The 47,808-nt window shown below is 68.5% G+C and carries 38 protein-coding genes and 8 pseudogenes; 25 read left to right on the forward strand and 21 right to left on the reverse strand.

Annotated elements, in window-relative coordinates:
* The first annotated feature begins 356 nt into the window (after positions 1 to 356).
* Positions 357 to 6,320, forward strand: coding sequence for an SDR family NAD(P)-dependent oxidoreductase (locus P3G67_RS34030; RefSeq protein ID WP_276096953.1), 5,964 nt, complete (start codon positions 357 to 359; stop codon positions 6,318 to 6,320).
* Positions 6,321 to 6,481: 161 nt separating this feature from the next.
* Positions 6,482 to 7,114 (forward strand): methyltransferase family protein, encoded by a 633-nt coding sequence (locus P3G67_RS34035; RefSeq protein WP_276096954.1) that lies wholly within the window; start codon positions 6,482 to 6,484, stop codon positions 7,112 to 7,114.
* A 112-nt stretch (positions 7,115 to 7,226) separates the two neighbouring features.
* Here P3G67_RS34035 and P3G67_RS34040 read toward each other — a convergent pair whose 3' ends face one another.
* Positions 7,227 to 7,517 carry a hypothetical protein gene (locus P3G67_RS34040; protein WP_276096955.1) on the reverse strand — a complete coding sequence of 97 codons (291 nt, stop codon included), beginning with the start codon at positions 7,515 to 7,517 and terminating at the stop codon, positions 7,227 to 7,229.
* A gap of 642 nt (positions 7,518 to 8,159) precedes the next feature.
* Between P3G67_RS34040 and P3G67_RS34045 the strand changes: the two genes are divergently transcribed.
* Positions 8,160 to 8,582 (forward strand): hypothetical protein, encoded by a 423-nt coding sequence (locus P3G67_RS34045; RefSeq protein WP_276096956.1) that lies wholly within the window; start codon positions 8,160 to 8,162, stop codon positions 8,580 to 8,582.
* A gap of 637 nt (positions 8,583 to 9,219) precedes the next feature.
* Complete coding sequence (locus tag P3G67_RS34050) at positions 9,220 to 9,423, forward strand: hypothetical protein (protein WP_276096957.1); 204 nt, start codon at positions 9,220 to 9,222, stop codon at positions 9,421 to 9,423.
* A 3-nt stretch (positions 9,424 to 9,426) separates the two neighbouring features.
* Here P3G67_RS34050 and P3G67_RS36245 read toward each other — a convergent pair.
* A pseudogene (locus P3G67_RS36245) lies at positions 9,427 to 9,611 on the reverse strand (hypothetical protein); the annotation flags it as partial.
* Positions 9,612 to 10,904: 1,293 nt separating this feature from the next.
* Between P3G67_RS36245 and P3G67_RS34055 the strand changes: the two are divergent.
* The 7 genes and pseudogenes from P3G67_RS34055 (at position 10,905) to P3G67_RS34085 (ending at position 17,166) form a co-directional block, all read left to right on the forward strand.
* Complete coding sequence (locus tag P3G67_RS34055; protein ID WP_276096958.1) at positions 10,905 to 11,360, forward strand: hypothetical protein; 456 nt, start codon at positions 10,905 to 10,907, stop codon at positions 11,358 to 11,360.
* A gap of 193 nt (positions 11,361 to 11,553) precedes the next feature.
* Positions 11,554 to 13,461 carry a YncE family protein gene (locus tag P3G67_RS34060; protein ID WP_276096959.1) on the forward strand — a complete coding sequence of 636 codons (1,908 nt, stop codon included), beginning with the start codon at positions 11,554 to 11,556 and terminating at the stop codon, positions 13,459 to 13,461.
* Positions 13,462 to 13,569: 108 nt separating this feature from the next.
* Positions 13,570 to 13,653: pseudogene (locus P3G67_RS34065) on the forward strand (HU family DNA-binding protein); the annotation flags it as partial.
* A gap of 70 nt (positions 13,654 to 13,723) precedes the next feature.
* A pseudogene (locus P3G67_RS34070) lies at positions 13,724 to 14,534 on the forward strand (IS5 family transposase).
* 372 nt (positions 14,535 to 14,906) lie between these two features.
* Positions 14,907 to 15,016: pseudogene (locus P3G67_RS36400) on the forward strand (IS982 family transposase); the annotation flags it as partial.
* A 644-nt stretch (positions 15,017 to 15,660) separates the two neighbouring features.
* Positions 15,661 to 16,536, forward strand: a complete 876-nt coding sequence (locus tag P3G67_RS34080; protein ID WP_276096961.1) for a cyclase family protein — start codon at positions 15,661 to 15,663, stop codon at positions 16,534 to 16,536.
* A 414-nt stretch (positions 16,537 to 16,950) separates the two neighbouring features.
* Positions 16,951 to 17,166, forward strand: a complete 216-nt coding sequence (locus tag P3G67_RS34085; protein ID WP_276096962.1) for a hypothetical protein — start codon at positions 16,951 to 16,953, stop codon at positions 17,164 to 17,166.
* Positions 17,167 to 17,169: 3 nt separating this feature from the next.
* Here the strand turns inward: P3G67_RS34085 and P3G67_RS34090 are convergent, their stop codons facing one another.
* Positions 17,170 to 18,165: a GlxA family transcriptional regulator gene (locus tag P3G67_RS34090; RefSeq protein ID WP_276096963.1), complete on the reverse strand. Its 996-nt coding sequence runs from the start codon at positions 18,163 to 18,165 to the stop codon at positions 17,170 to 17,172.
* A gap of 177 nt (positions 18,166 to 18,342) precedes the next feature.
* On the opposite strand from P3G67_RS34090, the pseudogene P3G67_RS34095 reads away from it, so the two are divergent.
* Positions 18,343 to 19,002: pseudogene (locus P3G67_RS34095) on the forward strand (NADP-dependent oxidoreductase); the annotation flags it as partial.
* A gap of 450 nt (positions 19,003 to 19,452) precedes the next feature.
* Here the strand turns inward: P3G67_RS34095 and P3G67_RS34100 are convergent.
* Genes P3G67_RS34100 through P3G67_RS34110 form a run of 3 tightly spaced genes read right to left on the reverse strand, consistent with a single transcriptional unit; the run spans position 19,453 to position 22,271 of the window.
* On the reverse strand, positions 19,453 to 20,421 hold the full coding sequence (locus tag P3G67_RS34100; protein ID WP_276096964.1) for an alpha/beta hydrolase: 969 nt from the start codon (positions 20,419 to 20,421) through the stop codon (positions 19,453 to 19,455).
* Between the two features lie 15 nt (positions 20,422 to 20,436).
* The gene (locus tag P3G67_RS34105) at positions 20,437 to 21,297 is read right to left on the reverse strand and encodes an LLM class flavin-dependent oxidoreductase (RefSeq protein ID WP_276096987.1); all 861 of its coding nucleotides are present in this window, start codon (positions 21,295 to 21,297) and stop codon (positions 20,437 to 20,439) included.
* A gap of 41 nt (positions 21,298 to 21,338) precedes the next feature.
* Positions 21,339 to 22,271, reverse strand: coding sequence for an alpha/beta hydrolase family protein (locus P3G67_RS34110; protein WP_276096965.1), 933 nt, complete (start codon positions 22,269 to 22,271; stop codon positions 21,339 to 21,341).
* A gap of 133 nt (positions 22,272 to 22,404) precedes the next feature.
* Between P3G67_RS34110 and P3G67_RS34115 the strand changes: the two genes are divergently transcribed.
* From P3G67_RS34115 to P3G67_RS36255, 3 genes and pseudogenes are all read left to right on the forward strand, one after another.
* Positions 22,405 to 23,043, forward strand: coding sequence for a TetR/AcrR family transcriptional regulator (locus P3G67_RS34115; protein ID WP_276096966.1), 639 nt, complete (start codon positions 22,405 to 22,407; stop codon positions 23,041 to 23,043).
* Positions 23,044 to 23,143: 100 nt separating this feature from the next.
* A pseudogene (locus tag P3G67_RS36250) lies at positions 23,144 to 23,308 on the forward strand (transposase); the annotation flags it as partial.
* A 54-nt stretch (positions 23,309 to 23,362) separates the two neighbouring features.
* Positions 23,363 to 23,523 (forward strand): annotated as a pseudogene (locus tag P3G67_RS36255) (IS3-like element ISRhosp5 family transposase); the annotation flags it as partial.
* A gap of 417 nt (positions 23,524 to 23,940) precedes the next feature.
* Here the strand turns inward: P3G67_RS36255 and P3G67_RS34125 are convergent.
* A complete protein-coding gene (locus P3G67_RS34125) occupies positions 23,941 to 25,209 on the reverse strand; it encodes an MFS transporter (RefSeq protein WP_276096968.1) in 1,269 nt (422 codons plus the stop codon).
* Positions 25,210 to 25,342: 133 nt separating this feature from the next.
* Between P3G67_RS34125 and P3G67_RS34130 the strand changes: the two genes are divergently transcribed.
* Positions 25,343 to 26,278 carry a LysR family transcriptional regulator gene (locus tag P3G67_RS34130; protein WP_276096969.1) on the forward strand — a complete coding sequence of 312 codons (936 nt, stop codon included), beginning with the start codon at positions 25,343 to 25,345 and terminating at the stop codon, positions 26,276 to 26,278.
* A gap of 493 nt (positions 26,279 to 26,771) precedes the next feature.
* Positions 26,772 to 27,179 carry a nuclear transport factor 2 family protein gene (locus P3G67_RS34135; protein ID WP_276096970.1) on the forward strand — a complete coding sequence of 136 codons (408 nt, stop codon included), beginning with the start codon at positions 26,772 to 26,774 and terminating at the stop codon, positions 27,177 to 27,179.
* A gap of 125 nt (positions 27,180 to 27,304) precedes the next feature.
* Here P3G67_RS34135 and P3G67_RS34140 read toward each other — a convergent pair whose 3' ends face one another.
* The 4 genes from P3G67_RS34140 to P3G67_RS34155 form a co-directional block, all read right to left on the reverse strand.
* Entirely contained in the window at positions 27,305 to 28,201 is an 897-nt protein-coding gene (locus tag P3G67_RS34140; RefSeq protein WP_276096971.1) for a geranyl diphosphate 2-C-methyltransferase, read from the reverse strand.
* A gap of 17 nt (positions 28,202 to 28,218) precedes the next feature.
* A complete protein-coding gene (locus tag P3G67_RS34145) occupies positions 28,219 to 29,502 on the reverse strand; it encodes a family 2 encapsulin nanocompartment cargo protein terpene cyclase (RefSeq protein WP_276096972.1) in 1,284 nt (427 codons plus the stop codon).
* A gap of 99 nt (positions 29,503 to 29,601) precedes the next feature.
* The gene (locus tag P3G67_RS34150; protein WP_276096973.1) at positions 29,602 to 31,014 is read right to left on the reverse strand and encodes a family 2B encapsulin nanocompartment shell protein; all 1,413 of its coding nucleotides are present in this window, start codon (positions 31,012 to 31,014) and stop codon (positions 29,602 to 29,604) included.
* Positions 31,015 to 31,301: 287 nt separating this feature from the next.
* Entirely contained in the window at positions 31,302 to 31,964 is a 663-nt protein-coding gene (locus tag P3G67_RS34155; protein WP_276096974.1) for a type III effector protein, read from the reverse strand.
* A gap of 130 nt (positions 31,965 to 32,094) precedes the next feature.
* Here P3G67_RS34155 and P3G67_RS34160 point away from each other — a divergent pair, with 130 nt between their 5' ends.
* The 3 genes from P3G67_RS34160 (at position 32,095) to P3G67_RS34170 (ending at position 33,603) form a co-directional block, all read left to right on the forward strand.
* Positions 32,095 to 32,529 carry an Hsp20/alpha crystallin family protein gene (locus P3G67_RS34160; protein ID WP_276096975.1) on the forward strand — a complete coding sequence of 145 codons (435 nt, stop codon included), beginning with the start codon at positions 32,095 to 32,097 and terminating at the stop codon, positions 32,527 to 32,529.
* Between the two features lie 97 nt (positions 32,530 to 32,626).
* Entirely contained in the window at positions 32,627 to 33,025 is a 399-nt protein-coding gene (locus tag P3G67_RS34165; RefSeq protein WP_269855967.1) for a DUF2267 domain-containing protein, read from the forward strand.
* A gap of 128 nt (positions 33,026 to 33,153) precedes the next feature.
* Positions 33,154 to 33,603, forward strand: a complete 450-nt coding sequence (locus tag P3G67_RS34170) for a DUF2267 domain-containing protein (protein WP_276096976.1) — start codon at positions 33,154 to 33,156, stop codon at positions 33,601 to 33,603.
* Between the two features lie 317 nt (positions 33,604 to 33,920).
* Here P3G67_RS34170 and P3G67_RS34175 read toward each other — a convergent pair whose 3' ends face one another.
* The 7 genes and pseudogenes from P3G67_RS34175 to P3G67_RS34210 form a co-directional block, all read right to left on the reverse strand.
* A complete protein-coding gene (locus tag P3G67_RS34175) occupies positions 33,921 to 35,120 on the reverse strand; it encodes an NAD(P)/FAD-dependent oxidoreductase (RefSeq protein ID WP_276096977.1) in 1,200 nt (399 codons plus the stop codon).
* A 93-nt stretch (positions 35,121 to 35,213) separates the two neighbouring features.
* A complete protein-coding gene (gene sigJ / locus P3G67_RS34180; RefSeq protein ID WP_276096978.1) occupies positions 35,214 to 36,158 on the reverse strand; it encodes an RNA polymerase sigma factor SigJ in 945 nt (314 codons plus the stop codon).
* A 216-nt stretch (positions 36,159 to 36,374) separates the two neighbouring features.
* Positions 36,375 to 36,596: a hypothetical protein gene (locus P3G67_RS34185; protein ID WP_276096979.1), complete on the reverse strand. Its 222-nt coding sequence runs from the start codon at positions 36,594 to 36,596 to the stop codon at positions 36,375 to 36,377.
* 147 nt (positions 36,597 to 36,743) lie between these two features.
* A complete protein-coding gene (locus P3G67_RS34190) occupies positions 36,744 to 37,064 on the reverse strand; it encodes a hypothetical protein (RefSeq protein WP_276096980.1) in 321 nt (106 codons plus the stop codon).
* A gap of 142 nt (positions 37,065 to 37,206) precedes the next feature.
* Positions 37,207 to 38,142 carry an LppY/LpqO family protein gene (locus tag P3G67_RS34195; RefSeq protein ID WP_276096981.1) on the reverse strand — a complete coding sequence of 312 codons (936 nt, stop codon included), beginning with the start codon at positions 38,140 to 38,142 and terminating at the stop codon, positions 37,207 to 37,209.
* Positions 38,143 to 38,470: 328 nt separating this feature from the next.
* A pseudogene (locus P3G67_RS34205) lies at positions 38,471 to 38,617 on the reverse strand (VOC family protein); the annotation flags it as partial.
* 211 nt (positions 38,618 to 38,828) lie between these two features.
* The gene (locus P3G67_RS34210) at positions 38,829 to 39,356 is read right to left on the reverse strand and encodes a winged helix-turn-helix transcriptional regulator (protein WP_276096982.1); all 528 of its coding nucleotides are present in this window, start codon (positions 39,354 to 39,356) and stop codon (positions 38,829 to 38,831) included.
* A gap of 154 nt (positions 39,357 to 39,510) precedes the next feature.
* Between P3G67_RS34210 and P3G67_RS34215 the strand changes: the two genes are divergently transcribed.
* From P3G67_RS34215 to P3G67_RS34225, 3 genes are all read left to right on the forward strand, one after another.
* Positions 39,511 to 39,774: a ferredoxin gene (locus P3G67_RS34215; RefSeq protein ID WP_269855959.1), complete on the forward strand. Its 264-nt coding sequence runs from the start codon at positions 39,511 to 39,513 to the stop codon at positions 39,772 to 39,774.
* A gap of 8 nt (positions 39,775 to 39,782) precedes the next feature.
* Positions 39,783 to 41,177 carry an NAD(P)/FAD-dependent oxidoreductase gene (locus P3G67_RS34220; protein ID WP_276096988.1) on the forward strand — a complete coding sequence of 465 codons (1,395 nt, stop codon included), beginning with the start codon at positions 39,783 to 39,785 and terminating at the stop codon, positions 41,175 to 41,177.
* A gap of 114 nt (positions 41,178 to 41,291) precedes the next feature.
* Positions 41,292 to 42,536 carry a cytochrome P450 gene (locus P3G67_RS34225; protein WP_276096983.1) on the forward strand — a complete coding sequence of 415 codons (1,245 nt, stop codon included), beginning with the start codon at positions 41,292 to 41,294 and terminating at the stop codon, positions 42,534 to 42,536.
* Between the two features lie 122 nt (positions 42,537 to 42,658).
* Here P3G67_RS34225 and P3G67_RS34230 read toward each other — a convergent pair whose 3' ends face one another.
* Complete coding sequence (locus P3G67_RS34230) at positions 42,659 to 44,002, reverse strand: uracil-xanthine permease family protein (RefSeq protein WP_276096984.1); 1,344 nt, start codon at positions 44,000 to 44,002, stop codon at positions 42,659 to 42,661.
* The gene (locus P3G67_RS34235) at positions 43,999 to 45,126 is read right to left on the reverse strand and encodes an aryl-sulfate sulfotransferase (protein ID WP_276096985.1); all 1,128 of its coding nucleotides are present in this window, start codon (positions 45,124 to 45,126) and stop codon (positions 43,999 to 44,001) included. Before P3G67_RS34235 ends, P3G67_RS34230 begins: the two co-directional genes overlap by 4 nt.
* Before the next feature lie 150 nt (positions 45,127 to 45,276).
* Here P3G67_RS34235 and P3G67_RS34240 point away from each other — a divergent pair, with 150 nt between their 5' ends.
* The gene (locus tag P3G67_RS34240; RefSeq protein ID WP_276096986.1) at positions 45,277 to 45,849 is read left to right on the forward strand and encodes a helix-turn-helix domain-containing protein; all 573 of its coding nucleotides are present in this window, start codon (positions 45,277 to 45,279) and stop codon (positions 45,847 to 45,849) included.
* A gap of 141 nt (positions 45,850 to 45,990) precedes the next feature.
* Here the strand turns inward: P3G67_RS34240 and P3G67_RS34245 are convergent, their stop codons facing one another.
* Positions 45,991 to 46,401: a VOC family protein gene (locus tag P3G67_RS34245; protein WP_276096989.1), complete on the reverse strand. Its 411-nt coding sequence runs from the start codon at positions 46,399 to 46,401 to the stop codon at positions 45,991 to 45,993.
* A 93-nt stretch (positions 46,402 to 46,494) separates the two neighbouring features.
* Between P3G67_RS34245 and P3G67_RS34250 the strand changes: the two genes are divergently transcribed.
* A complete protein-coding gene (locus tag P3G67_RS34250; protein ID WP_276096990.1) occupies positions 46,495 to 47,526 on the forward strand; it encodes a helix-turn-helix transcriptional regulator in 1,032 nt (343 codons plus the stop codon).
* The last annotated feature ends 282 nt before the right edge of the window (positions 47,527 to 47,808 follow it).

The following is a 47,808-nucleotide window of genomic DNA, read 5'->3' on the forward strand; positions in this document are numbered from 1 at the left end:
CCAACACCGTCTGCTCATCGGCAGACAGCAGCAACGGTTCCAACTTCGGCCCCCGACGTGGAACCGACGCACCAGCAGCAGAAGTCACACAACAACTAACGAACAACTACTGGCGCAGGACACTAGCGAGCGGCACGACCGAGGCGAGGCGCAAACTGGCCTTACTGCGGCGCTCGTTGACCAAGCAGGCCAACGGCGTGCCCGAAGCCGCTGACTCCCCGGAACCGGTCGCCGGGCTCGTGGAGGGATTGTCAACCGCGGCACCCGGCGCTGACAGGCCAGCCGACGCGTCCGCGTCCAGCGGCGCGCGGCAAGAGCGCGGAAGCGATGCCGGATATCAGGCTCACGCCTCCCACGTGGACCGGTCAGGTGCGGTCGCCGAAGCCGTGCGTGGCGGCCGTTGTGTGTTCGCGTTCTCCGGCAACGGGGCGCAGTGGCCCGGGATGGCGGCTGATCTGCTCACCAAGGTTGCGGTGTTCCGAGAGACGGTCGAGGAGGCCGACCGCGTGCTCGCTCCGTTGCTGGGCTGGTCGGTCCTCGACGAGATGCGGCGCATGCCGGAGGGAAACCAGCTGCGCTCGACAGCGGTGGCCCAGCCGATGTTGTTCGCGGTCCAGATCGGGATCGCGAAAGTGCTGCGCGCGCAGGGCGTGGAGCCGACAGCGGTCGTCGGCCACAGCGTGGGCGAAATCCCGGCAGCGTATGTGACCGGGGCGCTAACTCTCGAAGACGCGGCGCTGGTGGTGGCCACCCGTAGCCGTTTGCAAGCGCAGATGGCGGGTCAGGGACGGATGGCCTCCGTTACTCTGCCCCGAGAGGAAGCTGAGGAGGCGATCGCGCCCTTTTGCGGAGTTGAGATCGCGTGCGTCAACTCCGGCCGTGACGTCACGGTAGCGGGACCCGCGGATGCGGTGGAAGCGCTGGTGGAGGATCTGAGGGGCCGCCGGATCGTCTGTACCCTTCTGGATCTCGACTACGCCTTCCACAGTCGGGCGATGGACCCGGCCGAGGCACCCTTGAAGTCAGCTTTGAGCTCGCTAAGCCCGCGGCTGGCACGTATCCCCATGATCTCCTGTGTCACCGGCACGCCGATCGACGGGGCCGTGCTGGACGCCGACTACTGGTGGCTCAACATGCGCCAGGCGGTGCTCTTCGCCCCCGCGATCGAGCACCTGCTGGACAAGGGGTACGACGTCTTCGCCGATATCGGCCCGCACCCGATCCTGCGGCCGTACCTACGCCGAATCGCCGACGGCACGACCCGGCAGGTGGCCTTGGTGCCCACCGTCGTCCGCGGCGAGGACGGGCCAACCGCGATGTCTCATGCCACCGCCGCGCTGATCGCCTCCGGCGCCGAGGTTGACTGGCACGTCCACTTCCCAAAGCCCGGCCGGGTGGTCACACTTCCGGCCTATCCCTGGCAGCGCCGGCGGTACTGGAGCGGGGATGCGTCGGCGTGGACGGGGGGCCTGGGCAAAGGCGGCGGATACGACCATCCGCTTCTGGGCGACCGGATGCGTGAGGTCTGGCCGACCTGGAAGGGCGCGGTGGAGCCGGGCCAGGCACCCTGGTTGGGCGAACACCGCGTCGGCGGGGCGGTGATCCTGCCCGCTACCGGCTTCGTTGAGATGGCACTGGCTGCCGGACGGCGCGTGTTCAACGCCCCTGCGGAGGTTACACACCTGGAGCTGTACCGGGCGGTGGTTGTGCCGTGGAATGACCCCGGGCAGGTCCTGCTGCACGTGGCTTTCTCGCCCGAGGACGGGATCGTCAGTATCGGCGCCGGCGAAGGCGGTGACGGTCAGGTTCAGCAGCACGCCCGGGGCCTGGTGCGCCGACTGCTGCGGGCATGCCCATCCGTTGACCTGGCGGCGGTCGAGGCGCGCTGCGTCCGGCTGGTCGACGTCGCAACGCAGTATCGCGAACTGGCTGCCGCGGGGCTGGACTACGGTCCGGCGTTCCAGGTGCTGCGTGAACTACGCGTGGGCGACGGGGAAGTCATCGCCGCCTACCGTCATGTCGGCCCGACCGAAGGCTACGAGGCCCATCCAGCCCTGCTGGACGGCGCGATTCAGGCCGGTGTGCCGCTCCTCGCCGACCTGATGGCTGACGGTCGACGTGCCTATCTGCCCAGCGCGCTCGACGCCGTCCGTGTCTGGCGCACGCCACCGGCCGAGGGGCGGGTGCACGTGCGCGAACGCGCCCGTACCTCGACTGAGGTGTGCTGGGACATCATCGTCACCGATCCCGACGGCGCCGTGGTCGCCGAGTTGGAAGGGTGCCGACTGCGATGCTTCGACGGTATGCGCACCACCCCCCTGAGCATTCATGTCCCCGTCATGCGGGCCGCTCCTCACACCGGCCTGCCGTGTGAACCGTCCCCGCTGCCAAGACCGTCGGTTCTCGCCGAGGAGGAGCGGGAGCGCATCACAGCGCTGCTGCCCGACTGGCGGCGGCATCACTGGGACCGCGCACGACGCGCCCTTTTCGAGATCACTGCGTACGCCAGTGCCGCGGCCTTCGCTGGTCTGCTGCCCGATCCGGCACAGCCGTTCACCATCGAGGACCTCATCGAATGCGGGGTGCTGGTGCGCCACCGCCGTGCAGTGGAGCTGTTCGCGTCCATACAGGAAGAGCACGGGCTGCTGCGGCGTCAGGACGACGGCAGGTGGCAACTGACGCGTACTGACCTGGGTGTCGAGGATCTCGTGCACCGTCTGGTACGCGATCTGCCCTCCTACTGCACCGAGACCGCACTGTATGCCTTCAACGCCCCGCACCTCGGGGAGATCTGGCGCGGCACGCTGGATCCTCTCGAAGCGCTGGTCTGCGACGGCGGCATGGAGCGGTTCGAACACTTCTTCAGCACAGCCCCTGTTATGCACCACCTCAATCGCACCGTGCAGGCCCTCGTTGGTGCCATGGTGGCGCGCTGGCCGGCAGACAGACCGCTGCGCGTCCTCGAGGTGGGGGCGGGCACCGGCGGCACCACACGGGCGCTGCTGCCACTGCTGCCGCCGGAACGCACCCGCTACCTGTTCACCGACGTCTCACCGCTCTTCTTGAGTCGCAGCGAAGAGCGGTTCGCCGACTGGGACTTCCTTGAACAGCGCACCCTCGACCTGGACCGCGATCTGGTCGAGCAGGGCTTCACCGACAGCGGGTTCGATCTCGTCATCGCGTCCAACGCCCTGCACACCTCCCGTGACCTGACTGGCGCGCTGGCGAGAGTGCGCCGTCTTCTGGCCCCCGGCGGCCACCTCCTGGCTGTCGAAACCCACAACGCCCGCGTGCTGGCACCCCAGTTCGGCATGATGGAGGCGTTCTGGAGCTTCACCGACCACGAACTGCGACCCGACGGCATCTTGCTCCCCGCCGACAGTTGGCCGCCACTGCTGCGCCAGGTCGGGTACACCGATGTGGTCCAGAACGCGCATGAAGCCACCTGCGGTGACTTCTCCGTGCTTCTCGCCGCGGCGCCCGGCGGTGCCGCCAGCCCTGTCGCGCTGCCCGCGGCCTCGCCGGACGGCAGATGGATCGTGGCCGCCGACCCGACTGCCGCAGAAGGGTCGGCCCCAACGCTCTGCGAAGCTCTGGTCGAAAGCCTGCGAACCACCGGCGCACCCGTACGGCACCTGCCAGCCCCGACTGATGTCGACCGCTGGCAGGACCTGCTGGAAGCCGAGAGCGCCCCAACAGTCACTGTCGCCTTCGTCCTTGCCGGAGAGACCCGCTGCGATGCCGCCACGGAACTGCGCACAGCGACCCACCGCGCCGCCGTGCTACGTGCCTTCGCCGCCGCCTGCGAGCGCTTGCCCGCGGTACAGCGGATCGTGCTGTGGCTGATCACCCGCCCTACCGGTGCCCTGCCTGCACCTGAGCTGCCCATCTCCTCAGTGGATGCCACCAGTTGGGGACTGGCCCGCACCCTTGCCAACGAACACCCTCGCATCACCGTGCGCCGCCTGTCCCTCGACGCCGGCGATGACCCGGTCGCTGCCGGCCGACGTGCCACCAGAGAACTGCTCACCCGCGGTGACGAAGACGAGATCGCCCTCACACGCGGCGGCCGGTTCGTCCCCCGGATCACCGACCGGACCATCACCCCACAGGGCACCACCGGGCCGGCCGACGTGCCTGCCTTCACCCTCAACGTGCACAGTCCCGGCCTGGCCTACCGGCTCGCCTGGACCGAGACCGAGCGCCCCGCACCCGGACCGGGGGAAGTCGTCATCACCGTCCGCGCCGCTGCCCTCAACTACCGCGACCTGATGCAGACCCTCGGAGTCCTGCCCGCTGATGCTGACGCCGGGTTCGAAACCCAGGTCGGCCCCGGCATGGAGTGCGCCGGAGTCGTCGAAGCCGTCGGGGAAGGCGTCTGCGGGATAGCCATCGGCGATCGTGTCGCCGCCTTGGCCCCCGGGGCGCTCGCCTCCCACGTGTGCACCACCGCCGACGCGGTGATGCGGGTACCCGACGACATGACGTGGGCCGAAGCGGCCACGATGCCCGTTGTCTTCCTCACCGTCCACTACAGCCTGGGCCACCTGGCCCGGCTGGCGCCCGGCGAAACCGTACTGATCCACGCAGGCGCCGGCGGCGTGGGGCTCGCGGCCCTGCAGTACGCGCGGCACGTAGGTGCCCGCGTCATCGCGACCGCCGGGGACCCCGTCAAACGGGCCCTGTTGCATAACCTCGGCGTCGAACACGTCCTGGACTCCCGCACGTTGGACTTCGCCGAACAGGTTCGGCAGATCACCGGCGGCCGTGGCGTGGAGGTGGTGGTCAACTCCCTGGCAGGGGAGGCGATTTCCCGGGGCCTGGAGACCCTCGCCTTCGGTGGACGCTTCATCGAACTCGGCAAACGCGACATCTACGAGAACAAACCACTGCTGCTGCGGCCGTTCGCCAAGAACATCGCCTTCTTCGGTGTCGACCTCACAGCCCTCCTGCATGACCCCGACCGGGCCAGAGAACAGTTCCGGCAGATCGGTGAAGCGATCCGGACGGGCCGCTACCGCCCACTACTGCACACCGTCCACCCGGCCGCCCGCATCGCCGACGCCTTCCGACTGATGCAGCACTCCCGGCACATCGGCAAGATCGTCATCACCTTCGACCCTCTCGACGAACCCCCGGCGATCGAGCGCCACCGCCCCGTCTCCCCTCTGAGCACCGAAGCAACCTACCTGGTCACCGGCGGGCTGAGCGGCTTCGGCGCGGCCACCGCCCGCTGGCTCGCCGATCGCGGGGCCCGCCACTTGGCCCTCGTCAGCCGACGCGGCGACCAGTCCCCCGAAGCCCCCGCCCTCCTCGCCGACCTAGCCGGACGCGGCGTACACGCCCACGCCTACACCGCGGACATCACCGACCCCGAGGCCCTGCACCACGTCGCCCGCGCCATCGACGCCAGCGGGCATCCACTGCGCGGCATCGCACACTGCGCCATGCACCTGGACGACGCACCCTTGACAGAACTGACCGACGACCGGTTCCGCGCCGTACTCGCCCCCAAACTCACCGGCGCCCACACTCTCAACGCCCTCACCGCCGACCGGCCGATCGACCTGTTCCTCTCCTACTCCTCGGTCGCCGCCACCATCGGTCACATCACCCAAGCCCCTTACGCGGCCGGCAACCTCTACCTCGAAGCGCTCACCCGACACCGCCGCCACGAAGGACACCACGCCAACGTGATCTCCTGGGGAGCCATCGGTGAGACCGGATACGTCGCCCGCAACAACCTCACCCGCACCATGGCGCAAGCCGGCATCGAACCCCTCACCCCCGCCGAGGCGTTCCGCACCCTGCAAGACACCCTGGTCACGGGCGAGGCGTCCGTCGCCATCGGCCGCTACAACTGGATTCCGCTAACCAGGCTCCTGCCCACTCTCCAAGCCCCCCGAATAGCGTTGTTGCTGCCGTCGCACATCGATGCCACCGCACATACCCACGAGGAGTTCCTGGCCCTACTCGCCGAGTTGAGCCCCGCGCAGGCCCACCAGTTCATCGCCGACTCCATGGCCGAACTCCTCGCCGCCGTACTGCACACCACAGCCGACCGCATCGACCACCACCGCCGCCTGGACGAATACGGCCTCGACTCCCTTATGGGAACCGAACTGCTGGTCACCGTCCGCCAGCAGTACGACATCGACATCCCCCCAATGGAACTCCTGCGCAGTAACGGCACCATCGCCGACTTCGCCCGCATCATCCACACCCGCCTCGGCCTGGCGACCGCCCCTACCGACACCCCGAGGCACCTGCCAGGGCCACGCACCCGGCACGACCCCACCACACCACAAGCCTGCCCGTAGTAGAGCCCGATCAGAACCGGTGCCCCAGCAGAGCCCTACGGTGCGCGCAGCGGGATGAGACGGCCGCGCCGCCGCGGGTCGTACTCCACCCGTGGGTGGAGAATCCCGATTCAACCCCCGGGTGGAGGTGCCCCGCTGCGTCGCCGGAGCAGACTTGAGCCATGGGCTCCCTGCACTCCACGCTCGTCGCTCTGATCGGCATCTGCGTCGTGATCTTCGTTGCGGCGTGGATCATCGGCGCCGTCTACTTCGGTTTGAAGAACCCGGCCGGCCCAGGTGGCTGGGTGCGCAACCTGCGGCGCACGCTGCCACGTCGGGCCCTGCTGATCATCAGCGCCTACGTATTCTCGTTGCTCATCAGACACTCCCCGCATTCCTTCTGGCGCCACCTGCAGTACTGGCAGCCCGAGCTGGCGATCCCGGGCGCCCTGATCGCCATCGCCTCCACCGCTCTCCTGCTATGGGCCCGGTGGGTCCTGGGCACCATGTGGGCCAGCATTCCCATGGTCCAAGAGCACCACGAACTGCGCACCGACGGCCCCTACCGGCTAGTCCGCCACCCGATATACACCGGCCTCCTCGGCCTGGTCATCGGCGCCATGCTGGCCTGCGGCTTCGGCATCTGGATCGTCATCCTCGCAGCCACAGTCCCCTGGCTGCTGCGCCGAGTCCGGATCGAGGACGCCATGATGGTCAGCCAATTCGGCGCCTCCTACGAAGCTTACCGAGCCCACGTCCCAGCGCTGATCCCGCGGCCCCACCGCGCCCCGACCTCTCGATCGACACCGGCATGACCTGATGGGCCGTCAAAGTCACCACCGCAGACATCGACAACCGATGCCAGCAGCAGACACCAAGCCACTCCGACCAAACTCGCCACGCTCAACTGGCCACCCGGCGGCGCCACTACGCCATCAGCGGATCTATCCGCACGGCCACCCAAAACGGGCCAAACTCACCACCGCCAAGCTCCAGCAGGCTGGCCGGACTGTCATAGCGAGTCACCCTGGGCACCGCGTGCGCTATCGGCTTGGCCTTCATCACTGTTCTTGGTGATCGCGATTCGGTGAGCGATGAGCTCTTCGACGAGGCGTTCCGGCTTGTCGGGGTGATGACGGGCTTGACGTACCGACCGAGGTCGACGATGAAGGCGACGCTCTTGTTCGGTCGGCCCGCGTCAAGGTTGAAGTAGCGCACGAAGTCTCCGAAACCCCAATACCCCAGCGCCCGTTGAGGATGGAGAGCGGAATCTGGCGCAGGCCCCGGATCTGCGCGTAGGGGATGCGTTCGGCAGAACCGAGCGGGAAGTAGTACCGACGAATGGTGAGCTCGCGCTCGGTGCACACCACCAGGCCGTCGTCATACATGCTGCGCATGGTAGGCGGTCGGCAATGCGCACCGAGCCCCTGAATCGGGCCCACGGAACGCCCTGTGGCCGGTGCGCACCGATAGCCGCGCCGCCGCCACACCTGTGCCCCTCCAGTGCGGTCGATATGCACCGGCCGCCGGTGCGGGCGCCGAGGGCCGGTGCGCATCATCCGGTGCGCTGCATTTCCCCTGGTCCGCGGCCTCGGTCAAGAGGGTTTGCGGGGCCGTACGCGCGGGTGCATGAACCGCATCGCCCGCGCGGACGCGGTTCAACCTCGGGCGGTGCGGCGCATCTTCGGTGGGACCAACCGCTCCGGCTGCTAATGCAATTTGTCGTGGATCTGTAACAGCGCCCGGCGAGTTGCAACCGGCCCGGGCGGCGAGCTCGTGTGGGTGATCAGCGAGGCGCACTGGGCGCCTTCGCGAAGGGGTGGGTCTCACCATGGGGGGAGATCCACGGGAGGGAAGTCCATGACCAGGACGAAGAAGACCGGGATGAAGGCGCGGGGCGGCCGTGTGGCCGTGATCGGTGCGCTGGGTCTGGCCACGGTGACTCTGGCCGCCGCGCCGGCGTTCGCCAAGGGCGGTGTGGACATCACGGCGCCGCACACGGCGCACGTCGGCAAGACCATCACGGTCACGGCGCACGGCACCGACGACAGCGCCGGCTACCTGCACCAGCTATGCCTGGAGGAGAACGGCTTCGGCGAGGGTTGGCACCAGGAGAACTGCAGTGCCCCGGCCAAGGGCGACGCGCGTGTCAGCACACACGGCACGTCCGCGCGTCGCGGCGACCTGAAATTCCGTGCGGTGCTCTACGGCCTGACCAGCAAGCACGACCACCACCCCGTGCGTCTCCACACCTCCGAAGTGGTGACGGTGCACGTCCGCTGACCTGCGCGGAACTGATTTCGCAAGCAGGCACTAAAGGCCGAAGAACCAATGACACGCCGCGCGTTCGCATCTCCAGCCAGGAGGCGACGCGCGGCCGTCGGCGAGGGCCCGGCCGGTTGGGGGCTCGCCCACGGCCATACGCATAGCGGTGGAGGGCCGTTTCCCAAGTTTGGGAAACGGCCCTCCACCCGCTTGTTCGCCCTACTTCGTAAGCCCGGGGTACGCCTGGCAGCGCTGCGACTGTCGCCGTTCCCCGCAGCACGCAGCATCGCAGTCACGGGGGGCTCTGGCCTTCCGCGCGCCGTCCACGTTTAAGGACGGCAGCGTGGATTGCTCCCAACAGGTTCGGCGGGAGTGGCACGGGGCTGCCGGTGAGGGTGTACCACTCGTCGGCTGCCGGCGACCCAGCACCGCGAACGGCGCAACCAAGGTCCCGCGGTCGGACTACCGATAGTTGGCCGGTCGCGGCCCAGAGCTCTCGATCTGGTGGGATTCGTCACCTGAAGTGCTGAGGCTACGTGATCAAGAAGTGAGTTGTTGTGCTGCCCCGAAAGGCAGCAATCGGGTTTCACTGTCAGGACAGGCATCGAGCCCAAGTAGTAGCGCTCTGACGAATGGTTGCCGCACGCTAGACACCATGAGCGCAGTCGTCGTTTTCCCTGTCCAACCCGGGGACCCGCCATTCCGCGTCGTGCAGATCCGCAGGGACCGCGTCGGCATCGCTCACGACCTGTTCGACGTGCTGCGCCTCGCACACCAGGCAGGACTGGAACACGTCGACCTGGACGACCCGGAGGACGTGCGCTGGCTAGGAGGCGACAAGTTCCACTGGACCCCGTGAGCCCCACGTTCGACTGGCACACTCGGCGTCGGCCGGACGAGAGAGCACTGTCTGCGCCGGGACCCCAGCAGCACGGTCTCACCCTCGGCGTACTGGTACTTCCAACCGGATTCATCGACGAGGTCGAGGAGTGCCTGCCGGTCCTGCACCGAGGCATCCGGGACACGCGCGTCGGGCAGCGTACCCATCAGGTCAGGATCGAAGGAGTTCCAGGAGGGCGAGAAGGCGATGGCCAAAGGCAAGTTCAAACGTACGCGTCTCTGCACCTCAGCGGCCCCTGGCGAGATTTTCGCAGCCGGAGATCATCCTCACATAGTGGTTCGGCCGGTCCGCGTAGCGGTGGTGTTGGTGGCGATCTATAGGCTCCCCGGCCACGGGACAGGCAAGTTGCCCTGCTGAGGAGCAGGGACGCGACGGTTTGTTGAGAACCGCTCCGTACTCGGGTTCAGTCCCCATCATCGCCTGAAGTGCCGACCCGCGCGCCGAGGCATCGACCAACTCGTCAAAACTGGTGCGCGGTTGCCGCACCGCCTGGCCGGCCGCCCGGAAGGGCCGCCACCAAGTGAGCGCCGACCGCTCGAACACCCTGAAGACCACTGTGGCCCGACCGTACGTCCGAACTCGCCCGGCTCCAGCGCCGCAACGCCCCTAGCCGCAGGTCCTCCTGCGCCGCAGGCGCCAGCCGACGCATGTCCCCCCTCTCGGCACTCACACCCGACCAATAAGCAGGAGACCCACCAGTCTGGCTCAATTTTGGGGACCACCGATTTGGCCAGGACTCAACGCAATCTGCAGTTCGATGACGTCCTAAGAGGGCCCTTCCAAGCTGGTCCTTGCAGGTCGTAGGCGGGGCCATTCCAGAGCATCGTTCAATCGGAAACCAACCGGGGATCAGTTCCAGCCGTCGCGGTGGCCCAAATAATCCCACAGCCAGCCTGCAGCCAGGCAGCGGGCGAGAAATCGCAGGGTCGAGCTGAATAGGTCGATCACCAGAAGGGTAGGCAAGCACAGGAAGATCCTGGTGCACCCAGTGGATGACGCGAGGAGGCTCCAGGCAATGGGCGGCGAAAGTGCCGTTCCGCACCAGCTGTCTTGGCGAAATATGACTGGCCTTAGTGCGCGTATTGGTAGCCGGTAGTTGCCCTAGCTACGTAGCGACGTCTGGTGAGGACGTTCGACGACGAAAACCTCATCACCATTGGGGGGGATGGGTTGCTTTGCATGGGCCGCTTTGCTTTACCCGAGCGAGTAGGACCGAAGAGTCTCGCCCAAGACGGTCCAGACCGAGGAACCGAAATACCATAAGGCGGTCATGGAGGCTCGGCGAGGCTTGCGACGCCGATAAGGAACATTTCAACCTGACCGAAAAAGTCAAGCCGTTCACGGGGCCTTCGAAGGGGAAGGCTTAAACACCGCGAGAAAAATCACCCCTATTTACAAGGTGTGATTTTGCGTCCGCGAGAGGATCCGGAGGGAAGTTCATGTCCTTTAAGAACATCTTCGATAGCGGCGGAAGTGAAGCCAAGTCCGCCGAGGAGTCCGCTCAAAAGGTATATGAAAACGTTCCGGGCGCCTGGCCCGAACGGGAAGGGGTTGATCCGGAGCTCTACGACGGCATTCCTGAAGCTGCACGCGACCCGAAGATCATGCGCGAGACGTCGCCTGAGGCGCTCGATATCATGAACAACTTCATCACTCCCCTCTTCAAGAGCACCCAGACAGTAGCCGCCAAGCAGCGGGAAGCCAGTGAAAACCCCGAATCTACATCCGGTATGGCATCTTCGGCCAAGGATGAGGCATTCAAAAAGGTGGAGGTCGAGATTAGGGACGAAGACCGACCAAAGATCAGCGACGGAGAGCTAGAAGAGTTGAAGAAGGATAACTACAAATCGGCCAAAAGCGTCACAAGGACTGACGATGGGTCGGTCAAGTGGTGAGAGCCGGTTAGGAAGCCACCTTGAGGGCCGGACGGCTGTTCAAAGTTCCGGTTTCATGATCCGGCCCTTGAGCAGCCGCAACGGCCCTACTCGGTGGCCTGACGGCTTCTCATTCGATCACGCCAGGCCGGGAACAGCTCATAAGTAACACTGACAAATCGTTGAGTTCTGCTACACAAGGAGGCTGAGGGGCATGGGCGGCGCCACCAATAACAACGTGAGTACGGCCTATCTTGGCGAACGTTTTGTGCGCCACCCGCTGACAGGGCGAAACCTTAAGGAGCTCAAAATTGCCGACAAGGCCTCTGCCATCCTGGAGCGGGACAAGGACAAACTGAAGAGGAAGGCCGAGAAGAAATCAGCAGATGGCACGGACCGGTATATCGCTCCCACCGGGTTTTCCCTGAACAAGGGGCGATTCGGCGACTTTCCTGATGGGGAGGATGCGGCACACGAGCGCGGGTGGCGCGCCTACATGACAGTGGGTGTACCGCTGGTCGAAGAACGCAGCGACATTGCACAGCCCCCGCCTGACGTGATCTCCAAGCAAACGTACGTCAACCGAACCGACCCCACTCCCACCAAGTGGTCGCACACGGTCGAATTCTCGATTTCGAACACAATCAGCTGGTCGCTCCAGGGACAGGTACAGCTCACTTTCGGGGCAAAAACCACCGCATCACTCCAGCAGCAACTGCAGAAGAGCATGGCGGTGAACCAATCCGAGAAGATGACCCTGAAGAACAGCAAAGACAATCAGGGTGTTGACGCAGAGTCTCAGTCACAAACGACAAGTACGACGACAGCCACGAGTACCGCCACGGGTACCGGGGAATTATCGGCACAGCTGATGCTTGGGATCACTGCTTCCGTCAGTGGTTCGTTGACCACTTCGTTCAAAACATCGTCCACGCTGAGCGGGGATGTTGGCAGCCGGGTAGATGTCTTGGCCACGCAGCGACGTCAGGTGAGGAGGTTCGACTACGAATTCCCTATCTCATTTGGCGGGTGGGTCGCTTTGTACTACCCCGAGCCAGTAGAGGTTAAGGAGACCCGCCCGGACGGCCCACAAGCCCAGGAGCCGAAATACTCCAAGGTGATTGCCTGGAAACTCGGTGAGACTGGTACGGCTACGGAGACCTTCGACTTGACCGATGAAGGCAAGCCGTTTATGCAAAAAGGGGAAGCCGAGGTCGTCTCTACCCTCGCCGGCGTGCACGAGGTCTTCGAGCTTGAAAAACTCAACTTCGACAAGAAGGATCACCCTCTTTACAAGGGTGGTGGCGAAGAGCAACAGAGCTCAAGAGAGGCTCCCGTAGAGCTCGCCACCGGGTTTGGGACTGCCGATGGCCTCGCGCTGGACCTGGTGAACCAAAAGGCGTACGTCACCGACCGGTACAACGGCGGCAAGCTGTACAAGGTGGACCTCACCAGCGGCGGCACGGACTGGGTCTTGGAGAAGCTGGGCCAAGTCAACGATGTGACGCTGGACCTGCCGGGCAACAAAGCCTACGTCGCCGACTACAGCGGCAGGCGTCTGTTCACGGTGAGCCTGTCCGACCGCTCCGCCTCCCCGGTCACGGTCGCCGAGGGCATGTACGCGTACGGCGTCGCGCTGGACCTGCCGGGCAAAAAGGCCTATGTCACCGACGTCGAAAGCGGGAAGCTGATCGAGTTCGACCTGAGCAGCGAACCGGCGGAGAAGCGGCGCACCTGGGACGTGCCCAGGGCCGCCGGAGTAGCGCTGAAGGGGGGCAAGGCGTACGTCGGCGAGTACGACCGCAGCGGGCTGTACGAGGTCGACCTGAAGGCAGATGGCGGCACTCCGCAGCTCGTGGCCACCAATCTCGGGAATAGCGTTCGCGTAGCGCTGGATGGCGCGGTCAACGCATACGTCTCCGACTCGGGCGGCGGCAAGCTGCGTGAGGTCGTCGTGGCTGACGGCGAGGCTAAGGGACGTCAGCGGGTGGTGGCCGACGGTCTCGGCACGGTCTGCGGCGTCGCGCTGGACCGCGACAAGGGCTGGATCTACGTCAGCAACCGGCAGGGCAAGCTGTTGCGGATCTCCGGCGCGCTGCCCGACGCCTCGGCAAAGTCGTAGCGTAGGGCGTTTTTGCGCGTGGGCGGGCATGGATGCCTTGATCGTGTGGGTTCCCGAGGCTCACGTGATCGAAGGTTGCTCATGCCCGCCTGTGCCATATCGTCGGAGGGCGACCCGGTCGGCATTCCCGTCGGCTACAGCGTGAAGGTCTCCGCGGGCTCCAAGCTCGAGGAGGCCACCAAGGGCCCGTAAGGACGTTCGGCCCCGGGGCTGGCTGCCGCTAAGACATCGTTTCTTTTGGGCGTCGTTCGTTGAATCGTGCATGACGGATCTGGTTGAGCGACTCGTGCCGGACGAGTCATTGGTGCTGTTCCGGCGGGGGTGGTGCCGCCGACGGAGGTGAGGCGTCCGCAGGGCGGGGGCCGACGTCGGGCAGGTGATCGCGTAACGCTCGCTGCGATCATCTTCGTGGCCACATCGGGGTGTACCTGGCGGCAGTTGCCGCCGGTGTTCGGACCGGCGTGGCCCATGGTCTCCCGGCGCTTTGCCCAGTGGAGCCAGGACAGGGTCTGGGCCAGACTCCACCGCGTCATCCTGGACGAGCTCGGCAGCCGTGGCGAGTTGGACTGGTCGCGGTGCGCGATCGACTCGGTCAGTGTCCGGGCCGCAAAAGGGGGCCACTGACCGGACCGAATCCGACCGACCGTGGCAAGTTGGGATCGAAGATCCACCCCATCACGGACCAGAACGGACTGCCCCTGTCACTGGGGATCTCCGGCGCCAACATGCACGACAGTCTCGGCCTCAAGCCGCTCGTGCGCGGGATCCCGCCCATCCGCTCACGCCGCGGGCCCCCCCGCCGACGGCCCGCAAAGCTTCATGCCGACAAGGGCTATGACTACGACCACCTGCGCAAATGGCTCCGTGAACGAGGCATTCGGCACCGTATCGCCCGCAAGGGCATCGAGTCGTCCACGCGGCTCGGCCGTCACCACTGGGTGGTCGAGAGGACCGTGTCATGGCTGGTCGGCTGCCGACGCCTGCACCGCCGGTACGAGCGAGAGTCGGAGTACTTCCTCGCCTTCGTCGGTATAGCAGCAGCCCTCATCTGCCACCGTCGACTCACCAAATGAAACAGTGTCTTAGACCGGTCCACTTCTCAATAAGCCGCCTCTGTCGATCCTTCCGGGACGGCCCTGCGCCCTCACCTGTTACGCCGGCCGGTGAGTGATCGGGCACACCTGCGGCTTCAGCGCAGGCGACACAAGTGATGACATCTGCTGTCATCACTTGCACTCGACGACGTCAAGTGTCATGGCGGCTCCCCGACCGGCAGGCTGCGGAGCTCAGAAGCGCGCAGCGGCAACCGTCAGAGGAAACCTCGGATCCCGCGCCCAACCGCGTCGGATCACCGCCGTCCCGACGCGGCTCGGCTCCAACCGCCAGCAGCCGATCCCCCGAACTGTCCGATCGTGCCCGCGTTCAGTAACGCCGAACCGGTCGCGCTGCCGGTCCTGTTCGCGCTCACCGGCGCCGCGGCCGGCGAACGGGAGGCCCTCGTCGGCATCTTGGACACCGCACCCCACGTCGTCGCCGCACTCCGGGGCAGACCGTCCGACGGCGGAGCCGGAGTTGGTGCGGCTGCCCCCTGCACAACGGAACCGCGCTCCGTATAGTATGCGGAGCAGCGCTCCGCTTTCTGTTCGTGCGCCGAACCGTCCTGCGCTTCCACTTTGGCGCTCCGTCAGGGAACGGCACCGCTCGCAGAAGCGACCCCGCGCCGACCGCCACCGACGGTGACTCGACGATCTCGATCACCAGCGGCGTCACCGCCACCCGAAAGGATGAAGGGATTCCCCCGGCTCTGCCACCGTCTGGCCGTTTCCGGAACCCGGAGACACCGGCGACAGTCCGGAGGCCGACAGCGATCAGCCACGGTCAGCAGCGATCAGCCGCACGAACCAGCCCAGGCAGCCGGCCGACCGCCCGGCGGAGAAGCCCCGTTGAGAGGCCTGGCTGGCTCGAGCAGCGGTGACTGCGGGACAAGCGGGACCCTCCCGCCGGTGCCTGCGCCCGGCTTGACCGGCTCGGTCGCGCCAACGCCTGGCGCGTCCTCGGCGAACAGGATTTGCCGCTTGTCGGCAGTGACCTGATCGGAGTGCTCACCTCCCGACGACGCACACACGCAGGGAGGGGCGACCGGCCCCTCCCCCGATCCCACCACCACGGGCAAGACAACAGAGAGAGGACATCACCGACATGGCCAACGACCAGGAACTGCCGAGCAACTGGGGCCGATGGGGCGCGGACGACGAACTGGGCACGCTCAACCTGATCACCGAGGAGGCCCGGGCCAGGGGTGCCGCACAGGCCCGTACCGGACGAACGGTGTCGCTGGCCCGGCCGATCCGGCCGACGCCGTTCGTCAGCGGGCCCTTCGCGCCCCTCGCCCGCGACAGCTCGCCGGTCCAGCAGATCATGCAGTACGCCGGGGACGTGCCCGCGACCGTGGACATGATCCTGGTGACCAACCATCACGTGAGCTCGACCCACATCGACGCCCTGGGGCACCAGGTTCTGGACGGCAAGGTCTACCCGGGACATCCCCTCGCCGAGAGCGTGACACCGGCCGGCGTACGGCACGGTTCCACCGCGGCGTTCGCCGCCGGCATCTCCACCCGGGGCGTCCTGCTCGACCTGGCGTTCGACGGCCCGCTGCCCGCGGCGCACCCGATCACCCCGGAGGACTTCGAGGCGGCCGAGGCCCGCCAGGGCGTACGGCTGGAATCCGGGGACGCCCTGGTGCTGCGCGGCGGATGGGCCGGTGTCGTCGACTTCGAGAAACCGCTGCCGGGCGTCACGCTGGATGCGGTGCGGTGGATGCACCAGCGCGGCATATCCCTGTACGCCGGCGACCTCGGCGACGCCTACCCACCCCTGGAAACGGCCGTGCCCGCACCGCTGCACCGCGTCGCTCTGCCACTGCTGGGCATGCCCCTGATCGACGTGGCGGAGGTGGAGGAACTGGCCGCCGTATGCACGGAGTTGAACCGCTACGCCTTCCTGTTCGTGGTGGCACCCCCACGCATCCACGGACTGACCGGCGTCCCGGTCAACCCGCTGGCCGTCTTCTGACGGACACCACTGCGGCGCCTCCTGGGGCCAGTGCCCGGCGGCCGGCCGGAATAGCCGCGCCTGCAGTTGCGGTGGCCCCTGGATCCGGGCATGCGACCGAATCCAGGGGCCCGCACTCGCGTCCCTTGTCTCGTCCGCCCAGGGCTCATCAGCCGACTCCGTCGCTCGCGGCCGCCGGCAGAGGCACCACCGCACCCCCGATCGGCGTCGAGAGGCCGTTGGTCGCAGGACGGCACCGGATGTCCCGTTCGAGCCGCCGAGTTGGCTTCACGACCGACCGGGAGGGACGTCCCCATGCAGGCCCGTAGGGCCGGGCATCGCCGACGGTCTCCTGCGGCACCCCGTCGCCCGGACCGGCCCTCGACTCGGGCGAGCGCAAGGCACTACCGCAGGTGGTCCAGGGGCAACCGGGCGGTGTCGGTGCGGCCGGACATCCCGGCGCTGTTCGTCCTCACCGCGGGCTCGGCCGTGACCACCGTTGCCCTCGGCGGCACCGCGCCCCGGACGGTGATGTACCTCGGCGTCGCCCTGCTGGAACGCGCAACGGGGCTCTGCCCCCGGTCCCCGGGACACGGGTCACGCGGCTTCGACCGGCTCCGGCTCACATCCAACGGCAGCCGAGCACGGTGATCGTCATGCTTGGTCATACCGGTCGTGAACGCCCGTGTGGGAGGCGCGGAAAGTGCGCCGGTACGCCGACGGGGCGACACCCGCCTCCCCCGCCAGGTGCCGCCGTAGCGATGTGGCGGTGGCGAAGCCGACCTCGTGGGCGACCCGTTCCACTGGCAGGTCGCTGGACTCCAGCAGGTGCCGCGCCCGCCGCAGCCGCTGCTGGATCAGCCAGCGGCCGGGGCTCAGACCGGTCTCCTCCCTAAAGCGCCGGGCGAAGGTACGGGTGCTCATCGCCGCGTGCGCGGCCAGCTCGTCCAGCGTCAGGGGCAGTTCCAGCCGCCGCAGCGCCCAGTCGCGGGTCGGCCCGGTGCCGGTTCCGCTCGCCGGCGGCAGCGGCCGCTCGATGTACTGCGCCTGCCCGCCGTCCCGGTACGGCGGCACGACGCAAAGGCGGGCGACCTGGTTGGCCACCTCGCTGCCGTGGTCCCGGCGCACCAGGTGCAGGCAGACGTCGACACCGCTCGCCGCCCCCGCGGAGGTCAGCACGTCACCGTGGTCGACGAAGAGCACGTCGGCGTCAAGCTCGACCCGGGGGAACAGATCACGGAAATGGTCGGTGAGCGCCCAGTGGGTGGTGGCCCGGCGCCCGTCCAGGAGACCGGCGGCGGCCAGCAGGAAGGCACCGGTGCAGATGGACACCAGGCGGGTGCCGGGGCGGACGCGGGACAGGGCGGCGAGGGCCTGCGGGTCCGGGGCGGCGGCCGAGGCCCGGGTGATCGCGTACGGGGGGATGACCACGGTGTCCGCCTCGGCCAGCGCCCCGGGACCGTGCCCGGGGGTGACGGTCAGGTCCGAGTCGGTACGCACGGGCCGCCCGTCCACGCTCGCGGACAGCACCTCGTAGCGGCCCTCGGCGGAACCCAGTACCCGGTGCGGGATGCCGAGTTCGAAGGGGTAGACGCCGTCGAGGGCGAGGACGACGACCTTGTGGGCGCCGGGCCGCGGGTCCGGGCTCATCCGGCGGTCCAGTTCGGCCGTGCGCTCGGCGAGGCCACGGGCCCGGGAGGGCGCGGCGGACGCGGGGCGGACGCCCGGAGTGCGGGGATGGCAGGGGTGATGGGCATGGCAGGAATGTATCGGATGATGACCTTCTAGCCATCGCCCCGGACGGGACCGAACGGCCAGGATCGGGGCATGACTTCGACGGACACCCCTGAGAACCTCGACTCCACGGCCAGTGCGCACGCCACGGACTCCACGGACCCTGCCGTCCCGGACGGTGCTCCCAGGATGCTCGCCCTCCATCAGACTGCCCTCGGCGGCCCCGAGGTTCTACGGCTGACCGAGCTTCCGCGGCCCGCGCCCGGCATCGGGGAGATCCTCGTCGCCGTGCACGCGGCCGGACTCAACCCCACGGACTTCAAGCACCGCGCCCACAGTGGCTTCCTGCCGCCCCCGCCGCTGACCCTCGGCTGGGACGTCTCCGGCACCGTGGTGGAGACCGGCCACGGCGTCACCCTCTTCCGGCCCGGTGACGAGGTGTTCGGCATGCTCCCCTACCCGTACGGGGCCGGCTCCCACGCCGAGTACGTGACCGGCCCCACCCGCGCCTTCGTCGCCAAGCCCGCCGGGATCGACCACGTCCAGGCGGCCGCTCTGCCGCTGGCCGCGCTCACCGCCTGGCAGGCACTCGTCGACACCGCGGGCCTCCGGGCCGGGCAGCGGGTGCTGATCCACGCCGCGGCCGGCGGTGTCGGTCATCTCGCCGTACAGATCGCCAAGGAGCGCGGCGCACACGTCACCGGGACGGCGAGCGCCCCCGCGGGTGGTTCCGCACGGCGCCCGGGAGCCGATCGAGCGCGCCAACCGGTGAGCCGGCCCGGGGTGCTGCCGCTCACAGGGGTCCCGAGGGCGAGTTCGCCCAGGGCGTGGCCACCGACTGTGCCTGATCGACGGCCAGCGCCGGCCGGGTGATCGACGCCACCTGCTTGGACGCGTGCAGCGGGACCTTCGTAGCGAAGACGTAGGTCTTGACGCCGTCCTTTCCTCCGCCGCCAGTGCTGCGGTAGCTCGCCGTGACGGCCGTCGTGTCTCCCGCGAGCGGCTTACTGGATCCGCCGTTGAGCGTCCAGTCCGAGAAGGCGACCGTCGCCTTCGACGACGTGCCGTCGGTGTACGTGACGGTCACCGTGCCCGAGACCCCGCTGCCGTCGGTCGGCGCGTTGGTCCCGCGCCCAGCGGAGTGGTCTGGCCCGCCATCTCCAGGAGTTCACGCGCGTGCAGATCAAGTCGTCCTGCTGCTTGTCAGCCCGCGGCCAAGAGTCGCCTGACCCAGGCGCTGCGGGTCGCCGATGCGGTCTGCGACAGCGCAGCTTGTGGCGCGATGCCGTCGAACCCGTGGAAACCGCCCGGCCAGACGTGCAACTCGGTCTGGACGCCGGCCTGCAGCAGCCGAGCGGCGTAATCGATGTCCTCGTCGCGGAAGGTCTCGACAGAGCCGACGTCGATGAAGGAGCTGGGCAAGCCAGCCAGGTCGGTCGCCCTCGCAGGCGCCGTGTAGATGCTGACGTCGCTGCCACCTCTGCGATCGCCGAGCAACGCGTTCCATCCGGTCATGTTGCTGGTGGTGTCCCAGAGGCCCTCGCCGTCCAGTTCCTGGCTGCTCGGTGTGAGGAACCGGTCGTCGAGCATCGGGCACATGATCAATTGACCCAGCAGCTCAGGGCCACCGCGGTCGCGTGCGAGAAGCGCCACGCCAGCCGCGAGCCCGCCGCCGGCGCTCGCTCCGGTGACGACGATGCGGTTCGGGTCACCGCCTATCTCCGTGGCGAGCCTATGGGTCCCCAGCAGACCCGCGTAGCAGTCCTCGATCGGCGCCGGATCGGGGTGCTCCGGTGCCAGGCGGTACTCCACCGACACCACGATGGCGCCGATGTCGACGGCCCAGTCCAGCACACCGCCGCCTACCGTGCGGTTGTTGCCGATGATCATGCCGCCGCCGTGCATGTAGTAGAGGATGGGCGCTCCTGGCGCCAGACCCACCGGCTTGAGGACGAGGAGCGAAACCTCCGGAGCGCCCGCCGGGCCGGGTACGGACAAGTTCTGCGGTTGGAGCGTCCCGTTGCGCGTCAGGAGCTCGTCCGGGACCGCGAATATGGGGTTGGCCCGCAGTTCCTCGATGTCCTCGGCGGTAATGGTCGGTGATAGGTGTTCGTGTACGACCGTCAGCACTGCGGCGAGCTCAGGATCGAGCGGTGGGTGTGTCCTGGCCATCGGCGATTCCTCGATTCAGGGAGCGGTGATCTTGTCGGAGAGCGGGGCGATGATGGTGTCGGCAACCCAGCGTGCGACGCCGGTCGGGTAGGGCGCGCCCAGTCCGAGCACGATGTGGCTGAACCCGCCATCGAGCGCCGCGCGGATGGTGTGGCGGGTGTGCTGAGGGCGATCGTAGGAGACGGGCAGGACGATGGATCGGGTGATCTCAGCCGGGTTACGGCCGATTTCCTCGCACAGCCGGTCGAGGGTGGCGCTGCGCTCGATCGCCTTGTCGATGCTGCCTCCGGGCATGTTCCACCGGTCCGCATGCTCGGCAACCACGCGCAGCGTCCGGGTGGCCTGGCCGCCGATCAGGATCGGGGGGCGTGGATGCTGGACGGGTTTGGGACTGCAGAACGCGCCCGTCAGATGGTGGTACTCGCCGTGGAAGTCGAATGGTGAGGCTTCGGTCCATAGTCTGCGGATGATCGTGCACGCCTCGGCGAGGCTTCCGACCGCGTGGGCGGCATCGTGGAAGGGAAGGCCGTGAGCTGCGTACTCACGCCGGGCCAGTGGCACGTCGGTGCGAGAGCCCGCGCCGATACCGAACTCGAGCCGACCGCCGGAGACGGCATCGACAGTGGCGGAGATCTTGGCCAGCATGGCCGGTGGGCGGAACCTGTTGCTGGTGACCATCAACCCGAGCCGCAACCGCTCGGTTTGGGCCGCGAGAGCGGACAGCAGTGTCCAGCCCTCGAAGGTGGGCCCGTTTGGGTCGCCGCCGAGCGGCATGAGGTGGTCGAACAGCCAGGCGTGCTCGATCTGAGGGATGCCGTCCGCCTCGTGCCAGACCCGCAGGACGTCGTCGTAGGCGACCTGCGCCGGGGCGGTCATGATTCCGAAACTGGATTTACCGGCCGGTGCCAGGTGGTTGGTCACTTCGAGTCGATGCTTCCCAGCGGGTCGGCGGCCGCAGCCAGAGTCCGACAGGCGGTAGGCCACGCGTCGTTGTCCAGGCCCAGTGCGGTACGCAGATACGCCAGGGTGGCGTGTTGGACGAGCGCGACACGCTCGGGGCTTTCGTCGGTGGTGCGCGTGTCGTTGGCGCCCTGAATGCCGCCGAGTCCGTGTTCCGCGCCGAACAGGGTCAGCAGATCGGTGGCGCCCGGGCTGAGGCGGTAGCCGTCGGTGAACCAGTCCGGACCGCGCACCGTGAGCGGAGACTGGTCCGCGTCGCCGGCGACCATAAGACTGGGTGCCTTCAGCTCGGCGAAATCAGGGTTCATGAACGGGAAGTACTGGGTGGCGAGCGGACTCAGATCGGCGCCGCCGGCACCGGGCAGGCACAGCAGCACGGCCGCGCTGACTCGCGGGTCGGCCATGCTCTCACTGGGAGTGCCGTCGGCGCCGACGACCCGTGCGCCCGCCAGGGTGCTGGCGGTCTGCGCGCCCCAGGAATGTCCGGCTACCGCAATGCGGTCGTGGTCGATGCGGCCGGCCAGCCCGGGCACAGCGGCTTCAAGCGTGTCGAGCTGGTCCAGGACGTGAGTGAGGTCGTCGGTGCGGATGCGCCATATGAGCGGGGTGCGCGGGTCGTCCGGGGCGAGGCCAAGGGAGTCGAGATGTGTGGGCTGGATGACGACGAAGCCGCGGGCGGCCCAGAAGCCGACCAGTGGCGCGTAATCGTCCATGGTCAGGGTCATGCCGTGCGAGAAGACGACGACGGGCAGGTTGTGGCCGGTCGTGGGCGCTGTGACCCGTACCTGCACGTCCTGGCCGCGGTCCGGGGCGGGCAACGCGATCGGACTGACAGAGATGACCGAGGCGGTGAGGGCGTTGCCGCCGTCCGCTGAAGTGGTGCCGCTCATGTGGTGAGTGCCTTTCTCGATATGCCCAGTGGGCTGTGCGGCGCGGCGTCTGGCATCATTGGAAAAAATGGAGCGCCGCTCCGGATGAGAATACGGAGCGGCGCTCCGTATTGCAAGTGGGAGGTAGTTCACGATGTCCACAGCCGACACTCCGCCAGCAGCCGCAGGCCGCAAGCGAGCCGACGTCCGCCGAAACGAGCAGAAGCTCCTGGACGCAGCTGCGGCCGTGTTCGTCCGCATGGGGGTCCACGCTCCCGTACGGGAGATCGCAGCAGAATCAGGCCTCGGCATGGGCACCATCTACCGCCACTTCCCCACCCGGGCGGACTTGGTGGTCGCGGTCTTCCGCCACCAGGTTGACGCACTCGCCGCAGCTGCCCACGCGGCGCAGACTGGCGAAACCCCTTACGAAGTCCTGCGGCAGTGGGTCCACCAGTTCGCCGACTTCCTCGTCACCAAACACGGCCTCGCCGAGGCGCTGCACTCGGACCAAGCCGGATTCGAGACCCTGCACAACGAGTTCGTCGAACGCCTGCTGCCCGTGCTCGACCAACTCCTGAAAGCGTCCGCCTCCGCTGGCTACACACGCGCCGACGTACGGGCCTACGACTTCATGCTGGCCATCGGCAACCTGTGCATCGGAATCGAAACGTTCCCCGACTACCAGGCTCGCCACATGATCGACCTGATGCTCGCCGGCCTTACTCAGCCCGCCCCGGCACCGACAGACAATGAGGTCAGCAACTCGGCCGTGAACGACCGAGCGTGTTGACCCGGCTTGTTGCTTACGGCTGTGGAGCCGGGGACGGGCCCTCCACCTTGATCGTGGACACCTCGACACTGGATCTTGAATTCAGGGAGAGGACTCCCGAGTGGGGACCTACAAGTACTCGGCGGAGCTGCGGGCCGACGCTGTGGCGCTGGCCCGTTCGTCGGGCCGGCCCGTCTCACGCATCGCTGCCGAACTCGGTGTGAACCACGAGACGCTACGGCAGTGGATCAAGACTGCGCAGAACGCCGAGCGTCCCGAGGCGCTCGCGGAGTCCACGAAGGACGCGGAGATCGCGGCCTTGCGCAGGCAGGTCCGCGAGCTGGAGATGGAACGTGACATCCTGCGCCGGGCGGCCAAGTATCTTGCGGGCGAGACGAACTGGTGAGCCGCTTCGAGTTCGTTGCCGACCATCGCGACGCCTTCGGCGTGAAGCGGCTGTGCACCGTGCTGAATCTGTCCCGGTCCGGGTTCTACCGGTGGCTGAAGACCGCGCCGACGGCCCGGCCGTTGCCAGAGAGCGTCACGGCTCATCGGTGCGGCGGTCGACGGGGACCGGCTCACCGCGCGCAGGTCCGCGACGAGTTCCTCCACGTCCAGGCGGGCAGTCGCGTCCGTCCCGGAGCGGAGCTTCAAGGCGGGGCCTCGGTTCCGGTGCTGTCAGCTGCCACACCCGCACGGGGCCGTACCGCTGCGGATGGCAGGCAGGCCTGCGAACCAGTGGGTAGTCACCCATTCCAGGGGCCGGACGTCGGCAGCGCGGTGACCCGCCCCTGGCGCCGCGCGCTCGCCTTGCTCATTCAACTTGAGGTTCTCGTAGTACTGGGTGCGCCCGTTGCCGTGACCTGTTCGATTCCCGGTCGTCAGCAGTGACTCCCCAAGCGGTGAACAAGCGGCCCGTCAGGCGCGGCTCGGGGCCGGATCCGGCTCGGAGAGGTGCGCTGCCGTGCGGCGCGGGAGCAGCAGCGGGGTCGCCAGCAGGAGCACGCCGGCCAGGCCGATGGCCGTACGCGGGCCGAGCAGGCCGCCCAGCACGCCCCAGACGGCCGTCAGGAGCGCGGTCGAGGCCTTGGTCGTCACCGCCCAGGCGGACAGCGTGCGGGTGACCCGGTCGGTCGCGGTGCGCTCAAGGCGGTGGGTGGCGTAGACGGGGTTGAACACCCCGCAGCAGAAGATGAGCCCGAGCTCGACGCCCATCACCAGCAGCAGCCCACCGGTCCCCGGCTCCAGGAAGGCCAGGCCGACGGGCCAGATAGCGCGCAGCGCCCCGACCACGACCAGGACCTGGTGCTGTCCGAACCGGGTCACGAGCGGTCGGGCCAGCCGCGAACCGAGCAGCCCGCCGATCGAGGGCGCGGCGAAGGCGAGGCCGTACTGCCACGGCGCGAACCCGAGTCGACCGAGCATCAGGACGGCCAGCAGCGGCTGGGCGGCCATCACCAGGCCGTTGAACAAGGCGGTGTTGAAGAACAGCGGACGCAGCGTCGCGTCGGCGAGGATGTACCGCCAGCCGTCGAGCAGGTCCCCGGCCCGCATGCGCTCGGCCTCCCGGCGCTCGGGCAGCGGCTCGCGGCCGCCCGTCGCGCGGATGCCCAGGGCCGAGAGCAGGTAGCTGACCGCGTCGGCCACCACCGTCGCCACCGGACCGAGGAGCCCGATCGCGGCGCCGCCTAGCGGTGGTCCGATGATCGTGGTCGTCCAGGCCGTGGACTCGAACCGGGCGTTGGCGACGAGCAGGTCCTCGGCCGGCAGCAGCGTCTTCAGGTACGCGCCGGAAGCGGCGCGGAAGGTGATGTCGGCCGCCGCGACGACGACCGAGACCAGCAGGAGCTGAAGGAAGGTGAGCGCGCCGAGCGCGAACGCGGCGGGGATCGTCAGCAGCGCCGCGAACCGCACAAGGTCCATCGCGATCAGCACCGGCCGCTTGCGGCGGAACTCCATCCACGGGCCGAGCGGCACCGCCACGGCCGCGCCCACCGCAGCCCCCACGGAGGAGAGCGCGGCGACCTCGGCCGGTCCGGCGTGCAGCACCCGGATGGCGATCAGCGGAAACGCGCCGAAGGCGAGCCACGTGCCGAGCGCACTGGTCCCGTACGCTCCCCAGAGCCACCCGAACCGCCGCCCCAGCCGATGGCCGAGCAGATGCCCGAACCGGTGCCCGCTCCCCATGCCCGCCGCCCCTCGCCACTCATCCGCACAACCGCTTCGCGATCGGAAGCATCAAAGCGAGCACATACCCGGGGGTCAAACAACCGCAGGACCGTCTGGCCACAACCAATGGTTGTGGCCATAGGGTGTCGGCATGGACCTCGACACCGTCCGGACGTTCGTCGCCGCAGCCGACGCGGGGCAGTTCCAGGAGGCTGCCGCCGAGCTGGCGGTCACCCAGCAGGCCGTCTCCAAGCGCGTCGCCGCGCTGGAGCGCACGCTCGGGGTACGGCTGTTCACCCGCACCCCGCGCGGAGTCGAGCTCACCATCGACGGGCAGGCGTTCCTGCCCCACGCGCGCGAGCTGCTGCGCGTTGCCGAGCGCGCGGTGGCGTCCGTACGCACCGACCGCCGCCCGCTGCGCGTCGACGTGATCGCCTCGCGCAGCGCGCAGTCGGGGCTGATGCGCGGTTTCCACCGCGCCCACCCCGAGATCGACCTCGACGTGATGATGCTGTTCGACATCGAGACGGCCGTCACCGCCATCCGCTCCGGTGCGATCGACGCGTCCTTCCGCGCCGTCGCCGCGCCCGGCCGACCCCTTCCCGAGGACATCGAGTCCGTCCGGGTGCTCGACGAGCCGCTCCAGCTCATGACCGGTCCCGCCCACGCGCTGGCGGGCGCCCGGTCGGTGACCGTCGCTCAGCTCGCCGGTCATCGGATCTGGATGCCCGGCATCGTCCCCGGTACCGAGTGGGCCGCGTACTACGACGACCTCGTCGCCGAGTTCGGCCTCACCATCGAGGCGACCGGCCCCAACTTCGGTTCCGACGCGCTCCTCGACACCGTCGCCGACACCCCGGCCCTGGCCACCTTCATGGGCGAGCACACCCGCCTCGTCTGGCCCGCCGACCACGGCCTGCGCCGCATCCCGGTGACCGATCCCACGCCCGTCTACCCGCACTCGCTCCTCTGGCACCGCGACAACCCCCACCCAGCGCTGGCCACCCTCCGCGCCCACCTCGCCGCCACAGCGGTCGGCCACGACGCCGCCGGTACCTGGGCGCCGGGCTGGGTGATTCCGCGCTGAACGGCCGCCGCGTCTTCGACCATCATGGTCGGGTCTGTCGTCGCCGAGCCGGTCGGCCGCGTCCGCCTCCGGTGTGCACGGGCCTCGACCGCACGGCAGTGCCCGGAAGCGCAACTGGACTCCCGCAGCGAGGCCGGGCTGTCCCGGGACTTCACAGCCCAGACCACACGACCACCGTTCGAACGGCGCCTCTTCGGACCCAAGGGCACCGACGGGTTACCTGACACCTGGTACGTCATTCGCAAGCGGCGCTCCGCCCTCCGCAGCGGTACCTTGCCAACGACCTCGGCAACTCGTGAGGCGCTCGATCCCCTCATCGAGAGCCGCACCGACGCCGAGGGTACGTAGGTCGGCGATGCCTGCCGGACGACCGCAACCCTCGGACCCGCTCGACGTGGCCACCCGCCCCCAGCCCAGCACGTTCTTCGGCCAACTGGACGAGGACCCAGCAGCGCGGCCGAACGCCGGTCGGGCGAGATCTGAGGAGGCCTAGGTGAACAGGACAGTGGATCGTGACGCCAGGACCCGGGCCCGGCTAGAGCAGCACTGGAAGGCCTCCGACCGCGGGGACATCGACACTGAGCACGCTATCTACGCTGCAGACGCGGTCCTGGACTACCCGCAGTCCGGGGAGCGCTTCCGGGGCCGGTCAAAGATCCAGGCGCAACGCGGCGGGCACCCGGCCGAACGCCACTTCACCATCCTCCGGATCCGGGGCAGTGGCGACCTCTGGGTGAGCGAGTGCGTGATCACCTACGACGGCGTGCCCACCTACGCGGTCAGCGTCATGGAGTTCACCGACGATCTGGTAACGCACGAGACCCAGTACTTCGCCGACCCCTTCCAGGCGCCTCCCGAGCGGGCAGCGCTAGCTGAGCCGGTCTCGGACCCCGACCGATGAACCCATGCGACTGCGGCGGCGATGGACAGCATCGCCCGGCCGAGACCTGCCTCCCCCATCCACAGCCTGCCCCGACAGAGCCGCTAGCGCACAAGCTGGCCAAGTGGCCTCAAACGAACGTCCACTCAGATGCGGTCTGCTGCGATCAGGAGGTACTGGAAGGAGCCGTCCTGGTAAGAATTGATGAACGCCTCCTCAATGCCTGTCACTAGCGAGGATGTGGCCCGCAGCTTCCAGTAGGGCAGAGTCGCGTGAGTGAGGTCGATGACGGCCTGCGGTACGAGACGGTTGTCGGCCATGGCGCGCAGGTACTCTCGGCGCGAGTGGATGTTGCACTCGAAGTGCGCGTTGATCTGGGAGACCCACTTCGAGGGCTGGCCGTAGCGCGGGTTCCAGCAGCCGGTGATGGTCACGTAGCGGCCGCCGAACGCGAGGATGCGGGAGTGCTCGGCGAAGAGGTCGTGCAGGTCGACGTACATGCTCGACTCGTTGTTCCACGAGGCGGCGGCCTGACCGGTCTCGAAAGGCATACCGAGCATGTTGCAGACGCGGGCGTGGACGTGGTTGTCGATGCTGAGTTCGCGGGCGCGCTGGTTGGCGAAGTCGGCCTGCTTGGCCGACAGGGTGACGCCCTGGACGTTGCACCCGAAGCGCTGGTGGGCCATGACCATCGAGCCGCCGCGACCACAGCCGGCGTCAACAAGCATGTCTCCGCGCTCAATGGGGCCGAGGTGGTCCAGGAGGACTTCGGCCTGCGCCGATTCCAGGCGGTGGAGCTCGGCGATCAACTTCTTCTCGTATGCGCTGTCGTCGGCGTCGCCGAGGGCGGCGTGGTCGACGTCGCCGATACCGTAGTGATGGTGGTAAAGGCCGTCTACATCGCCGAGACGCAGGTTCACGGGCCTGGCCTCATGGTCCCAGTAGCGAGCGATGTCCTTCTGGTAGGGGATCGCCGGGGCGGGGGTGCCTGCGGAGTTGCTGGTGGAAGTGGCGACTGTGGCGGCGAGCTCGGTGCTGGTCACAGATAAGTCCATCCTTCTTACCAGAAGTCGGGAAGGCTGTAGCGGTAGGTGTTGGTCTGGTGCCAGTAGTGGTTGCCGTCGACCCAAGCGGCCACGCCCCGCAGGAAGCGCTGCACGTTCGGGAGGGGGCAGGCGGCGGCCAGGGCCGCGGCTTCGGCCTCGAAGTCGTGCATGAGGTCGTTGTGGACCTCGATCGCCTTCAGGTAGGCCTCGCGGTCGGAGACGCCCTCACGCTCGGCGATCACCACGGGAAGGTTCAGGTGCCGACCGGGACTGGCGAGTTCCTTGGTGTACGAGTACAGGTCGTTCACGATGGTGGTGGCGTTCCCGGCGAGCGCGATGGCCCGCTGCATGGCGGGCTGAGCGTGCAGGTCCGCCGGCAGTTCGTAGCCGCCGACCGTGTCGGTGATGGTGGGGCAGGGACGGAAGTTGTTGAACTGGCGCATCGCCAAATACGCCCACACCTCGGGGACATGCTCCGTCTGGGCCCAGGCGGCTTCCGCGAGGTACCCCATGTGCAGACGGGCCATGTCGTGCCGGAACCGGTCGGCTTGGGAAGGGCTGGCCTCTTGGAGGAAGTACTCCATGGCGGAGCGGTAGGCACGTCGAGGGGCATCCGAATGGAGCGACTCCGCCCACTGCGGCTGGTACTCCTTCGTCGTGTGGAGGGGGTCGAGGGCGGTGTGCGCCAGCAGAAGGCGTCCCCCGAGGCCGATGGGCGAGCCTCCGTGATCCTCGCAGTAGCAGTCGTCCACCGCGTTTTCGGCGACCATCAGGCGCGTGGCGAGCATCAGGTGGTCGACGGTGGGAGCGTCCGGATGGCAGGCGACCATGTAGCGCCCCACGGAGAAACCGTCGAACTGCTCCTCCCATTCCTCGGGGTACAGGTCGACCTCTTCCAGCGCCCAGGCTTTGATCCTGCGGCTGACCTCCTCCACCCGCACCGGGTCGGGCTCCGCCACCGGGTGGTAGTAAAGGCCGGGGATCGGGTTGCCCTCGGCTGGAGCCGCCCGCGACTCCGGTAGCGCCGGGGGCTCCTCACGCAGTGCCAGGTGCAGGCTCGTCGTACCCAGGCCACTTGGGCCCCGCAGGATCCGTTCCAGAGCCGCGTCCGCTGTCTCTGCTTCGGAGGCTGGGACATCGGCGGACGGCGGGACAGGCACGGAAGACACAGGGGGGCCGCTTGCGGCGGCCTTGACGTCGCAGGCACGGGCGGCTGAATCGCTCAGGGCCGTCGTCCCGAAGTGGAGAGCAGCCGCGGATAGGCTCAACTGTGGTGGGAAAGGCCCAGGGTTGGGCATCCATGGCTCCTGGGGGGCGTGGGTGGTCCCGGATTCCGGGCATGCTCGGCTGGCCCAAAAAGGTTCGGGCTGCCGTAACTGGCGGGTAGGGCAGGTCCTTTAGTCGTGGCTGCGGGCGATCTGTACGTTCTCCAACACACCGAGCGCGTCTGGCACGAGGATGGCGGCGGAGAAGTAGGTGCTGACGAGGTAGGAGATGATTGCCTTTTCGTCGATGCCCATGAAGCGCACTGACAGGCCGGGTTCGTACTCCTCCGGTAGACCGGTCTGGTGCAGACCGATGACGCCCTGGTTGTCCTCTCCGGTGCGCATGACGATGATCGAGCTCGTGTTCCCGTCGGTGATGGGAATCTTGTTGCAGGGCAGGATGGGGACTCCCCGCCAGGCCGGAACCTGCTGCCCGCCGAGGTCGACGTGATTCGGGTAGAGCCCGCGAGAGTTCAACTCACGCCCGATCGCCGCGATCGTCCTGGGGTGGGCGAGGAAGAGCTTGGAGCCGCGGCGACGGCAGAGCAGTTCGTCGAGGTCGTCCGGGGTGGGGGGACCGGAGTGCGGCTGGATGCGCTGCCTGAAGTCGGCGTTGTGGAGCAGACCGAACTCCCGGTTGTTGATCAACTCGTGCTCCTGGCGCTCGCGTAGCGCCTCGATGGTGAGCCTGAGCTGCTCCTTGGTCTGGTGCATGGGCTCGTTGTAGAGGTCGGCGACCCTGGTGTGGACCCGCAGAACGGTCTGCGCGACGGAGAGTTCGTACTCGCGTGGTTTCAGTTCGTAGTCGACGAACGTGCCCGGCAGCTCGGGCTCGCCGCTGTGGCCGGCCGACAGTGCGATCTCGGCCTCCCCGTGACGGTTCTGCCGCTGGAGGGGCAGCGAGCTGAACTGCTGGATGTGGGTCTGGAGGCTCGGCGCCGCGGACATCACGGCGGCGAAGTCGGCGCGGGACAGCGTGAGCAGGGTGCCGGCGGTTACGGCGGTGGCGGTGTAGTCCCACCGGGCGTCCGCGTCCAACAGGGCGTTCTCACCAAACCGGTCGCCGTCTGCAAGCACCGCGACGGTGACGTCGTCGCCGTACTTGCCGACAGCGGTCTGAGTGATCCGGCCATGGGCAATGAGGTGGATCTGCTCAGCGGGTGTACCGCGCTCGACCAGCGTTTCACCGGCACGGTAGTCGTGCTGGACGCACCGGTCGGCGATCGCGGACAGCACCTCCACATCCTCGAAGCCGCGCAGCAAGGCGAGCTCGCCGAGTTCGCGGGGGATGACCCGGACCTCGCCGCCGTCCTGGATGAAGTCGATGCGCCCGTCACCGACGGTGTAACTCAGCCGACGGTTCACCCGGTAGGTGCCGCCCTTGGTCTCCACCCAGGGGAGCATCCGCAGCAGCCAGCGAGAGGTGATCTCCTGCATCTGCGGGGCGGACTTGGTCGTAGTGGCAAGGTTGCGAGCAGCCGCCGTGCTCAGGCTGGACTGCTGAGGCGACTCCGGCTGTGTTTGCGGGCTGATATCAACGGTCATCAGGCGAGCTCTCTTCGTGAGGGCGGTGGCCGACGTGGCGCGTCAATGGGAAAAAGCAAAAGGACGGGGGCGTTCACGCAATCCGTCCAGCTCCCGAGCCACAGTACGGGCCGTTACGCCCCGTCAGCCTTGGAAAGTCGTTGACATTAGCTCCATGCAGTGATCCTGCCGCATGCAAGGTTTGCCCGGTTGGCTGACGTTGTTTTCAGAGAACGTCTGGTTTGTACAGTTCGTAAGTTATTGAGTTGCATGTGCCTCGCGAGGCTCTCGCGGTTCGCTGGTCATGCCTAGGCGCGGCGAGTGGTGTTGCTGCGGTGGCGGAGCCGGTCGGTGTGGTGGGTGAGGTGCTCGATCCGGGCAGCCAGTCCCGGGTGGCTGTCGCGCAGGTGCGGCTCGGTGTCGGTCAGCGGGGCGAGCAGCAGGGCGGCGTCGTCGTCCGCGAGGGCATGGGCGAGTCGGCGGACGGAGGGCAGGGCAGCGTCCGGGAGGTCGGGTAGGGCGGCGATTTGGCCGGCGAGCTGGCGAAGCTCGCCGGCCTTACCTCGGGCCCAGGCGGTGACTGTGCGGTCGGCGGCACGGCGGTCGCGGGTGGCCTTGACCCGCTGCTCGCCCGTACTGCCCGCGGTGCCGGGGCGAATTCGCAGATAGCGCCGCTCGGCGGCCTGGCGGCTGGCGACACCCAGGGGGCCGGCCAGGTCCGCCCAGCTGGCGCCCGCCGCGCGGGCCGCCTCGATCAGGCCTGGTTCCCAGTCGGCGAGCTGGTGCCGTACGTCCCGCAGCAGCAGGAGGACGGCGAGCGCCTGCTCCGGGCCGGGCGGTGCGGTGGCCGACTCGCCCGGCGGGGCGGTGCGGGCGGCGCGCACCGCTTCTTCGATGGCGCGCAGGGCCGCCTCCGCCGCGAGGTAGGACGCCGGGGTCAGGCGCTGGGGCCGCTCGTCGGCTGATGTCACCGCCACTCCTTCCTCTCGTCGTCGTTCCGACGACACCTTGCTTGTCATCGCTTCGATGACATGCTACAAGAGAAAACAGGTACAGCGCATTGGCAGCAGTTACTGCCCGTCTCATTGGAGGTGTCCCGCGATGTTGATGCGCACCGACCCGTTCCGCGAGCTTGACCGCCTGACCCAGCAGCTCCTTGGCACGTCCGGCACCTGGTCCCGGCCGTCCCCGATGCCGATGGACGCCTACCGCGAAGGCGACGTGTATGTGATCGCTCTGGACCTCCCCGGAGTGACCACCGACGCCATCGACATCGACGTCGAGCGGAACATGCTGACCGTCAAGGCCGAGCGTCGGCCGACGACCAAGGGCGAGAACGTCCAGATGGAGCTGTCCGAGCGGCCGCTGGGGGTCTTCTCCCGCCAGCTGATGCTCGCCGACACTCTCGACACCGAGCACATCGAGGCCGACTACGACGCAGGGGTGCTGACCCTGCGCATCCCGATCGCGGAGCGCGCCAAGCCCCGCAAGATCTCCATCGGCGGTGCGTCGGAGCGCAAGCAGATCAGCGGCTGACCCGCCGCGTTCCGTTCCGCAGCAGCGGTGGAGGCGGGCGTCCAGCGCACTCCCGCCCCCCGCCGTCCGCTCCCCGACCTGCGCAGGAGGGGTGACCATGGTGGCCATCCGTTCGGAGGAGTTCCTGGAGCGCATCCGGGAACGCGGCGAGTACGACACCCGGCAGGAGGCCGAACGCGCCGCCCGAGTGGTGCTCGCCCTGCTCGGCGCGCACGTGGTCGGCCAGGAGCGGTCCGCGCTCGCGGCCCGGCTGCCCGAGACCTTCGCCATGATCCTGCTCAACCCCCTGCCCGCGGCCGAACCGCTGGCCCCCGAACGGTTCGTCCGGGCCACCGCGGCCTGGATCGAGGGGGCCACCGAGGAGACCGCCAAGTGGGATGTCGGCGCGGTCCTCAGCGTGGTGGCCGAGGCGGCTGGCGAAGACCTCACCCGGCGGCTGCTACTCCAGCTGCCGGTCGGCTACGACCTGCTGTTCGGCCGCCCCTCATCAGCCTGAGCCAGCCCACGCCGCACACCGCCGGCGTCCCAACCCACCCCAGCCCGCCAGCCGTCGACCGCGCCGCGCCGGTGCGGCGCGGCGCGGTCGGCGGGCACCATGTCGAAACGAAAGGCATGCCACCCGTCATGATCGACCAGCGCCACCCGGACTGTCCCGACGCCGCGGAGACCTTCGAGGCTCTGCTGGCGAAGGTCCGGTACGAAGGCGCCTACCCCACCCGGGAACAGGCACAGGAGGTTGTTCTCCAGGTCCTCGCCCTGCTCGGCCGCCAGCTCACCGGCGAAGAACGGGTGGCACTGGCCGCGCAGTTGCCGCTGGAGGCCGCGTTGGCACTCACCGGACAGGCCCCCGCCACAGAGCAGTTGAGCGGCTGGGGCTTCGTCAAGGACCTCGCGCGGCGGTCCGGCACCACGCCCGCGGTCGCCCGGTGGAACACCGGGACCGTCTTCTGCGTCCTCGCCCAACTGATCGGACCGGACCTGCTGGACCGCATCCTCGAGCAACTCCCCGAGGGCTACGCCCTCCTGTTCGGACGGCCCGAACTCCGGCCCCGGCAGCAGCGCCAGGCGGCCTAGACACTGTGGCAGGTCGGGATCGATCTCGGGTTCCGTCTCGGCGTGTGGGTGGGGCTGGTAGGACGTGGGGTGTGACGCGTAGTCAACTGCCCTCCTGCGCCAGATGTGGCGGCCCGCGTCACGGAGCACAACGTGCCCTGCGTACAGGCGAGTTTCGTGGGGCCGGAGGACGCCGGGCGCTGCCAGTGTTTCCATAGGCATCACTGTGCCGAAGAGGATTCGGAGCCGCTCCGGCGCCCACCGGGCCGTCACGAAGCCCACCGCGGAGACCACTGCCGAGGCCTCGGCGTCATGAGTCGGTACGCATGCGGCGCGGCTCAGGTCAGCGCCTTGACAGCCGAGCCTGCCTGAGCCCGCTCCCGCACCACGCGGCGGCGCCGGGTCGGCATCGCGAGCGTCGGGTTGGCGACGCCCCAGGCCGCGCCTTTGCAGACCAGCTCTTTGTAGACGGCGGCGAGCCGCCCGGTCAGGGCCGCCCGCACGGCCCGGTCGTCAGCGGTGACGTACTGGATCACGCCTTCCCTGCGGCCCAGCGAGATGCACTGGTTGAAATAGCGCAGCGGCGCGTTCGGGAGCTTCCCACCGGTCAGACGCGCCGCGATGGCGTCGGCCGCCTGCCACGCGGTGGGCGTGCCCGACGCGCACGACATCCGCAGCGGCTTGTCGCCGGGGCCCATCGCCATGGCCGCGTCGCCGATGGCGTACACGTCCGGGTGCGAGACCGAGCGCATGGTCGGGTCGACCACGATCTGGCCTTGGCCGGTGACCTCCAGGTTGGTGGCCTTCGCGATCGGGTGGACTGCGAAGCCGGTGGTCCACACGGTGACCGCGGCAGAGATGGCCGTGCCGTCGGCGGTGGTGACGCGGTCGGGCTCGACGCCGGTGACGGCGGCGTGCTCGTGCACGGTGATGCCGAGCTTGTCGAAGACCTTTCGCAGGTGCCGACGGCCCTTGGGCGAGAGCCAGTCGCCGAGGCCGCTGCGGGCGGCAAGGGCAACGTGGAGGTCCGGGCGGGCCTCGGCGATCTCGGCGGCGGCCTCCAGGCCGGTCAGGCCGCCGCCGACGACGACCACGGGCTGTCCCTCCTCCAGGCGGGCCAGACGCGCGCACAGCCGGAGCGCTCCGGGGCGCCCGGCGATCTCGTAGGCGTGCTCGGCGGTGCCTGGGACGCCCTGGTCGTTCCAGCCACTGCCGAGGGCGTACACGAGGGTGTCGTACTCCACCAGTTCCTCCGCGCCATGCGCGTCGGTGACGGCGACGGTCTTGCGGTCGACATCGACGCCGGTGACCTTGGCGAGCCTCAGTTCGACGCCGGTGCCCGCGAACATCTCGCTGAAGGGTCGGGGCTTGAGGTCCTGGCCGACCGCCAGTTGGTGGAGTCGCACGCGCTCGACGAAGTCAGGTTCGGAGTTGACGAGGGTGATAGCGGCGTCCTCGCGCCGCAGCCGCTTGGCGAGGCGCCCGGCCGCGGTGGCTCCGGCGTATCCGGCTCCGAGAACGATGATGCGGTGCTGCATGTCGCTGCTCCTGTCGTGCGTGGGTTCGCCACTTGAGCCGGACGGACCGTCGTTTCCTGACAGGAGCGCGACGTGAAGCACCTCACACCAGGATCAGAACGCGATGAGCAGGGGCTCTCCATGGTCGGCGGCCGCCCACCGCTTGGTCGCGCGTTCGAGCTTGTCGGGGTTGACCTGGTTACGGAATGCGGCGACGCCCTCGGCTGTGACCTCCAGGCAGAGGACGCCGACGACCCGGCCGCCGACGACCGCCACGACGGCGGGGTCGCCGTTGGCGGTCGAGGCGTAGACCTCGGGTGAGCCACCGGCGATGGCGCGCTTGGCCTTGCCGGGTTTGAACAGACCGCGCATGAACGTCGCCACGGCGAGGGCACCTTCGAACGCCTTGGCGCGGGCCGGGACCTTCCCGCCACCGTCGCCGACCGAGATGGCGTCCTCGGTGAGCAATCGCACGAGCGGTTCGGTGCGGCCGCTGGTGGCGGCCGTGAGGAACTCCTGGACGATCCGCCGGGCGGCCGCCTCGTCGACCTCGGTGCGGACCTTGCCGTCCGCGAGGTGCTTCTTGGCGCGGTGGAAGATCTGCTGGCTGGCGGCCTCGGTGATATCGAGGATCCCGGCGATCTCCTGGTGCGGATAGTCGAATGCCTCCCGCAGCACGTACACCGCCCGCTCGTTGGGGGACAGGCGCTCCATGAGCGTCAGGACCGCGTACGAGACCGATTCACGCTGCTCGGCGGTGTCGGCCGGACCGAGCATCGGGTCCCCGCTGAGCAGCGGCTCGGGGAGCCATTGGCCCACATAGATCTCGCGCCGTGCGCGGGCCGAGGTCAGCTGGTTGAGGCACAGGTTGGTGAGGACCTTCGTCAGCCAGGCCTCGGGGACCTTGATGCGGTCGATGTCGGCGGCCTGCCAGCGCAGGAACGTTTCCTGCACGACGTCCTCGGCTTCGGTCGCGGAGCCCAGGAGGCGGTAGGCGATGGCCTCCAGGCGGGGCCTGGAGGATTCGAACCGGTCCACGTCGGCCATGGTCAGGGGCATGGCCGCGATGGTAGCGCTCGCGGCGCGCGACGGCCGCAGCGTTACGCAGGGGGCCGGGATGCTGGAGCGAGTACCCGCTTCCGGGCCGAACTGGACACCCTCCGCCATCATTCATCGTTCACCGTCACACATTGGTGTGGCCGCTGGCGGGGTGGCCGGGTACGACGAGCACGTTCCAATCCGCCGGGTGAGCGCTCAGGAGTGGCCGGGGTTTGGCTAGTGCTTTGCGGGTGCAGGAGTGCGTCGCCGTCCGATGAGCCAGTACGCGGCCGCGCCACCTGTGTTCATGGTGCTGGCAATGCGCCAGATCTTCTTGTTTCCACGGATCAGCGCAGGTGGTCGCTTCCGCAAGTCCCGCCAGGTCAGCGCCATCGCCGTGGCGTGCAACCCGCCGAATACGGCGAGGACCAGCTTGTTGGGCTTGCGCTTCGATGCCATGGCCTCTCCCTGTCGCTGTCACGGCTCCCAGTGTCAGTGTCCACGGGTGCCAAGAAATCCTCCACAACAGTGCTACCCACCGCTCACGAAGCGACCCTGAAGGCGCAGCTCGTGTCATGCCGGTCCCACCGCACGGGGCGCGCCCTCCTACGACGAACTATGCGACACGGCCATGTTCATACCGTCGCCATCGAGGTCTTCCGTCTGGCTCTCCGGGGCGCCGCGAGCGGGCGGTTCGCGTTCACGCAGCTCAGAAGCAGTCGGGACAACCACAGGCGACAGGTATGGTGCGTGACGGCCGGTCCGGTCCTCATCCAGACGACTGTCAGTCTGGGCTGCGATGCGGAGTTCGCCGATCAGGCCGCGGATGCGCTGCTCGGTCTCGTCGCGGATGGGGCGGCCGGCGATGCCGCCCGCACGGCGACGTTGCACCGCCTGGAGGTCGACGGGCTGCTGGTCCCCGGGCAACGGGCCGTCGACGGCCGGGGCTGGCGCGTTTGCCGGGCCACCGAAGCTTGGCGCCAGGCCCTGGCCGAGGACCGAGCGGCGCTGGAGCAGCTGGCCCGCGAAGTCCTCGCGACCAACCGCAGCGTTGAGATGCCTCGCCTGGTCAACCGCGGGGGGCGTGGACTTGGTCGAGGGCGGCGCGTAGGTCGTGGGCGAGGGTAGTTGCGTCGCCGGTCTTCCAGAAGTGCAGGTAGAACAGGCGGGGTTGCTCGTACAGCATGTGGTTGTGCAGCTCTACGATGCTCAGACCGTGGGAGCGTAGAGCCTTGATGACGGGGTTCACCTGGTCGGCGGTCATGGTGAAGTCGCCGTTGACCGCGGCGTGTTGGCCGCCGAGCGGTTGGAACATCAGCAGTGTGGACGCCTCCATGAGGTACGGCAGGGTGATGTGGGCGCGGGTGTCGGTGACCGGTTGGGAGACCGGGATGTGGTATTGCCACACGCCGTTGACGTTCTCACCGTGCGAGCCGATGACCCGGTCCAGGGAGCCGGTGTTCAAGGCGATCGGCCGCTCGGTGCCGGGTTTCTGGTGCAGGGGGATGCTGGTCGTGGCCAGGGCACCATGCAGGGCGCGAGCGATCTTGAGGGGGTCGCCAAAGGCCCAGTAGTGCATCCACCAGATACGCGGAGTTTCGTCCTGGATGTGCTTGTGAAGGGCGGTGATGGTCACGCCGCCTTGCTGGAGGCGGTCGGCGAAGGTGTTGACTTCGCTGGCGCGCAGGGTGGTCTCGCCGATCATCACCGCCTGGCCGGGGCCGGTTTGGTGGAAGGACGCCTCGGCGTTGAGTTCCATGCCGGGGTTCTCGCTGACCCCGGCGTTGACCTCGTGAAGGTCGGTGCGCAGCCACTCGGCAGTGTGTACGTTCTGCGCCTCGGTCGTCAGCGGCTGGCCGATGGCCTGCCCGACCGCCGTCCAGTCGATACCGCGGGCCTGCCCGGAGGCACTGCCGAGGGGGAACGTCAGGGCTGTGGCGAGGGCTGCGGTGCCCGCGACGGTGGCGATCACCGCGCGGCGCCAGGACTGACGCAGACGGGGCATCAGGTCCTCCTTGCGCTGTCGGAGTGGCCGGATTCCTCCCGACAGCCCACCACGTCCCAAGCGGCGGCGCGCGCGGAGGCCTCACAGCACGCGGGGCCTTGCCCGCCGTGATGGCGCAGGTCACCGGCGATGTGACCGGTAGGCGATGGTTCGCCGCAGGCCGTACCAGAGCGCGCCCAACCCCAGCACCGCGGCACTGCAAAATGACCGAGATGGCCGGGAGGGAGAAGGCGAGCACCGCGCAACCGACCAAGCCCACCACCGGCACGGCGCGCGGCGGGCGACCCTCTTGCGCCGTCAGGGTGAACGCGCAGGCGTTGGCGATCGCGCCGTCGAGTCCGACGGTGCGGTCCGCCCAAATGCCTTCGACCTGCCCCTTGCCTTCCAGCTCCATACCGAGCTCGGTGAAGAACGCGACGGCCGCGTCCAAATCGTCGACGCCGATGGCGACGTTGTCCATCCGCTGAATGGCCATGTCTCCGAGCATAAGGAACGCGGCGAGGGCTCTGTCCGCACCTCATCGACGGATACCTGCCGGTGCGGGTGCGCAACCTCGCGTACTCGGACAGGTACCCCCAACGTCGGCGCGATCCAATGCTTGCGATGCAGGTCGATCAACGCCGTCCACCGTTCCGGTGAAGGCGGCCGGGCGACTGCGGCGCACCGTCGACCACTGCGGCGCGCCGTCAAGTCCCCCTGGTTTGAGCCCCGTTGGCGCTGTCCTTCTCGGCATCGCCTTCGGCGGAGAGTACGACGGGCTCCAGGTCCAGGCCGTTGAGGACGCCGCCGCAATGGCCGCAGATGATTTGCGGAGTGATGAGTTCCCCGCAGATGCGGTGCCGCAGGCCGCGACGCATGGGCCGGTCCGTGTGCCAGTGGTTGTGGGTCCACTGGGAGAGCGTGATCCAGGCAGGGACGATCTCGCGGGCGCCAGCGGTGAGCCGGTAGTCGAACCAGTCCTTGTCCGGACGGTAACGGTGGCGCTCAAGCAGATCGACCTCGACGAGTCCGTTCAGGCGCGCGGTAAGCGTGTTGGGGGCGATGCCCAGGTTGCGCTGCAACGCCCCGAAGCGCTCGACGCCGTAGAAGACCTCGCGAAGGATCGCGTAGTTCCACCGCTCGCCGAGCAGGGCGAACAGTTCCTGAGCCGTCGGCAGATCGGGCTGGCAGTGGGCGCGGGTGCCGTGACGTTGACTTCGCTCGCTGGTCGACATGCCTCCAGGGTACCCAACTGCCTCAAAATCGAAAGTACCTCTAGACAGCATGTACTTCCATATCGATAGTAGTTGGAGTGGGCCGCTCGGCAGGACACACCGCGGACGGCCCGCAGGACGCCATGCAACAGAACACGAGGAAGGAGTCGCCGTGATGCGAGTCGTGGTCGATCTCGCGCGGTGTCAGAGCTACGGGCAGTGCGTCTTCGCCGCCCCGGAAGTCTTCGAGCTGACCGGCCCGGAAGTCCTCGAATACGACAGCGCTCCATCGGACCACCTGCGCGAGCAGGCAGAACGAGCACGCGCCGCATGCCCGGTCCAAGCCATCACCATCGGACCGGCGGCCGGCCCGACCAGGGACGCCACCGCGGCCCCGCCGCGCTCTGCGGCGATCGACACGGTTGGGGGGCAGCGGTGAGCGATGCCATGGGAGTCGGCGGTGAACAGCGGCCCTCCCCCGCATCGACGGCCGCCGGATTACCGGGCGACGGCCACGTGGTGATCGTGGGCGCGTCCCTCGCCGGCCTGCACGGAGCCGAGGCCCTGCGCGAGCAGGGGTTCGCCGGGCAGATCACGCTTGTGGGAGAGGAACCCCATCCGCCGTACGACCGGCCGCCGTTGTCCAAACGGGTGCTGGCCGGACGCATGTCGGCCGACGACACCGGCCTTCCGCAGCGGGAGGACTTCGAGGCGCAGTGGCGCCTGGGCACCGCGGCGGTGTCCCTCGATCGGGCGGCGAAGACAGTGACCCTCGCCGACGGCGATGTGCTCGGCTTCGACAAACTGCTCATCGCCACGGGTGCCAGGGCCCGCCCATGGCCTCAGGCCCATGAGGCCGCCTTGGACGGGGTCTTCAGCATCCGCACCCGTGACGACGCCAGGGCGTTGCAGGCCCGGCTGGCCACTCGGCCTCGACGGGTCCTGGTGATCGGCGCGGGTTTCGTGGGTTCGGAGGCGGCCTCGGTGTGCCGGGAACTGGGCCTCGACGTGACTGTCGTCGAGCGTTCCCCGGCGCCGCTGGTGGGCGCTCTGGGCGGCCCGGCCGGTAGCGCGGCCGGGCGTCTGCAACGGCGCCACGGAGTCGACCTGCGCACCAACACCTCGGTGCGGTCCCTGGAAGGTGACGGAGTCGGCCGCCTGCGCCGGGCGGCACTCTCTGACGGTGACATCCTCGATGTCGACGTGGCCGTAGTCGCCCTGGGTGCGGTCCGCAACGTCGAGTGGCTCGCCGGCTCCGCACTCAGCGTGGACGGCCGTGGCGTGCGGTGCGACGCGTACTGCCGTGCGGTCGACAGCGCCGGGCAGCCCGACGACGACGTCCTCGTGGCAGGCGACATCGCCCGCTGGCCCCACCCACTCTTCGACGGCGAACTCCTTGCGGTCGAGCACTGGGACAACGCGGTCCGGCAGGCACGCGTCGCCGCGGTGACCATGCTCCACGGCCCGGTCCTCCGGCACACCGCCTTGCCGGCCTTCTGGTCCAACCAGTTCGGTGTGAACATCAAGTCGGTTGGCGTTCCCGCCCGCGCCGATCAGTTCGCGGTCGTGCAAGGCTCGGTGGAGAACTCCGCGTTCGTCGCCGCCTACGGTCAACAGGGCCGACTCATCGGCGCGTTGGCGGTCAACATGCCCCGCGCACTCGACGCCTACGCCACGATGATCACAAACCGCGCCGGTTTTCCCCCTGTTGCGCGGATCCCCGACGCCCCTGACCCCATCCGGGTTCTCGACACCGCGCTGCCACCGCTCGGGAAAGCCGCCCCCGACGCCGGTCGTCCGCGGCCCGACGAACAACGAGCAGGCGCCCGCCCTTCCCTGTAGTGCCTCACGGCAGCCCTCTGAACAGTCCTTTTCCGTACGCCGCTCTGGCGCGGCAGCCGCTTCGGTTTCCGACGTGCTCCGTTGCGAGAGCGGTTCGATTCAAGGAGGCGCATCATGTCGGACCACATCCCGACCACCGCCCGGTCCCTTGTCGACATCGCCGCTTCAACTCCCCAGCAAGACCTGTTCGCTCGGGTCCTCGACCAGCGAAGCCGTCCCAACCCCTACCCCCTGTATGCCGCGTTGCGCAGGCAACCGGTCTCCCGCCAGGCCGACGGTACGTGGGTGGTCAGCGGATACGACGAGATAGCCGCCCTGCTGCACGACCCGCGCATCAGCTCCGACATGCGCAACGCGGGGCAGGAGTCGGCCCCCGGTGCCGAGAAGTCGTTCATCCTGCGCGATCCGCCGAGCCATGACCGCCTCCGCGGCGCGGTCATGGCCAGGTTCACCCCCGCGGTGGTCGAATCCCTGCGTGCCGATGTACGCCGTATCACCGGCGAACTCCTCGACGCCGCCGGGTCCCAGGGCCGAATTGACCTCGTCGACGAGGTCGCCTACCCCCTGCCGGTCAGCGTGATCTGCAAGCTTCTCGGCATACCGCCCGAGGACGAGGCACGTTTCCACGTCTGGGCCGACACCCTCGCCCGCAGCCTCGACCGCGACCCGGACATGACGCAGGAGGAAGCCGACCAAATACAGCACGCCGCCGACGCGCTCGCCGACTACCTCACGCAGTTCACCGCTGAGCGCGCGAAGAACCCGGGTGGGGACCTGATCTCAGGCCTGCTCACCGGCGGTGCCCACACGGAACCCCTGCGCGGCGACGAACTCGTCGTCACCACCCGTCTGCTCCTCATCGCCGGCCATGAGACCACGGTCAACCTGATCACGAACGGAATGCTCACCCTCCTGCGCCATCCCGACATCCTCACTCGCTTCCGCCGCGAGCCCGCACTGGTGGTGCCCATGGTCGAGGAACTGGTGCGCTACGAGCCGTCGGTGCAGTTCCGCTATCGCGCCACTCTCGACGATATCGACGTCGGCGGCACCACCATCCCCGGCGGCTCCGCAGTCGTGCTGTTGCTGGCCGCAGGCAGCCGCGACCCCCATCACTTCGACCAGCCTGAGCAGTTCATCCCCGACCGAACCCCCAACGAACACTTCGGATTCGGAGGCGGAATCCACTACTGCGTCGGCGCTCCCCTGGCCCGCCTCGAAGCCCATGTCGTGCTCCCCGAACTCGTCCGCCGCATGGAAAACCCCCGGCTGGCCGAGGACCCGCCCCCGTACCGGCCCACGGCCGCCCTTCGGGGTCCCCGCCACCTCTGGCTCAACGTCGACCGCATCCGCCCCTGACCGGACCGTCCGACTCGACCGCACCCACACCTACGCGCCAGCGCTCAAAGTACAGTGACGGCTTGTCAGCCAAGAGGGCGGTCGGCGGCGGCGCAATGGCACCGGCCGGTGTCCGACCGAGCTCAGCGTGATGCTCTGGCAGCGTGCCACGGGCGGCATGCGGTGGCTGACCTGCCGCCGTGCGCCGCCCGTACGCCTGCGTGCAGCAACACGCCGGTCAGGGTCCCGGCGACCACCCCGCTGCCCAGCACGGTCCTCACCCAACCCGGGAAGCCCGCGTACAGGCCGGGTGTGACGATCGGGAGCAGCCCGACAGCGAGCGCGACGGCGGCCACCATGGCGTGCGAGCGGTCCCCCAGGTCGGCCCGGTGCAGCATCGTCACGCCCATCACCGCGATCATCGCGTACACCATCAGGGAACTGCCGCCGACCACGGGTGCCGGGATGGCGGCCAGCATCCGGGGTACCGGCGGCAGCAGTCCGGCCGCGACGAGCAGTACTCCCGCGCCAGCCGTGACGAACCGGCTGCGTACGCCCGTCAGTTGGCCGATGCCGATGTTCTCCGAACTCGTCGTCAGCAGCGAGGTGCCGAAGGCGGCTCCCGCCAGCGACACGACCGCGTCGGCGCGCACCACCCGCGGCACGTCGCGCCGCGGGTCCGGTGTGCGGCCCGCCGCTTCGCTGTTCATCACCGTCTGCCCGGTCGCCTCGGCCAGCGAGGCGAGCGCGAAGATCAGCAACGGCAGCGCGGCCATCAGGTCGAAGCGTGGTGCGCCGAACGGCAACGGCTGCGGCAGGGCCGGGCTCCCGACGCTCGCCGCACCGAAGTGGTCCAGGCCCGTGACCGCGGCCAGCACGGTGCCGGCGGCCATGCCGAGCAGCACGGCCGACTGACGCCAGGCGCCGCGGAGTGCCGCGAAGCACACCAGCGTGCACCCGATGGTCAGCCCCGCCAGTACCACCGCGGAGGGAGCAGCGCGGCCCGCCGCCCCCTGCCCGGTGATCAGTTGGGAGGCCACCTGCACCATGCCGATCCCGATCAGCAGCACCGTGGTTCCCAACACCAGCGGCGGGAAGAACCGCACGATCCGCCCGTACAGCGGAGTCACCGCCAGCAGCAGTCCGGCCGCGAGCAGCGCCGACCCGCAGGCCGTGGCCGCCCCGTGGTCCCTGGCGATCTGCAGGAACAGCGCGGACGCCGCGCCACCGGGGAGCATCACGAACGGCAGCCGGGCGCCGATTCGCCCGAGGCCCAGCGACTGGAGCAGCGCGCCCGCGCCGCACAGCATCAGCGTCGCGCTGAGCAGGGATGTGGTCCGGCCGGGGGCGAGTCCGAGAACCTGCCCGGTCAGGAACACCGTGGAGACGGGCGCGGCGATCATCGCCAGGACGTGCTGCACGGACAGGGGCACCAGCCGTCGCAGCGCGGGCCGTTCGTCGACCGTCAGGGCCTCCGTGTTGCTCATGCCCGCGCCCCGACGTCCAGCCACGGCAGTTCCTCCGGCGGGTAACGGTAGGCCCGGAACACCGCGTTGGGCTCTGCCGGGAACAGCGCGCGCACCTCCGACTCGCGGTACGCGCCGAAGTACGGCACCACGTACTCCCAGCACAGATAGCCGTCGGCGGTCACCTCGAACAGCCGCCCGGAGGGCGAGTCCGTGACGAGCGTGTTGCCGTTCGGCAGCCGTTGCGCGCTGCCCATGAAGGGGGCGAAGAACGCCTCGCGAGCCGGGTCGTGGTACTCCCAGGTGATCTTTCCGCTGGTGCGGTCGATCTCGATGACGCGGGAGAACGGCACGTCCCAGCCCGGCCGGAAGACGCCGTTGTCGAAGACGAGGATGCTGCCGCTGGGCAGTTCGGTCGGGCAGTGCTGCTGCGAGACGATGCCGGGATCGGTGCGCCAAAGGATCTCTCCGGTCGCGCGACTGATGACGATCACGGCGGAGACGCTGCGCAGGCTGGCCAGGATGTTGCCGTCGGCGAGCGGCGAGACGCTGTTGATCAGCGGCCAGTGCTCACGCGAGTAGTGCGGGTGAAGGGCGTACTCGACGCGGTCGAGGTGGTCGGCGGCCCGCCACGACCAGGTGACGTTCCCCTCGGCATCGACCTCCTTGATGGTGTCGGCCCACACCGTGCCGTCCGGTTCCGACCCGGCGATTCCGCCGCGCACAGCGTCGGCCTCGGCGCCGCGCAACGGCTCCAGCGCGGTGTAGAGGATGCGTCCGTCGCCGAGGTGATGGGCATCGTGGTGCTGCGACGGGTCGCGGTGCTCACGCAGTACGGTGCCGTCGGGGGCGGCTTCGAGCATCACGCCGCCTCGGTACTTGTGCCACATCGGGAAGAGTGCGGGCTCGTCGGGCAGTACCCCGTTGTAGGCCAGGTTGCCGCCCGGGAGGATCCGGGCGTGGCGGCCCGGGCGGTACGGGAGGTTCCATCGGTGCACCACCTCTCCTCGCAGGTCGACGAGGTAGACCTCGCCGGCGCCGGTGAGCGGCGCGTACAGGGTGTAGCCGGGGAACGCGGCGTCGGCGTCGAGCGCGATCAGGCCGGTTCCACGGCGGCGGCGGAAGTTCTGGTCGACGGTGGCCATGCTGCGGAGCCTCTCTGTCAAACTTTGTTTGATGACATCGAAACGAGTTTGACAGTAGCGGCCGGTTGTGTCAGCAGTGTGAAACGACAAGAAATCAGTGCGTAGGGTGGCCAGCAGCAATCAGGAAGCGGGACTGAGGCGGGACTTCGCGTGACGGACGAAGCGGCAGCACCACGGGTCGGGGCCAGCGTCAGGCGCCGCCGCCGGGCTCTCGACCTCACCCTGGCCGATGTCGCGGCCCGCGCCGGGCTGTCGGTGCCGTTCCTCAGCCAGGTCGAGAACGCCCGCGCCCGACCCAGCATGCGCTCGCTCCAGGCGATCGCCGACGCGCTCGACACGACCGCCGTCCACCTGCTGGCAGCCGCCGAGACTCCGCGCAGCGTGGACGTGGTACGCGCCGAGGATGACCCCGGCCTCTCCTCGGCCGGGAAAGCTCGGGTACGGCCCCTGGTGCGTGGCCACCACCAGCTGCACGCGCTGGAGTTCACCGGCGACCACGCCAGCGGGCGCGAGTTCCACCACCGCAACGACGAGTTGCTGTACGTGGCCGACGGATCCGCCGAGGTCGACGCGGACGGCGAGACGTACCGCCTGCGGCGCGGCGACACCCTGTATCTCTCCGGCGGCGTACCGCACAGCTGGCGCGCTCTCGAACCGGACACGCGGGTCGTGCTCGTCGCCGTCGCGGACCACATCGAGGCCACCGCCGACCCGCGCCGCTGACACAGAGCGGAGTCCCCCGTACGCCTGTCTCGCTGACGCCACCGCCGACCACGACGCTTGGCCTCCGCACTACGCCGCGCTGAACCACGCGAAGTTCCGCAAGTTCAAGGCGGGTTCGACGCCCGACACCGAACTAGGAGTTCAGTGGTCCTGCTGCTCGTATCGCCTGACGGCGTCCGAGGTGACGGGGGCGAAGAAGTTGACCAGGTTGCCGTCCGGGTCCCTGAACAGCAGCGAACGGTTGCCCCACGGCTGCGTCGTGGGCCCGTTCACGATCTCGACGTCACCGAACTTCTTGACCTTCTCGTACTCGCGATCCACATCGGTGACCCGGAACTCGACGATCACACTCTGGTTGGCTGCCGGTCGCGGCGCCTGTGCACCGAGCCCCTGCACCGTGCGGGTGCTCGCGAGAGCGAGGGTTCCGCTCGGCGTGATGATCTCGGCGAAGTCGTCCGTGGACCGCTTCGCCACCAGGCCCGTGACCCTCTCGTAAAACCCGACGGCGCGGGCGACGTCCTCGGTGATGATGCGGATCGAAGCGAAGTACATGGCAGGCTCCCGTGCGATCTGTTGTGTCATGAGGCAGACCGTACGGCGGATACCGGACAGAAACCGCCCGGTATTCAGGAGAAAATCGTAGGCATGAGTCGTCCTACTGCTCGGGTGCTCGCACTCCTGGAAATCCTCCAGTCAGGCGGCGTCCACCCCATCGCCGATCTCGCCGACCGACTGGGCGTGGACGCGCGAACGGTCCGGCGATACGTCGACCACCTGGCCGACCTCGACGTGCCCGTTGAGTCGGTGCGGGGACGGTACGGAGGCTACCGGCTCGCCCGTGGGTACCGAATCCCCCCGCTGATGCTGACCGACGACGAGGCACTGGCCACGTTGCTCGGCTTGATGACCGTGCGACGGGCCGGGCTCTCCACGACCTCAGCCACGGCTGCCGACGTCGCAACCGCCAAGCTCCGTCGTGTGCTGCCGCAACCGCTCGGTCGACGCCTGGACGCGCTGCTCGCGACGGCGCAGTTCACCACGCCGACCGACGATGCCGCCGCCGGGCCGGGCGGGCGCGTTCTACTGACCCTTGCCGAGGCCGCTTGGGATCGGCACCCAACCGAGATCTGGTACTGCGCCCGCGACGGCAGACGCAGCCAACGGGTACTTCACCCCTACGGCCTCGTCGCCCACTCCGGGCGGTGGTATGCCGCCGGCGCCGATTCGACCAGCGGAGAGGTCCGGACGTTCCGGGTGGATCGGATAGAGCACGTGCGTGTGCTGTCCAGTTCGTTCGACCAGCCAACGGACTTCGACGCCCAAGCGCATGTCCTGGCCGGTCTCGCCGAGACCCCGTGGACGCACGACGTCAGCCTTCGCGTCCAAGCAACCCACGATCACATCCGGACCCGGTTCCCGGAAGGGATCGCCATCGTCGACGAGGTCCGTCCGACGTCGCAAACGCACACGCAGCCGGAAGGCAGCAACGAGCCGAGCCCGGATGAGAGTTGGTTCCGTATTCGACTCCGCGCCGAACGGCTGGAGTGGATCCCACCGTTGCTAGCCGCGCTGAACCGTCCCTTCGTTGTCGAGCGGCCAGCCGAACTGCGAGGCCACATAGCCGACTTGGCGCAACGCCTCGCTCAGTACGCGAGCACGAATGACGGGTCGCGTTGATAACCCGCCATGAACGCGTATCCCCACTCGCGCACACGACCGTTTGACCTGCATGGGTGCATTTTCCCCACCCACACCTGGTGGCGAGGTGTTCGCGGCGGACGGCGAGGGCCAGCGCGACCGGCTCGCTGAACCTTCGCCGTCCTGATCTGCCCCTAGTACTGCAACCGCATCTGGGGTAACGATCAAGACTGGTTGTCGTTGGTGTGACTGTGTGCTGATGAGCTGACGGTCGAGCAGGTTGTGTCGTGGTCGGAGGGGATAGCCGGTCTGCATGCCCGG

This window comes from Streptomyces silvisoli, assembly GCF_029269905.1.
Taxonomy (GTDB): domain Bacteria; phylum Actinomycetota; class Actinomycetes; order Streptomycetales; family Streptomycetaceae; genus Streptantibioticus_A; species Streptantibioticus_A silvisoli_A.

Excerpts from the sequence above, each read along its gene's own strand:
- P3G67_RS34035 (WP_276096954.1), top strand. The coding sequence starts at position 6,482 with ATGGGCTCCCTGCACTCCACGCTCGTCGCTCTGATCGGCATCTGCGTC.
- P3G67_RS34045 (WP_276096956.1), top strand. The coding sequence starts at position 8,160 with ATGACCAGGACGAAGAAGACCGGGATGAAGGCGCGGGGCGGCCGTGTG.
- P3G67_RS34050 (WP_276096957.1), top strand. The coding sequence starts at position 9,220 with ATGAGCGCAGTCGTCGTTTTCCCTGTCCAACCCGGGGACCCGCCATTC.
- P3G67_RS34055 (WP_276096958.1), top strand. The coding sequence starts at position 10,905 with ATGTCCTTTAAGAACATCTTCGATAGCGGCGGAAGTGAAGCCAAGTCC.
- P3G67_RS34060 (WP_276096959.1), top strand. The coding sequence starts at position 11,554 with ATGGGCGGCGCCACCAATAACAACGTGAGTACGGCCTATCTTGGCGAA.
- P3G67_RS34080 (WP_276096961.1), top strand. The coding sequence starts at position 15,661 with ATGGCCAACGACCAGGAACTGCCGAGCAACTGGGGCCGATGGGGCGCG.
- P3G67_RS34090 (WP_276096963.1), bottom strand. The coding sequence starts at position 18,165 with ATGAGCCCGGACCCGCGGCCCGGCGCCCACAAGGTCGTCGTCCTCGCC.
- P3G67_RS34100 (WP_276096964.1), bottom strand. The coding sequence starts at position 20,421 with ATGGCCAGGACACACCCACCGCTCGATCCTGAGCTCGCCGCAGTGCTG.
- P3G67_RS34105 (WP_276096987.1), bottom strand. The coding sequence starts at position 21,297 with ATGACCGCCCCGGCGCAGGTCGCCTACGACGACGTCCTGCGGGTCTGG.
- P3G67_RS34110 (WP_276096965.1), bottom strand. The coding sequence starts at position 22,271 with ATGAGCGGCACCACTTCAGCGGACGGCGGCAACGCCCTCACCGCCTCG.
- P3G67_RS34115 (WP_276096966.1), top strand. The coding sequence starts at position 22,405 with ATGTCCACAGCCGACACTCCGCCAGCAGCCGCAGGCCGCAAGCGAGCC.
- P3G67_RS34125 (WP_276096968.1), bottom strand. The coding sequence starts at position 25,209 with ATGGGGAGCGGGCACCGGTTCGGGCATCTGCTCGGCCATCGGCTGGGG.
- P3G67_RS34130 (WP_276096969.1), top strand. The coding sequence starts at position 25,343 with ATGGACCTCGACACCGTCCGGACGTTCGTCGCCGCAGCCGACGCGGGG.
- P3G67_RS34145 (WP_276096972.1), bottom strand. The coding sequence starts at position 29,502 with ATGCCCAACCCTGGGCCTTTCCCACCACAGTTGAGCCTATCCGCGGCT.
- P3G67_RS34150 (WP_276096973.1), bottom strand. The coding sequence starts at position 31,014 with ATGACCGTTGATATCAGCCCGCAAACACAGCCGGAGTCGCCTCAGCAG.
- P3G67_RS34160 (WP_276096975.1), top strand. The coding sequence starts at position 32,095 with ATGTTGATGCGCACCGACCCGTTCCGCGAGCTTGACCGCCTGACCCAG.
- P3G67_RS34165 (WP_269855967.1), top strand. The coding sequence starts at position 32,627 with ATGGTGGCCATCCGTTCGGAGGAGTTCCTGGAGCGCATCCGGGAACGC.
- P3G67_RS34170 (WP_276096976.1), top strand. The coding sequence starts at position 33,154 with ATGATCGACCAGCGCCACCCGGACTGTCCCGACGCCGCGGAGACCTTC.
- P3G67_RS34175 (WP_276096977.1), bottom strand. The coding sequence starts at position 35,120 with ATGCAGCACCGCATCATCGTTCTCGGAGCCGGATACGCCGGAGCCACC.
- sigJ (WP_276096978.1), bottom strand. The coding sequence starts at position 36,158 with ATGCCCCTGACCATGGCCGACGTGGACCGGTTCGAATCCTCCAGGCCC.
- P3G67_RS34185 (WP_276096979.1), bottom strand. The coding sequence starts at position 36,596 with ATGGCATCGAAGCGCAAGCCCAACAAGCTGGTCCTCGCCGTATTCGGC.
- P3G67_RS34195 (WP_276096981.1), bottom strand. The coding sequence starts at position 38,142 with ATGCCCCGTCTGCGTCAGTCCTGGCGCCGCGCGGTGATCGCCACCGTC.
- P3G67_RS34210 (WP_276096982.1), bottom strand. The coding sequence starts at position 39,356 with ATGTCGACCAGCGAGCGAAGTCAACGTCACGGCACCCGCGCCCACTGC.
- P3G67_RS34215 (WP_269855959.1), top strand. The coding sequence starts at position 39,511 with ATGCGAGTCGTGGTCGATCTCGCGCGGTGTCAGAGCTACGGGCAGTGC.
- P3G67_RS34220 (WP_276096988.1), top strand. The coding sequence starts at position 39,783 with ATGGGAGTCGGCGGTGAACAGCGGCCCTCCCCCGCATCGACGGCCGCC.
- P3G67_RS34225 (WP_276096983.1), top strand. The coding sequence starts at position 41,292 with ATGTCGGACCACATCCCGACCACCGCCCGGTCCCTTGTCGACATCGCC.
- P3G67_RS34230 (WP_276096984.1), bottom strand. The coding sequence starts at position 44,002 with ATGAGCAACACGGAGGCCCTGACGGTCGACGAACGGCCCGCGCTGCGA.
- P3G67_RS34235 (WP_276096985.1), bottom strand. The coding sequence starts at position 45,126 with ATGGCCACCGTCGACCAGAACTTCCGCCGCCGCCGTGGAACCGGCCTG.
- P3G67_RS34245 (WP_276096989.1), bottom strand. The coding sequence starts at position 46,401 with ATGTACTTCGCTTCGATCCGCATCATCACCGAGGACGTCGCCCGCGCC.
- P3G67_RS34250 (WP_276096990.1), top strand. The coding sequence starts at position 46,495 with ATGAGTCGTCCTACTGCTCGGGTGCTCGCACTCCTGGAAATCCTCCAG.